We start from the raw sequence: 57671 nt of genomic DNA, 5'->3' as shown, positions 1-57671 counted from the left end.
AAAAACTGTAACCAAACGAATGATTACAGGATGTACTGATATATGATTGAATAATTAATTTAAATAGTGATCCACGTGTTCAAGTCTATAGTGTGAATCTTTCGCTTTCTCTTCTTCAAATTCCTTTTTAGTTAATGGAGATAAATGTTCAATCTTGTAATGTAATTTTTTCGCAAACGCTTCAACTTCATCTTGATTGTCAGCTGTTACAAACATCGTTAATACATTATCATCAACAATATCTTTATGGTGTTGATAATTCAACTTATACACTTTCATCTTACTGTTCCTCCTATAATACTAATATGCCCTTTTTACTTTGAATAACCTTCAATTTAACTAAAATAATCCACTGATAACTTAAATTTCATGTAAGTTGTGGTTTATTGTAAGAGATGTTTCTAAATATAATAAAGAACAAGTGATTAATCAATATAATTTTACAATTATTTTGAGAATTCACTAATAATATAAAGAAGTTACTACGCTTTATTCAACTAACATACCTCTTACATTTCGAGTCTGACCTACCGTCATTATTTAAAATGTGTTAAATTCATTTTAATTGAATTTTCTAAATTCTTTAAAGTTGGTTTTAACTTAAACATAAACCTTTTTGACAAATTTCACACTATTCAAATCCAATGTTAATAAAAAGTTCATTGATTTATTAATAAAAAATTACAATTTTTGAGATAAGTTGAAAACTTCAAGGAAACGCTTACAATAAAATTGTAATTCATTCACAAGGAGTTGTTATTGATGAAAAATTTACGTAACAGAAGCTTTTTAACTTTATTAGACTTTTCACGACAAGAGGTAGAATTTTTATTAACACTCTCCGAAGATTTGAAGCGTGCCAAATATACCGGCACTGAAAAGCCTATGCTAAAAAATAAAAATATCGCACTTCTTTTTGAAAAAGATTCCACTAGAACACGTTGCGCATTCGAAGTTGCCGCACATGATCAAGGTGCACACGTCACTTATCTTGGACCTACAGGTTCTCAAATGGGTAAAAAAGAGACTGCTAAAGATACAGCACGTGTGCTTGGTGGTATGTATGATGGTATTGAGTACAGAGGGTTCTCTCAACGTACTGTAGAAACATTAGCACAATATTCAGGTGTTCCGGTATGGAATGGATTAACCGATGAAGATCACCCTACACAAGTGCTTGCTGATTTTTTAACTGCTAAAGAAGTATTGAAAAAAGAGTATGCAGATATCAACTTCACTTATGTTGGCGATGGACGTAACAATGTTGCTAACGCATTAATGCAAGGTGCTGCCATTATGGGTATGAATTTCCATCTTGTTTGTCCTAAAGAACTCAATCCGACAGAGGAATTATTAAATCGTTGCGAACGTATTGCGGCGGAAAATGGTGGTAACATTTTAATAACAGATGATATTGATAAAGGCGTGAAAGATTCTGATGTTATTTATACAGATGTTTGGGTATCAATGGGCGAACCTGATGAAGTATGGCAAGAACGCCTTAAACTTTTAAAACCATATCAAGTTAACCAAACACTATTAGAAAAAACAGGCAATCCAAATGTTATTTTTGAACATTGTTTACCTTCTTTCCACAATGCAGAAACTAAAATTGGTCAACAAATTTATGAAAAATATGGCATTAGTGAAATGGAAGTCACTGATGATGTCTTCGAAAGCAAAGCTTCTGTAGTATTCCAAGAAGCTGAGAATAGAATGCATACAATTAAAGCAGTCATGGTAGCAACTTTAGGAGAATTCTAAATTATAGAAGGAAGTGAGTGAAATGGCTAAAATTGTAGTAGCTTTAGGTGGAAACGCTTTAGGAAAATCACCACAAGAACAACTTGAATTAGTAAAAAATACAGCTAAATCCCTAGTAGGATTAATTACTAAAGGTCACGAAATTGTGATTAGTCACGGTAATGGACCACAAGTAGGAAGTATTAACCTTGGTCTGAATTATGCAGCTGAACACGATCAAGGTCCTGCTTTTCCATTTGCTGAATGTGGCGCTATGAGTCAAGCCTACATCGGCTATCAACTTCAAGAAAGTTTACAAAATGAACTTCATTCAATGGGCATAGATAAGCAAGTTGTCACACTAGTTACCCAAGTAGAAGTTGATGAAGGCGACCCAGCTTTTAATAGTCCTAGTAAACCCATCGGTCTGTTCTACACTAAAGAAGAAGCACATCGTATTCAACAGGAAAAAGGTTATCAATTTGTAGAAGATGCTGGTCGAGGTTACCGTCGCGTCGTACCATCACCACAACCAATATCTATTATCGAACTGAAAAGTATTAAAACTCTAATAGAAAATGACACACTTGTCATCGCTGCAGGTGGAGGTGGTATACCAGTCATTCGTGAGCAGCACGATAGCTTTAAAGGTATAGATGCCGTCATTGATAAAGACAAAACAAGTGCATTATTAGGTGCTGATATTCATTGTGATCAACTCATTATTTTAACAGCGATTGATTATGTTTATATCAACTATCATACTGACCAACAGCAAGCACTTAAAACAACAAATATAGATACGCTTAAAACATATATTGAAGAAGAACAATTCGCCAAAGGCAGCATGCTACCTAAAATTGAATCTGCCATCTCCTTTATTGAAAATAATCCTAACGGTAGCGTGCTCATCACATCATTAAGCCAATTAGATGCAGCACTAGAAGGTAAAATTGGCACACTCATTACAAAATAGCATTTTAACGCATAAGTAGAAATTAATTTAAACATATTCATACAGTGCATCCTGTTATCCCACTCCTCTCCATTTCAAGCAGGGTGCACTTCCTTAATCAATCATGTAAAATACTAACCAAATTCAATTGATAGGCTTTTATTTTAGGTTAACTGTCGAAGGAGATGAAACCGTTGGAACAAGCGATCAATGATAATAAAAAGAAAAAACGTTTTAACTTTAGAATGCCAGGTGCATTTATGATTCTCTTTATCCTAACAGTTGTCGCAGTTATAGCAACTTGGATAATCCCCGCGGGTGCATACTCAAAACTTTCATATGAACCTTCATCCCAAGAATTAAAAATTGTCAATCCTCACCATCAGGTAAAAAAAGTTCCTGGAACACAAAAAGAGCTTGATCGATTAGGCGTTAAAATCAAAATAGAACAATTTAAATCTGGTGCAATTAATAAACCCGTTTCAATTCCTAATACTTACGAACGTTTAAAACAACATCCAGCTGGTCTTGATCAAATTACCAGTAGCATGGTTAAAGGAACCATCGAAGCCGTCGATATTATGGTCTTTATACTTGTTCTAGGTGGATTGATTGGCGTTGTTCAAGCGAGTGGGTCCTTTGAATCAGGATTGTTAGCACTTACTCAAAAGACGAAAGGCCACGAATTTATGCTTATCGCCTTTGTCTCTATACTTATGATTATAGGCGGAACGCTATGTGGCATTGAAGAGGAAGCTGTAGCGTTCTATCCTGTACTCGTTCCAATATTTATTGCGCTTGGATATGATTCTATTGTCTCAGTCGGTGCAATTTTCTTAGCAAGCTCTGTGGGTAGTACATTCTCAACAATCAACCCATTCTCAGTCGTCATTGCTTCTAATGCAGCAGGAACAACTTTTACTGATGGTCTTTATTGGAGAATAGGCGCTTGTATCATCGGTGCCATATTTGTTATTAGTTATTTATTCTGGTATTGTAAAAAAATTAAAAAAGATCCTAAATCCTCTTATTCTTATGAAGACAAAGCAGCATTTGAAAAACAGTGGTCTGTGCTCCATGATGACGGTTCTTCTGAGTTTACATTACGTAAAAAGATTATTCTTACGCTTTTCGTCCTACCATTCCCTATTATGGTTTGGGGCGTCATGACACAAGGATGGTGGTTCCCAGTCATGGCATCTGCATTCTTGATCTTTACCATTGTCATCATGTTTATTGCTGGAACAGGACAATATGGTTTAGGCGAAAAAGGCACTGTAGATGCATTCGTTAATGGCGCTTCAAGTTTAGTAGGTGTATCTTTAATCATTGGTTTAGCTCGAGGAATCAACTTAGTATTGAATAAAGGAATGATTTCTGACACAATCTTGCACTTTTCATCATCTATCGTGCAACATATGAGTGGGCCTTTATTTATCATTGTTCTGCTCTTTATCTTTTTCTGTTTAGGATTTATCGTGCCGTCCTCATCAGGATTAGCAGTACTATCTATGCCTATCTTTGCGCCATTAGCTGATACAGTAGGTATACCAAGATTTGTTATTGTTACAACATATCAATTCGGTCAGTATGCAATGTTGTTCTTAGCGCCTACTGGACTTGTAATGGCAACACTTCAAATGTTAAACATGCGCTACTCACACTGGTTACGTTTCGTATGGCCTGTTGTCGCGTTTGTTTTAATATTTGGTGGAGGCTTACTTATTACACAAGTTTTAATATACTCATAATCTTTTAAAAGTGGAAAAAGATTTACCTATTTATAGTTATATCTTTTAGAAATGACGAAAAAAAGAACGCCTAGGACATTAATAGTCGTCCTAGGCGTTCTTAGCATATGAGCAGTCGATGCTTAAATAAAAAAGTTCTATATTCAAATTTTACATGCATGGGACGCTTCATTGTTGAAATAATCTCACTCATTCAATACGTACGCTCTCCCACTTCTTTATTAATCTTAACAAAAGCCGTATGGATTTAACTATATTCTAACATTCATTTTAAATATGTGATGATGTAAAACGGTCAATGACATCTTCTATTGCTTTATCCCAAAATGCATAATCGTGATTACCTGGCGCTTTTTTAAATTGATATGGAATACCTTTTTCATCTAAATAGTTCACAAAATCAATATTACCTTGATACAATTCATCTTCAGTTCCACAAGTAATATATAGTTGTGGTAACGTTTGTCCATTGTCTATTGCTTGTTCAACTAAATAGTATGGATCAAAAGATGTCCCCGCGACATGTTGCGTATTACCTACAATCGCTTCTGGAGTAAAATCATACCATTGATATTGACCAATCATAGAAACATCATATGGCGCTGAAAGCATGGCGGCTTTTGAGAAACGATAACTTTGCGTTAATGCAAATTTGATTGCACCATAACCTCCCATAGAGTGACCTGCTATAAAATTATCTTCTCTCTTTTTAGACAATGGAAATATTTGATGAACATAATCATAAACTTCTAGTATATAGTCATAATAACTATGTCCATAAGCCATATTTGAATAGAAACTATGATCAGCATTAGGCATCACCACTGCTAGTTGGTGGGTATTCGCATAGCGTTCTATACTCGTATATCTCATATAAGAGGAAGTATCACTTGATAAACCATGTAGCAATAACATAGTTTTTAATGGTTTCGCATTTTCATTTGTATCAAAGTAACTTTTATCTTCTGGAAGAATGACATTAATCGTTTGATGCATTCCTAAAGTTTTAGATAAATAATTTAATGTAATATGAGCCATAATGTTGGATCACTCCTCCCTGTGTAAAAAATTAAATTACTTACGTAGCTGGATCTAGCTTTTTCTCTAATAAACGTAATAAAACATCTATAAGTATGACAATGATAACGATAGGTATGGCACCTGCTAGAATAAATAGTGTTCCATCAGTTGCATTTGTACCTCTAATCACAATATCACCTAATGTTGGTGCACCAATAAATGAACCTACAGCTACGACACCAATAGCTACAACAAGGGCAATCCGAATACCACCTATAATAACTGAAAGTGACAGAGGTAACTCAATCATAGTTAATACTTGGTTACGCGTCATACCCATCCCTTTTCCAGCATCTTTAATATTTGGGTCAACTTCATTAATTCCTGTATACGTATTTTTAATAATAGGAAGCAAGGCATATAAGAACACAGTAAAAATGACTGTATTCATACCGAGTCCCATGCTAAGCATTAATATCGCTAACATAGCAATAACCGGAACAGTTTGAATAATATTCGCAATAGTGATAATGACACCTGATAATTTACCAAATCGTGCAATGATGATACCAAGAGGTATGCCCACTAAACATGCTAGTAAAACACCGTAAACAGACATTAACAAATGATTAACAAACAATTCCCATAGGTAGCCAAAGTTCATTTGGTAGTAGTGAACGAGTTGTTGTATTAAATTCCCTTCCATGTTTATTGACCACCTTTCTGTTTACCTTTTTTATTGTCATCGTCTTCAAAATAATGATGTTTTTTCAAGAAGTCCTCTGCAACTGTTGCAGGCTCTTTCCCTTTACCATCAGCTTGATAATTTAATTCTTGCATTTGTTCTGTTGATATCTTACCTTCTAATTTTTTAACAATCGGTTTGAGCTCTGGCTTCTCTTTTAACAATTGATCTGATGCAAGTGGACTGGCATCGTATGGTGGGAAGAATCGACGATCATCTTTCAACACTTTTAAATCATATGCTGAAATACGTCCATCTGTAGAATAACCTACGGCAACGTCTAATTTGCCAGAACTAAGTGCATCGTAAACCAGACCAATTTGCATAGGTCTTACCGTACCGAAACTATAGCCATATTCTTTTTTAAATGCTGGATAACCGTCACCTTTACGGTCCATCCATGAACTATCCATACCTACTCTTAAATCTTTAGCATGCTTTTCCAAGTCTGAAACAGTTTCTAAATGATATTTCTTAGCTGTCTCTTTTGTTACTATCAATGCATATGTGTTTTCAAAACCATATGAATTGAAGAAGGTTTGATTGTATTTCTTTTTAAACCCTTCTTGAGTCGCTTTCATGGTCTTTTTAGGATCTTTAATCGGATCTTCTTTCAACGCCCCTGTTAAGTCAGTGCCTGTATAACGCGTACCTGACATATTAGCTTGGCCACTTGTGACAGCATTATGTTGAATCGTACTTGAACCTAAATTATTAATTAAGGTAGGTTTAATTTCACCTTTTGTATCATGTTCAATAAGTAATCTCAGCATGTGCGATATAATTTGTGATTCACTTGTTCCTAAACTTGTGATTCTAACATCGTCATCTGAATGACTATTTTTTAAACCGGGTAAGTTACATCCAGATAACACTGTTAGACATAATACTAAAACAATTAGATATTTTTTATAATTCTTCATATTATCCTCCTTCAATGATTATCTGGAAACTTTTAATCCTTTAGGTACAACCCATTTTTCAATCAGTGATAAAACATAATCTACAATAAGTGCAATAGCAGTGACAAGAATAGTTGCAGTAATAATCATACTCGGTTCAAATAGTGCTAATCCGTTAAAGATAAAATCACCTAAACCACCAGCACCAACATAACTTGCCAATGTTGCCCAACTAATAACGTAGACAGAAGACAGTCTAATTCCACTAAGTATTAATGGTAATGCGAGTGGCAACTCCACATCTTTCATCAATTGAAAATTAGTCATTCCCATACTACGTCCTGCTTCTCTAAGGTTGGAATCTATATTTTGAATGCCTATAATCGTATTATTTAAAATTGGTAATAATACATATAAAAATAACGCTATAATTGCAGGTGTTTTTCCTACACCAAATAATGGAATCATTAAAGCTAATACCGCTAATGTAGGTATCGTTTGTAAAACGCCAGCTATCGTCAATGACACTTTCGAAAGCTTTTCCTTTTTAGATAATAAAATGCCTAAAGGAACCGCTACGATTATTGCAATAACCAATGCCACTATCGATATGTACAAATGTTCGAATGTCTTTGCAAATAACATACCACTATGTTCCGAAATAAACTTTATCATGGTGTCTCAACTCCTGTGGATTCGGGTTCAACAATCCCAGAATGATTATCATTGTTATCCGATTCTAACTCTCCCCAAATACTGTCATAAACAATGTCTACAAGGTTAGCTCGAGTGACAAGGCCTAATAATGTTTTATTATCACTGTCAACAACGGGTACATTACGTACATTACGTTTAAGAATTGTACGAACAGAATCTTGTAACTTACTATCAATACGTACTCTATAAATATCTCGTTGCATCGTATCTATAAGTTCTTTATGATGTCTTAATCCTTCGTTAATATCTTCAATATCTAAATAACCCAATAAATGCTCATCATTGCCGACAACAAATATCGTATCGACTCTTTTCTCTCTCATAATATTCACCGCATCATTAAGAGAACGGTCAACATGTACTGTCACGGGTTTAATCATCGCATCTTTAACTGTACGGATATTAGGTCTATCTTGAATTAAGCGATTCTGACCAATAAAGTCTCTAACGAAATCATTCGCTGGACTACGTAAAATATTATCTGGCGTGTCATATTGAACCACCTGTCCATTTGTCATAATACATATTTTATCAGCAAGTTTGATCGCTTCATCCATATCATGTGTAACAAAAATGAATGTCTTTCCTAATTGTTGTTGTAATTTTTTGACTAAGTCTTGTAATGTATCTCTTGTGATTGGATCGAGTGCACCAAACGGTTCATCCATTAAAATAATATCTTGTTCAGCTGCGAGTGCTCTTACAACACCAATACGTTGTTGTTGACCACCTGATAATTCTGAAGGATATCGATCTAAATATTCTTCTGGTAAATCTACTAAGCGTATAAGTTCTTTCGCTTTCTCATCCTTTTTCTCTTGTGACCATTTTAATAACTTTGGTACGAGAACAATATTCTCTTTCACTGTCATATGTGGCATTAAGCCGATTTGTTGTATGACATAACCGATACTGCGACGAAGCTCAACCGGATTAAGCTCTTTGATATTTTTACCGTCAATGGTAATTTCTCCCTCTGTAGATTCAATCATACGATTAATCATTCTAAGGGCAGTTGTTTTACCGCTACCGCTTGTCCCAATAAATGCAATAAAGTCTCCTGATTCAATGTCTATGGTCATATTATCTACAGCTTTTTTACCACCTGCATAGACCTTTGATAAGTTTTTAATACTTAACATATGTCCATTCCTTTCTATAGGTAATTCAATTTGTTAAAAAATAAGGACTCATTGTGATGTTATACAAAGTAAACTAAGTAAGAACAAGGCACAAAAGAGTCCTTAAATCATATTCATCTAAATTCTAAGTTGTATTACTCTTTGCTTTTTGGCTTTTTCTTGATGCCGATACGATGACCTATATATTGAGATGTCGTCTCCACATTTTCTATATTATAATAGCGTTCGATGTTATTCAAAATGTCGTTCGGAAATGCTGAAGGTCTTCCTGAAGTCGTATCAATGCCCATCAGCATCACTTCATATGTTGCACATAAATCATCATCTGCATTAAACATTTCCATTAGGACATGTAATCGTTTGCTATCATAATCGTGAAGATGTACTTTAACAATGACATCTTCATTTTCTTTCATTTCATTAAGAAACATGACATGATTTTCTAAGGTGAATACGGTATATTGATAAGATTGAATGGCATCAATAGTTAATCCTAAATGACCTAACCAATCATCTGTTGTATCACTGAAAATTCGGTTATACATTGCATCATTTAGGTGCCCGTTATGGTCTACCCAATCACGATGCACTTTTGTGTGAAACACATACTGTTGATTCATCATTATAACTCCGCTCCGTTAGACTTTTTCATCGCTTTACTATCACTTGGCCAATATTGTTCGGCTAATTCTTTCACTTTAATTAGAAATTCGTTTCTTTTTTGATCAAGTTCAGACATTGTATATCCTTGAGAAGATGCTTCACTACCATTTACTACTTTATGATATAAGTCATCTGTCAGTTCAGGCGCGATGAGTTTTGTCCAAGGTTTTTTTAAAGCTGGCCCAAATTGTTTTAACATATGACGCATACCACCTTCACCACCTGCCAAGTGGAACGTCATAAATGGACCATATTGTGCATAACGTAAACCTGCTGCATGAGTAAACGCCTTATCAACTTCCTCTGTTGTTGCAATACCATCATTAACTATGTGCAATGATTCACGCCATAATGCTTCCATAAGACGATCTGCAATATGTCCTTCTATTTCATGACGCACATGTAAAACATCCATACCAATACTTTCATAAATCTGTTCGGCTTTAACTGTGGTTTCTTCAGATGTTTGTTTACCTGGCACAATTTCGACTAATGGCAAAATATATACCGGGTGAAATGGATGGGCAACAACTAATCGTTCAGGATGTGATAAGTTAGCTTGTAATTCTGAAGGCATAATTCCTGATGTACTTGAACCAATTGTTGCTTCGGGTTTCGCATAAAAATCAATCTCTTTTAATACAGCATCTTTAATTTCTTCTACTTCTGGTACATTTTCTTGAATATGATCCGCATCTTTGACCGCTTCTTCTAAATGTGGTGTAAATGTTAAGTTTTGAATTGATGCATTTTCAGCAAGGCCCATTTGCTCTGCGTAAGGCCAATTTTGTTTAACTTGTGTCAACATGCGTTCATATGCACCTTCACTTGGATCAGTAGCAATCACTTCATGACCATGCGCAAGCATTCTAGTAATCCATCCACTACCAATTACACCTGTTCCAACAACTGCGAATTTCATTATTTGTCTCCTTTACCATGAGGATTTCTAAGATTAAATTTTTCTCTTGCTTCAGCAGGTGTAAGTGGCTCAATGTCGAGCCCTGCTAAAATTCTTTTTGCCTCTTCTACCAATGCTTCATTCGTTGCTTTTACACCTTTTCTTAAATAAATATTATCTTCTAATCCAACACGAACATTTCCTCCACGTTGCGCAACTTCTCTTACAGTTGGGAGTTGCATCTTACCAATGCCAAATGCTGACCAATGTGCATTTTCTGGTATACGTGATTTAAGATATTCTATTGTTTCAGGATCATTTTCTGCACCCCAAGGAATACCTAAACAAAATTGGAACATAGGGTCTCCATCAATTAATCCTTCTTCTATCATTTGTTTGGCAAAACTCACATGACCTGTATCAAAACATTCAAGCTCAGGCTTGACTCCCGCATCTTTAACCATTTGTGCTTGTTTACGTAACCACGATGCAGGGCTTAAGTATATTGCATCTCCCATATTGACACTGCCACAATCTAATGTACACATTTCTGGTAATAAGTCACCAATAGGTTTAAAACGTTCTTCTGGTGTTTGAATCCAAGTTCCTTCTCCACCTGTCTCTGGATGTTCTAGACTTGGAATGAAGTCTCCACCGCCACCAGATGTCACATTAATGACGATATCTTCATCAGCTTCTCTGATTAATCTAACTGTTTCAGCATACAGTTCTGGATCATGACTTACTCCTCCAGTTTCAGGATCTCTTACATGAATATGTGCGACAGTTGCTCCTGCTCGTGCACATTTAATTGCTGAATCTGCAAGTTCTTGTGGTGTAACTGGTACGTTCTCATTTTTTTGTATTGTATCTCCAGCGCCAGTAATAGCTGCTGTTAAAACAACTTTTTGCATCATTAACACCTCTAAAAGTTTTATTTTTTATGACATTGATTACTATACCAACTAGTCGGTTTAGTTTCAACTGACTTTACACAAAAAAGAACAGCGCGATGTACGAGACATCACCCTGCTCTATGGATATAGCTTATTTAATTTTTTTCTATTTGCATCTTTAAACGTTCAATAACTTTCTCTCTCATTTCTTCATCTATAGCACTAATTCCGAATATTTCCGACAACCATAAACCATCGACAGCTAAGCGAATAATGGTAGCATCTACCTCATCTAACCCGTCGTGTGTAATTTGATATTGCCATTCTTGATATGAGGTCTTTAATGGTGATAATAAACTTCTATTAGTCCCTTGCGCCGCTAACATTCCAGAAGTAATAGGCGCATTATCCGTACGATGTGCTCTTGTCGCTTCTATAAATGCGTTGAGCCATTGCCCTTTTTTGTTCTTTTCATTATCGATATGTTGGTTCACGTTATCTCTGTACAAATTATTGGCATAGTTAACCAGCTCTTTGATGAGTTCATCTTTACTTTTAAAATGATAAAATAAACCACCTTTACTTATTCCAGCCCTTTGAGCTACAGCATCCAACGTGAGATAATCAGCACCTTTTTCATTAATAATAGCTGCGGCCGATTCTAATATTAATTGTCTTTTGGAAGTTCTAGGCATTTCGTCACCTTCTTTATCGAATTCTAAATAATATATAATTGTAATTATTTAACACTTTTTCAACACCCATACTTATCGAGTGTATTTATTTTATAAACAACTTTTCTTAAATTCAACTTTATTAACATGAATTGTATTTATTAATAACGATTTACTTATTACTATATGTCACAAACATATAAAAAGTAAACTTATCATATAATATATGTTCCTCTGTCAACGTCGGTTAATTATGAAAAAATATTAAGTAGCTCCATTCCGTTGCTTAATACTTTTTTATTCACTTATAAAAATCCAAGAAAAGAGAGAGCGATTTCGCCCTCTCTTTTTTGTGTAGTAGTACTATTAAATTTTATCTCACTAACAATTAATATACTTATTAATAAAATGATGTATTTAAAAATTATAATAATCTTGAAATATAATTATTAAGAAATTCGCAGTTATATCATTTATTAACTCAGCCTTATTGTACGTGGGACGATTTTTTAGCAGTCATAAAGTATACAATAATACCAATAATGAAACCAATAAGTGCTGGAACAATCCATCCCATACCAATGTTAAAGAATGGGAGATAATTTTCACCAAATCCAATGATTGTTTGTGCAAATTTTGTATTAACAAAGAACTCTGGACTTGCTTTCACACCATCTACAAATGCCGCCACCATTGTAAATAATGTTGTAAATCGATAGACAATTTTAGAATGTTTAAATAATGGACTAAGTAATGCTAATAAAATTAAAGTAATCGCTAAAGGATAAATGAACATCAACACTGGTGTTGAATACATAATAATTTTTGTTAAACCTACATTAGCAAATATACAAGCTAATATACTCACCCCAGTAGCTAACCAAAGATAGTTAGATTTAGGGAATAACTCTGTAAATGTTTCCGAAAAGGCTGTGATCAATCCTATTGCTGTTTTCAGACATGCCACAATGATGATTAGTGACAAAATAATAATTCCGTAATCCCCTAAATAATGTTGTGCAATCTGAGCAAGCGCAATACCACCATTTTCACTTACTTTAAAACGACCTAAACTCATCGTACCCATTAAAGCTAATAAAGTATAAATAACGCCCATAGCTATAATACTAATCGTACCTGATTTTAAAGTTTCTTTAGCGATTGTATTCGGATTAGTAATCCCCAACTTTTTAATTGTAGTAACAATGATAATACCAAATGCTAATGATGCCAAAGCGTCTAATGTATTATATCCATCGATAAACCCTTTGAGTAACACGCTATTGCTATAATCAGCACTTACTGGCGCATGACTAATTCCACCCATAGGACGGATAAATGCAAGCACAACAACAATTCCAAGCAAGATGAGAAAGACCGGATTTAAGAATTTTCCAATATAGTCTAATATTTTAGAAGGTTTACGCGAAAATAACCACGCTACTCCGAAGAATAAAATACTAAAAATAGGCAACAACGCTTGGGCCGTACCAGATGAAATAAATGGTGAAAATGCTATTTCAAATGACGTCGTCGCAAGTCTTGGCAACGCAAAAAACGGACCTATAACAAGATACAAGCCAATTGTGAACAAATAACCATATATTTTACTTATCCTTGAGGAAATTTCAAAGACCCCGTTTGTTTTAGATACACCTATCGCTATAATTCCTAAAAAAGGTAGTCCGATAGCCGTGATAAGAAATCCTAAATTGGCGGTCCATACATTTGCCCCCGCAGTTTGACCTAAGTGAATTGGAAAAATGAGATTTCCAGCACCAAAAAATAGACCAAACAGCATTGAGCCGATAAATAGATTCTCTTTTAATGTTAATTTATTTTTCATCATTAATTATGTATCTCCTAATATGTATTATTAGCTATTATACATGATTTTAACCGTCTGCGTGGCACGAAGTTATATTTATATATGTGTGTATTATTACACCTTAATCTCATCGCTTTTCATTTTATAACACGATTCAAACTATAAATAATGAAAAATTTTTAATATTTCTATACATTGTTGTTTTTTTATAAGAAATATTAAGTCAATATTTATTTTTTATTAAAAATCCATTTATTTTAGCATATAAATTTTAATTAATAAAAGTTTTTGATAATATTAAGTGTACAAGGATTTTTATTTTTTATTAAAAAGTGAAAATCATTACTAAAAATGAGGAGGACTGTGAAATGACTGTATTGAGTGAGCAAGACAAAATAAGATTATTAGCTGATATCGTCAAGATTCAAACTGAGAATGATCATGAAATTAAAGTATGTGAGTACTTAAAAGACCTGTTAAGTCAATATGATATTGATTCTAAGATTGTTAAAGTTAATGATTCACGCGCTAATTTAGTTGCTGAAATTGGTAGTGGCGCTCCAGTCTTAGCAATCAGTGGACACATGGATGTTGTAGATGCTGGTGACCATGATGATTGGACTTTTCCTCCATTTGAACTCACAGATAAAGATGGCAAGTTATTCGGCAGAGGTACCACTGACATGAAAGGTGGTCTTATGGCGATGGTCATCGCGATGATTGAATTAAAACAATCAAACGCATTAAAGCAAGGTACGATACGTTTATTAGCTACTACAGGAGAAGAGACGGAACAATATGGTGCACAATTACTAGCTGATGAAGGTTACTTAGATGATGTGAGTGGTTTAATTATTGGCGAACCAACTAGTAATATCGCTTACTATGCTCATAAAGGTTCTATGAGTTGTGTAGTCACAGCGAAAGGTAAGGCTGCACATAGTTCTATGCCACACCTAGGTACAAATGCTGTTGATATTTTAGTTGATTTTGTAAATGAAATGAAACAAGAATATAAAAATATTAAAGAACATGATAAAGTACACGAGTTAGACGCTGTTCCAATGATTGAGAAACATCTCCACAGAAAAATTGGTGAAGAAGAATCACATATCTACTCTGGATTTGTAATGTTAAACTCTGTATTCAATGGTGGTAAACAAGTTAATTCTGTTCCTCATAAAGCGACAGCTAAATATAATGTAAGAACTGTTCCAGAATATGACAGCACTTTCGTGAAGGATTTATTTGAAAAAGTCATTCGTCATGTGGGTGAAGATTATTTAACTGTAGATATACCTAGCAGTCACGATCCAGTGGCAAGTGATCGTGATAGTCCTCTTATTCAAAATATTACACGTATTGCACCGAATTATGTACATGAAGACATTGTTGTGAGTGCATTGATTGGTACAACTGATGCATCTAGTTTCCTAGGAACAAATGAAAATAACGTGGATTTTGCTGTCTTTGGACCTGGAGAATCTATTATGGCGCATCAAGTTGATGAATTTATTAGAAAAGATATGTATTTAAGTTACATTGATGTTTATAAAGATGTATTTAAAGCATATCTAGAAAAGTAAACTATTTAAACTTATGATCATATTTTTATTAAATAAAGTTAATTGAGATATATTTTAAACTCAGTTTATCGACTGATTAAACGTAAAGAAGCCTGAGACAACGATTGATGTCTCAGGCTATTACTATATATATATTTATCTTTCTATAATGTTACAGGTATTTTGCCATTAAAGTTAACATAACGATAAGCTTCTTTAACCGCTTCATCGTCAGGCGGTTCAACATTTTCGAGTTGATAAGGAATGCCTAAATTTTTCCACTTATGCACACCGAGTTGATGATATGGTAAGATTTCAAACTTTTCAACGTTATCTAAAGAATTAATAAATTCTCCTAGTTTTATCAAATCTTCTTTATCATCCGAAATACCAGGTACTAAAACATGTCTAATCCAAACAGGTTGTTTCATATCAGATAATTTACGTGCAAACTTTAAAATATGTGTGTTAGGTTTGCCTGTTAATTTGATGTGCTTATCATTATCAATATGTTTAATATCTAATAAGATTAAATCTGTATGCTTTTGCAATTCATCAAAATGACGATTAAATGCTGGTGTATCATTCACACATCCCGCAGAAGTATCAATGCATGTGTGAACACCATTCGCTTTTAATTCCTTGAATAATTGCTCCAAGAAAGGCATTTGTAGTAATGGTTCGCCACCACTGACTGTTACCCCACCACCTGAAGCTTCAAAGTAAGGTTTGTACGGTAAGATTTCATTTACCATTTCATCAACCGTCACTTCTCTTGATGGTTCGTTAATCTTCCAAGTGTCTGGATTATGACAATATAAACATCTTAACAAACAACCTTGAGTAAATAATATATATCTAAGTCCTGGCCCGTCGACAGTGCCCATACTTTCAACGGAGTGTAAGTGTCCTTTAAGCATTTTGCTCCCACCTTAAATTTATTACATAGATTCGTGGAATGTACGTGAAATAACATCTAATTGTTGTTCACGTGTTAATTTAATGAAGTTTACAGCGTATCCAGATACACGAATCGTTAATTGTGGATACTCTTCTGGGTGTTCCATTGCATCAATTAATGTTTCTCTATTAAATACGTTAATGTTGAGGTGATGACCATGTTGCATTGCATAACCATCTAACATACTAGTTAAGTTTTTATTTTGATCTGCTTCTTCTTTACCTAGTGATTTCGGTACGATACTAAATGTATTTGAGATACCATCTTTACAGCAATCGTAAGGTATTTTAGCTACTGAACTTAGTGAAGATAATGCACCTTTTTGGTCACGACCATGCATTGGGTTTGCGCCAGGTGCAAATGGTTCGCCAGCTTTACGTCCATCTGGTGTGTTACCAGTTTTCTTACCATAAACAACGTTTGAAGTAATTGTTAATACACTCATTGTGTGTTCAGAATTACGGTATGTTTTATGGCTACGTAATTTAGTCATGAAACGTTCAACTAAATCTACTGCAATTTCATCAACACGACTGTCATTATTACCATATTTAGGGAAGTCGCCTTCGATTTTAAAGTCAGTTACAAGACCTTCTTCGTTACGGATAGGTTTAACTTGTGCATATTTAATCGCTGATAAAGAGTCAGCTGCTACAGACAATCCGGCAATACCAGTTGCCATTGTGCGAATAATTTCTGTATCATGTAAAGCCATTTCAAGACGTTCATAGCTATATTTATCATGCATATAGTGAATGATATTTAATGAGTTGATATATACGCCAGCTAACCAGTCCATCATTTTTTCATATCTTTCGAAGACTTCATCATAATCTAGTACGTCTGATTTAATACCTTCATAACTTGGCCCAACTTGTTTACCAGATTTTTCATCTTTACCACCATTGATAGCGTAAAGTAATGCTTTAGCTAAGTTAGCACGTGCACCGAAGAATTGCATTTGTTTACCAATCTTCATGGCAGATACACAGCAAGCGATACCATAATCATCGCCATAGCTTTCACGCATTAAGTCATCATTTTCATATTGGATTGAGCTCGTTTTAATACTCATTTTAGCACAATAGATTTTGAAGTTTTCAGGTAAGCGAGTAGACCATAACACTGTTAAGTTTGGTTCTGGTGCTGGACCTAAATTATCTAATGAGTGTAAGAAACGGAATGAGTTTTTAGTTACCATTGGACGTCCGTCAATACCTACACCACCGATAGATTCAGTTACCCAAGTTGGATCTCCAGAGAATAATTCATTATATTCAGGCGTACGCGCGAATTTAACGATACGCAATTTCATAATGAAGTGGTCAATGATTTCTTGAACTTCTTGTTCAGTGATGTCACCATTTTGTAAATCACGTTCAGCATAAATATCTAAGAATGTTGAAGTACGTCCTAAACTCATTGCTGCACCATTTTGTTCTTTGATAGCAGCTAAATATGCTAAGTATAACCATTGCACAGCTTCTTTGAAGTTAGTAGCAGGACGGCTAATATCAAATCCATATTTTTGACCTAATTCTTTTAAATCTTGAAGTGAACGATATTGCTCTGATAATTCTTCACGTAAACGAATTACATCTTCAGACATTTCAGTAGACATTGTGTTAAAGTCTTTAAGTTTTTGTTCCATTAAGAAATCTACACCGTATAAAGCAACACGACGATAGTCTCCGATAATACGTCCACGTCCGTAAGCATCTGGCAAACCAGTAATAATACCAGCTTTACGACAGTTTAACATTTCTCTTGAATATGCATCGAATACACCTTGGTTGTGTGTTTTACGATATTCAGTGAAGATTTTTTCTGTTTCTGGATCTAATTCGTAACCATACGCTTCACATGCTGCTTTTGCCATACGAATACCACCGAATGGTTGCATAGAACGTTTGAATGGTTTTTCAGTTTGAACACCAACAACTTTTTCTAAATCTTTGTCTAAGTAACCAGCGTCATGAGAAGTGATTGTCGATGCCACTTTAGTATCCATGTCCCACATGCCACCGCGCTCACGTTCTTCTTTTGATAATTGCATTACTTGATCCCATAAAGTTTCAGTTGCTTTTGTAGGACCTTCTAAAAATTCATCGTCACCTTCATATAATGAATAGTTCAATTGTATGAATTCTCTCACGTCTATATTTTTATTCCAACGACCTGTTTTAAATCCTTGCCAAGCATTAGTATGATTATTTGTTTCTAACATACTCTCCGCCTCCATTTCGTATTGTTAACGTTTTCAACGGCAGTATACCATGAACCATGTGATTAATTTCACATAATTTGTGGCATATTTTCTACTAAAGTTTGTATAAATTACGAACCTGTGACAGAAGTTATAACAGTTTGTGAATAAATTATCCTGTTACATAACAGTTTTCTGAAAAATTCCTTCTATAATGAAACCTCATAGCAAGAAAAATTCACTATCTTATAACGAAAAGTAAAACAAAACCTGAGACAATTGTTGTCTCAGGTTTTGTTTATCTATCATTAAATTAGAAACTGGCTTAGTCTTTTTATCTCTGTTACTAATAAGGCTAAATTGAAAAACATATCATAGATATTACAGATGTGCGTTTGAGTGTCCTAACACATAAATTTTATAGACAGTTCAACTTAGAGCTCATAAGCTATATGGGGATTGTACTCAAAATAAATTCTACTCTACCTCATTTTTCACACTCTTAATTTACCTCTTTATTATTATTGATTTAGCTTCTTTCTTTTTAAAAATCCATAAAACTAGAATTAAAAAGATATGAATGTAAAAATTTCTTCTATTGTAATCAAAAAGCGTGAATATTCTAATGCAATAAAATTTTGATACAATTTCATTTCTTTCGTTTTAACAAAGTAAATAAATCGATTATTTTTACATGTACGGGAGTGTAACCTCAGACAAACTGGAGGCTCCCTTAAAATTTTTCGTTATTTTTATGTAGTTCTGCTATGAAGCTTTAGAAACACTTTGTCCTTGTCTAATTTTACTTAGTATCATTGCAATAGTAACCAATAAAGCGCATAAAATATACATCCATTTAAATCCTACCGTATCTGATATTGGCCCCATTAGCACACCTCCTAGTGAAATCCCTAAATCTGCACATGCTATAAACAATCCTAATAACATATTACGTCCTATCTTTGGTAAGACAAAACTTAAATACGTTGTCAATGTAGGATAAACGAGCGCTTGTGTTATTCCAATAAAGATTGCACTTATATATACAAATATACTCAATATTTGTGGTCCAAAAGCTACAATGATTGAAGCAATCATCAGTAACGTTAAGACAATCATCATAAACCGGTGATGCCATAAACCATCAGATGGTACATACTTACGTAAATAAAATCTAGCTATCACTACTGTAATGGCTTGAATTGTAAGGAAAATACCTGCATTCGCGAAACCTTCCCTAACTGTATATAATGGTATAAAAGTACTCATCGCACCAAACACGATAGATGACAAAATCATAATCATACCACTGCAGAAGAGTGCTTTATTTTTAAAAAATTGAACATATACAGTCATTGCATTAAAAGGTAAGACTTCTTCTTTTGGTGCTACCTCTTTTTGTGTATTTGCAAAAGTAGTTCTATAACCAAATAAGGTTGTTGTTACTGCAATAAAAATCATAACAATAGCAAATATGGTCATATTTTCCACGTGCCAAATCCCAACTGCAATTAATGGTCCTAATAAATTGGGAATTGTTGAAAACAATGAATAGAGAGATACACCTTCTGAACGATATTTTTCAGGTAAAGCATCTATAATACCCAATTGTAAAGACATTGAGAAGAATGCCGTACATACACCTTGCATGATACGTGCAACCAAATAACCTTCAAGTCCTGTAAACCCATATAATACCAGTGCCATAGCATTAATCAATAATATAATACGCAATACTTTAATCGGTCCTACACGTGCAATAATTTGACCAGCCCAAGGGCGAAATAGCATTGCCGTTAGCATGTAAGCTCCCATTACAATTCCAATTACGGTATTCGTCGCCTCCAAGTCATGTCCTCTTAGAGGTATGAAAACATTGAGTATGGCATTCGCACTAAAAAACATCAATGTTAAAATATATAATCTTAAAAATGGCCAAGACATGGCACCTTTCATATTGTCACTCCTTAGATTGATAGTTGTTTATCAATCAGTTCTCTTGTATAACCATTTTGTTGCCTATGCAATTCATTTATAGATGTCCTAGCTTCGATACAGCCATTTTTAAAAATAAGCAAGTCATCACATATATACGTGGCAGCTTGTATATCATGAGTAATAAAAATATAACTCAGCTGATGTGAGTGACGTAACCTTTTCAATAAATCTAATATTTGTGTTTGCATAGACATATCTAATGAACTAATCGCCTCATCAAATAATATATAATCTGGTTGCATACATATCGCACGTGCAATAGCTACACGCTGTGCTTCTCCACCTGAAAGCATATGTGGATAACAATACAAACAATCAGATTTTAACCCTACTTCACGTAGTAACGCTGTTACATACTCTTCCATATTCTCCTTCGAAGTACATCGACACTGATTCATTACTTCAAACAAAATATCTTTGACAGTATGAAAAGGATGCAAAGAAGAAGTATAGTCTTGAAAAACCGCAGCAATTCGATGACGTCTCACTTTTTTAAAATGAACAGGCTGACCGTCCAACGTCACTTGTCCTTGATCTGGTTTTTCTAGTCCTAAAATCATACGACTCAACGTAGACTTTCCACTTCCACTTTCTCCAATAATTGCTATTGATGCACCAGTGGGGCAATCAAATGACACGCCTTTAACTACAGGAATACGTTTATCACGAAATATTGATTTTTTTCCATAAAATTTAATAACATTTTGAACCTTAAGCATTGAAATCACCCCTCAGCACTAACTGAAAATAATCATGAATTGTCTTTTTAGTAGATAATAAATAAGCTGTATAGTGATGACGAGGTTGTTGTAATACCATATTTGTTCGACCTTCTTCTATCACGCGACCTTCTTTCATAACTACAACACGATCTGCAATTTTATTAATCACTGTGAGGTCATGAGATATAAAAATCATGGCGCAATCAAAATGTTGTTTTATATCTTTAAAAGAATTGATAACTTCATATTGTGTAATGGTATCTAATGCTGTGGTCGGCTCATCAGCAATAATCAATTTAGGTTTCAATGCCAATGCTAGTGCAATCATCATACGTTGAAGCATCCCACCTGACAACATGTAGGGATATGCTTTTAATAACGAACGGGGATCTTTCAACTTCATATACGTCATATAATGAATGAGTTCTTGTTTTATTTGTTGCTTTGATAATGTCGTATGTGCACGCAAAGTTTCAATCATTTGCTTCCCCACTTTAGTTGAAGGATCAAATGCTCGTGTTCCTTGTTGCATAATCATAGCAATATCTTTACCACGAATTTTGCGTAGTTGCTTTTCAGTTATTGTATTTAAATTTTGATGTTTAAAAAAGATATCTCCGCTTACAGATAAACGTTGAGCATTTAAACCTATTAATGCTTTACAAGTAATCGATTTTCCGCTTCCACTTTCTCCAATAATACCTAATGTTTCACCACATTGAACTGTGAAATTCACGTTATCAACGAGTGTCTCATCTGACCATGTGTCCTTAATTCTTAAATGCGCTACTTTAAGCAATGTCATGTGCTTTCACACCTTTCTTCAATGCCAGTCGTTTCTCTTTAGAGGACATACGAGGATCAATCGCCATTTGTAAAGCATCTGATAAAAAGTTAAACGCCATTACAATTATGACGATAGCCACACCTGTTGTCATCATCATTCCAGGATGTGTGAACATTACTTTTCGTGCTTCATTAAGCATCATCCCCCATTCGGCTGTAGGTGCCTTAACACCTAATCCAAGGAACGAGAATCCTGACATTTGTAATATCATTGAGCACATCGAACTACTAGCAATAATCGCTATGTCAGTAAAGGTTAGTGGCAAAATATGTTTGCGAATGATTGTTAAATCATTCATACCAATTACTTTGGCAAATTTTACATGATCAGCTTCAATATATTGCATTACACTGGTTCGAATCACGCGACAAAACCACGCCCATCGAGTCAATATAAACGCAATAATAATATTTTCTACACCCATGCCAAACAACGTAATCAATGCCAATGTCACCACATAGCTTGGAAAAGCTAACATCACATCGCATATACGCATAATTATTGCATCGATATAACCTGGGAAATAACCTGAAATAAACCCAAGTATCGCTCCTATCACAACGGAAATAATCAATGCGACAAATACATATAACAAACTAGGTCTTATGGCGTATATTATCCGTGTTAATACGTCCCGGCCTAAATGATCTGTCCCCAACCAGTGAGACCAACTTATACCAGCAAATTTATTTGCTGTATCAATGTGATTCGGTTCATAAAATGTAATTAAAGGAGCTAAAACTCCAAGCACTACGTAGATTGTAATAATAGCTATAGCAACTATGGCACCTCTATCTTGAAATAGACGACGTAACACAATCATTTCATTGCCTCCCTTAAACGCGGATTTAATATTGCATTAATGATATCTGCAAGTGTATTAAAAAGAATAAACAACACCGCGACAATGAGCACGTATGCTTGAATTACTGGAAAATCATGTTCAGTAATCGCTTTAACACTTAATGGTCCTAAACCTGGCCACGCAAATACATTTTCAATAACGACTAAACCTCCCATGATCATTGGTATCGACATACAAAAAATAGATACGGCTACCTGTAATGCATTACGTAATACATGCAGCAACATTGTCAGACGAGGTACACCACTAGCTTTTAAATACAAAACATAATCTTCATTTAATTGTTCAAGCATAGATCGTCGGACATTTCTAAAATAAATTCCTGCATAGGTAATCGTAATAACAAAGACTGGAAGAATATAACTTTCTGGACCTGTGAGTCCTGAGGTTGGTAATAAATTGAGTTTTACAGATACATAAATAACTAATATTGAAGCTACCCAATATGAAGGCAGAGCTGTTAGTAGAAAAGCTATTGAACGTATAGCACGATCTGTAAATCGACCACTAGTCAAAGCACTCACTATGCCTAGAACAACAGATGTTATCATCACCACCACACTGGAAATCAAAGTGAGTTTTAATGTATTCATAAACGCTGGACCCATACGCTCAGATACTGGATCCCCTGTGATATAACTCGTTCCAAATTTAAACTGCAAGGCATCAACAAGCCAATTTTTATATTGCGTGAATATCGGTTGATTTAATCCATATTTTTCTTTAGTTTCAGCTATTAAATCTTCTGTTATATTAGGTGTTCCTTGGGCATGTAAAATTGTTACGGCTGGATCTTCGTTCGTGAGATAGGTCATCATGAAAGTCATAAAAGTCACTACAATTAATAATGGAATCATGAGCGTAAGACGTTTCATAATAAATTTAACCATGACGACGCTCCTTTATTTATATTGCATTTCATTAAATGGAAGCTCATATTGTGATTGTGTAAAGGATAATTTTTGTAAATCTTTAGGTGCAACAACAGTCATTCTGCCGTGAGTAATTGGAATAAAGACACCTTCATCGTCTACTTGTTTTAAAATTTGCTGATACGCTTTTGAACGTGCCTTTGCATCTTGAATTTTGAAAGCATCATCAATATCTTTGTACAGTTGTGTCTTATTCTTAATACCTAATGTTGCACTTTCATATCCCGTTTTCGTCTTAAATGCTGCTAATGTACTCTGAGGATCATATAATAGCCCCCATGTTTGATTAAACATTAAATCGTAATCACCAGAACTACGACGTTCAGCTACTTTATCTGACGTTTCTCCGTTTATATCTAGTTGTACACCTAACTTCTTAAATTCTGCTTCTAAGAATTCAGCTTGTTCTTTTTGACTGGAAGACCCTTTGTCATAATACAATTTAAGATTCAAATCTTTGCCCTCTTTTTGACGAACTTGTCGATCTTTTGAAAGCACCCATCCAGCCTTGTCTAATAACGCTTGTGCTTTTTTCTTATCATATGTTCTTGTTGGTAAATTAAAGTTTATATCTGTCACATTTTTAGCAAATAATTGTGTGGCTGGTTTTTCTTGTTTGTCTAAAATATCTTGAGCTATTTTATCTCTATTTACCATGTGACCTAATGCTTGTCTGACGGCTTTATCACTGACTGCACTATCTTTCTTACCAGAATTAACAACAAGCATTTTTGTATTCATAGCTTGACTACGTTTTACTTGGTAGCTTCCGGTTTCTTTTAATTGTTTTAAACTATCTTTATCTAAGCTGTCTGTACCTCTATCATCTGTATAAGCAAAGTTGGTTTCTCCTTTTTTCATTGATAAAAATGCTGTTTCTCCTGCAGGTTTAACTTTTGCTTCTACTTTATTTAATTTTGCCTTTTCTCCCCAATATTGATTATTTTTATTAAATTCTGCAGATATATCTTTTTTGTGTTCACCCATTTTAAATGGTCCTGTACCGTCAAATGATTTCACACCATCTTTGGTTGTGCCGTGTTTAAAATCTTTAGGCGATACAAAAACGTATGGTCGTGGCATAGCTAGTTCTGCTAACGCAGGTTGATAAGCTTCCTTCAAATGTAGTTGTATCGTATACTTATCCTTAACTTTGACATCATCAATCAGTGTTGAAAGTCTTAACCATGAATGTAGTTTCTTATTTTGTTGTACTGCATCGATGTTTTTCTTCACTGCATCTGCATCAAATTTCGTACCATCATGAAAAGATACATCATCCCTTAAATGAAACGTATATGTCTTACCATCAGGTGAAATGTCCCATTTTTTTGCTAATAATGGCTTAATACCATCCTTGGTATTGCGAACTAACGGCTCATAAATCATACTTTCTGCTGACATTGAACCTCCATAAACATGGGGATTCATATCTCCAATATCTTTGACAGTTGTATATGATAATACTTTATTCTCTTTTTTCTCTGTTAGTTCTTTGTTACTTCCACAACCGGCTAAAATAATTCCAGATACAAAAATGACTGTACTTAGTTTTGTGAGTTTATTCATTGCTTTCCTCTTTCTTTTCGAAAATATGTAAACTTATATCATTACGTTTTTTATTTATAAAAAGTTAAGTAGTTCGTCACTAACGCTAAATCCTGTTTAAAATGATGTAATTCGAATTGCCTTGATAGTTGTTGATGTAAATGTGTGTCACAGTATTGTTTAACAGTATTTTCATAACGTAATAACAATGTGTCAATCATCGGTGTTGCAACGTTTAATGCTCTTCCAATCGCTTGAATTATCAAAGTACGATAATAATCTTCACTCGGCATGCGTGGTATATGTATGACTCCTTGTTCATCAGTATCAACATGTTTGTATGGTACGGCAGAAAAATCAAAATATGCACCTTGATCGTCCGGATTAGAAAACGGATCGATTAAAATTGCTGTATATCGCACATAAAGTAGATACTCTTGATGAATAGCTGGTAAATTTTCAAAGTTTTCAATATCTACTTCACGCATGGTCTCATAACGTATAGGGTAGTTTTCTTTCACCATAAACTTTAGAAGATTGACCGAAGGTACCTTTAATTGTTTTAATATCATCATCATTTCTTGCCACATTAATCGCATTTCGTGTATTAAGGTCATTGTGATTGGCCCCTCTGGAAATAGCTTATATACATATACTGGTAATTTCGTCCCTTCAAATACCGCCTTTAATGAAAATTGATTCATAAACAATGGTGGGTGTACATAAAGTGAACTATTATGTATCTCCGCATGTAGTGGTGTGTCCATCGTTGTTAATTCTATATTCAAATAGTCAAATAAAGACTTAAGCTTACACAACGTCATAGACTGAGATTGAGTCGAACCTACGAATAATTTTGATTTAACTCGTGTGGTTAGGACACAATGTGGTTGCGCTTTATCAAAGACTCGGGTATCGCCTAGATAAGTGGAAAATGAAATCACTTCACCTTCACAATGAACATCTGATAGTAATTGTTTAACAAGCATATGTGATCCTAATGTTGGTGAGACCAAAATGATTTGTTTAATACGCTTTAGTGTAGACTTAGATAATTGCTGTAATATCGGTCGATACGCATCGGCAGTACATGCTAAAATCACCACGTCATAATATTCCGTAATATCTTTAACATCTTTAAAAAAATGTCTAACCGTAAACTTACCTGAAAAACACTGATGTGCATCATTTTGAGTCATTACTGAAAAAAAGCCATCACGTTGATACGCATCAAAGACTCTCTTAGATTTGGTTGATGCATGAACGCGACTCACCATATCAACTATATGTTCTCCATGTAAATAACATAGTCGAGCAAGTTGAATAGCGACCGGTCCACTACCAACCATTAATATTTTAGACATGTTCAACACCAACTTTTGATGCCACTTTACGATAAAGTGCAATATCAAAAATCTGCTTCGGTCGTGTTTGTAGTTCTTCACATCGCCACTGTGTTTCGTCAGTTGCTTGAGATGGATAATTAAACAATGCTTTTATATCATCACCGTATCGCATAACTACAACAACTTCATCATTCGTCAATGTGTAAAGTTCATTCAAAATGTCATATTTGATAGGTATCGTCGAACTGAATATAATATGTGTCACAGATTGGATGTCTTCTAATTGATCAACTGTTTGATTACTAATAATGATATCTTCATTTGGCGCTAGTACATTGACGACACGTTGCCCTAAATCAACTGCTTCCGAATCTATATCTATACCAATAACCGCAGCGCCAGTTTCTTTAGCAACTTGAATCAATGTCATAGGATATGCTCCTGAACCAATCAGTAATAATTTGTCATTTTTTCCAATTTGCCATCTTCCGAATTCTGCATTAATACAATGCTCTATATTTTCGAAATAACCTGACGTGGTCGCCCTACCATTCAACAAACGTTGTGCGCGAATAACTTCTACCTGTTTCACACATTTTGCTGATACCTCTTGAAGCTTCTTGGTTAAGCTCATTTTTGTTTCTAAATCGTTCCATGTTAAATAGTGATGCTCTGCCAAAGGTTGAAGTATCCATTGACTGTATTCATCAATCAAATTTTCTAAATCAACAATGTGCTGACTATCTTCCAAAACGAGTTGATGTAAGTACGTAAATTGTTCTAAATAATATTGTAATTGGTTCTCTATTTTTGTATGATCATTCATATTTGCGTCATTGTCTCCTGTTCTATATATGCTTGTCCTGTTGCGACAGTTGAAACTTGACCCTTAATCGTTGTTTGGTATTCATTTTGTTCAGACTTTCTGGATGAGACAATAATACTGCCTCCGGGTTGATTAACTAGGTAATCTTGAATATCATGATCTGTTAGATAATTAACCAACACACCGATAGAAGCCGCTCCTGAACCACAGCTATTTTCCCAGATTAAGCTCCCTATTTTAGGTATATGTATCAGTGGATATATGAATTGTTTATCTTGTTGAAAAAGCATGACGCCAATCGTTTTAAATTGTTGATGCCATGTTTGCGCACTGACAAAATCTTCCACGCGCTGTTTCATTGCTAAATCTACACCATCACACATCAACACGTAATGAATGTATGTATCGTAGCTAATTTCAAATGCTTTAAACTGTTGGTCCCCTAATTTCACAAATCTTTCCTTAACTTGATGTACTTTTGGCATAGTCACTTCATAATGTTGCGAATGAACTTTGCACTCTACAGGATGAGAACATCCCGAAACTCTTAATTGAAATTGTTGATGCTGTATTAATAAACGTTCTTTTAAATAGTGAATGTAAGACATAGTCGCATTACCACAAAATTCATTTCCACTCATTACCAAGTGATAGTTATCCCCATTTTCATAGTTTACTGATTCAATAAACCCTACTTGTTCACAACACACATGTGTTGTCGCCATCAACTGATGTGCAATCGCGGCGTATTCGCTCGGTTGATGCTTTGAATGAAAAGAATTGTCATATTCCCAGATGGATTATATTTTGAAAATTCGACCACTTGACGTTGCATAAAACACTCCTTTTTATTGTAAATTTTCAAATTAAATTGTTAATAAAAATGATTAATCTCATTAAAATCAATAACTTAAAACAATTGCATAAAACAAATCGTAATTGTTACGATTTGAGAATTATATTAAACGAGGCACATACAGTTGTCAATATAAATGATAATTATTTTCAATTAATAGAATAAAGTGAAATGAATATTCTTATAAATATCTACGATAAAAAGTACAAATGTCTATATTTAAAAACTTGGTTGATACGCTTTAAATGAATTTAAATTCAATTATCATCTGAAGTGTTTTTATTAGAGAATATAAACAGAAAAGTTTAACTAAATTAAATGACACAAAATTATAAAAACAAATATATAAATAATAACAATATTTTAATTATCTTCTTTGTTGGTAATGCTATAGATTTCATAGAATATTTAAATAAAAGTATTACTATTAAGCAATACAAATGATATACTTAATAGCGAAAATATCCATTATATTAATATATTGAAATTATTATTATTAGGATATTTTACGTTTACATATTTATTTTATTTTTTATTTACGGGAGGATATTAATAATGAAAAAAGTATTAGCACTATTATTTGCGTCAACACTCGTTTTAGGGGCATGTGGTGACAAAAATGACGAATCTAAAAATGATTCTTCATCTAATTCTACAGATAGCGTTTCTGTAGACAAAAATGACAATGAAGATAAAACAACAGCGAAATTCAAAAATGATAAATTAACAACAGACAATTTTGATATTGAAATTTTAGAAGCCAAAACTGTCAAAGCATCTAAGTACGATGATGACAAAAAACCAAGTATCGCTATCATCTATGGTGTTAAAAATAAAAAAGACAAAGACCTAACAGCATCTTCAGCATTTATCGAATCATTTGATATTTATCAAAATTCTAAAGATGTTAAGAGAAGTTTAGAAATTGGCGGTGGACATGATACTGATTTAAAGGAAAAATATGAAGAAAATATGGGTAACAAAATTAACAAAGATGGAAAAGTAAAAGGTGTTATGTTCTTTAAATTGAAAGACACTAAAACACCAGTAACACTTGAAGCTAAAGACCCAAATCATAGCTATAACGGAAAAGTGGGTACTAAAGAATTTAAAATTAAAGAAAATTAAAAACATAGATATGGAGATATAGACACATTTTGGGAGGATATTTAATGTCTAAAAAAATTAAAATTATAGTGCCTATCGTACTTGGATTAATCATTCTTTTGGGGATTGCTTGGGGTGTATATGCCTTTGTAACAAATACACCTAAAAACGCATATTTACTGAGCGAAAAAAAGACCGCTAAAAATGTGAAATCTTATGTTGATCATCGTTTTAGTAACGAAAAGAAATTCCAAAAAAAATTAAAAGATAATTCTTATGTTAATACGTATGATTTACATGCTAATGCATCTAAGGAATATCTAAAAGATCTTGGTTTACCTAAAACTATTTTAGATAGTTCTAAAATAACTGGAACTATCGGTCATGATCCAAAATCAAATAAAGGAATCATGAGCGTATCACCTAAAATATTAGATAAAGATATTGGTAAGTTCCAATGGACAGCAAATGATTCAACGCAATTCTTCGAATCACCCTTATTCAAGAAAAAGTACAGCGTCAAAAACTCAGAACTATTAGAAACAGCTGCTCAAATCTTTGATGAAGATCCTTCTGACTATAAAGATGAGGGACTTTCAAATGCAAACTTTGACCTGAATAATAAATTGGGTATTGTTCATTCTCAACAAGAAGATGTTGAAAAACTGTTTAAGCGATATACAGATTTAGTCATCGATCAATTAGAAGATGATGACTTTGAAAAAGGTAAAAAAGAAAAAGTTAAAATTGACGGTGAAACAAAAAATTTAAAACCTATCACTTTAAATATAAGTCGTGATAAAGCTAAAAAAATCACTGTCGCAGCATTAAAAAAAGCTAAAAACGATAAAGAATTACAACGTTTATCAAGCATTAATGAAAAAGAGTATAAAAAAGAAATCGAAGAGCAACTTGAAGATGCTCAAGATAAACAAACTAAAGAATTTCCAAAAATTAAATCAACTATCTACCAACAAAAGCATCAAATACTAAAACGTAACATCACAGTTACTGATAGCGACGGTGAAAAAACGACTATCAAAGGCACGAATGTGATAGATGACAATATCGAAGTCGATTATAAAGTAACTAGTGATGGAAACACACATAACATTAAAGGATCTTCTAAGAAAGACGGAAAGCATTATAAAGATGACTATAAATATAGTGGTGACGTAGACTATGAACGTCTAAATGTTCATTTAAATAATAAAGAGAGCGTAAAAGATTCAAAACGTAAAGATACTGGAACTATTACTATCGATAATGCTATCGATCATTATAAAGTAAATTATGAAGACAATTTAGAAACAGACGCTAAAAATAATCTTCAAAAACAAACATTAAATATTGGATTTAAACTAGACGAAGAGCCTATTAATATTGTTATCAATGCTAATTCAAAACTTAAAGAGCGCATTGATTTTAATACCGATAATGCAACGGACTTTAATTCATTATCTAAGAAAGATAAAGATAAATTATCAGATGAAATTAAGGATAAACAAAAAGACATTGTCAAATCAGTCTTTAAAAAGCTAGATGATTAATTCATAGAATGCTAAGCGATTGAACGACAATGACTTTCACCACCTATAAAAGGTAGGTCATATACTGGTTAATCTCACGGGGTGGGACTCACATTCAATTGAAACTTTACGAATGATAGTCTCACCCCTTTTATCTTGAATTCGCTAGGAGTGGTCACTTGAAATCTTTCAAATTGTTTCATATATACCACTCATTTTTACTTAAAAAGTGGTATCTATTTTTATATTTAATATTGATATTATTGACGCTCATCGTAACTTTAACAACTATCCAGCACATTAATCAAAATGATTCAAAATTTAATATTGGTATCGTTGATAAAGATCATTCTAAAGAAACAAAACTAATTTTAAACACTGTGGGTAAAGGCAACAATCTTGGCAAAAATGCTGCTCTCAAAACTTATAATGAGAATCAAGCGCAACATCTGCTTAAACAGAATCAATTACAAGGATACTTTGTCTTCGACCGTGGTATGACCGATACTTTTTATAAAGATGGTAGCCTTCCTATAACTGTTTATACATATGATGAACAATCAAGTAACAGTGTCGTGGTTAATCAATTAACACGCTCAGTTTATGACCGTTTAATGTTATCAATGGGCGGTGTGCTAAGCTTTAACCAATTAGCTAAAGATCCTTCAAATGAAGACGTAGCAATGACATTGATTGATATGTTATTTACCGGTTTAAATCGTTCAGGTTCATTTAATTTTGAACCCATACATATTTATGACACCAGTAGTTATTATGTAGTCACTGGATTTCTTTTGTCTATCTTTATATTGTGTTTATCACTTTATACAGTACTAAAAATGAATCAAGAAACTGCACTCAAAGAACGCTTGCAAATGTTTCATTTTTCCTTTGAAAAGCTCACGATAGTTCGAGGTATCATTGCATGGTTTTATTCACTCATATGGGCATTTATTGGCTTTATCTGGATTACTCATGCTCTCAATGCCCCATTTGAAAAATACAATTGGCCAACGGTAGCTTTACAACTCACTTATTACGTTACGTTACTCGTCTTATGCTTATTACTTATAGACTTAATTACTCGTTCATGGGTAAACTTTCTACTCAAATTATTACTTAGCTTTGTTATCGTTATTTTTTCTGGGATAATTATCCCTACTATCTTCTTTAAACACATGCTTAATGATGTAATCATTACACAACCATTTAGTTTGGTTACTAATCAAATGTTAGAAATAACACTCAATAACTATATTTTAGACACACATCCAGCATTTTATTTAAGTTTTATTACACTATTGATACTATTCATCATTGTTTTAGTATGGAGGTATCGCCGATGAAACCATACATTCAACTCGTCATTAAGAAACAATGGTTACAATATGTGTTTCTTATTAGCACGATACTAATCGCTTTAGGAACTCTATGGTTAGGACAAAAATTGGCTCAGCAAAATTTTAAAATACCTATCGCCATTCAAGATATGGACCATAGTTCCGCTTCGAAAAAATTAATTAAAGATATAGAGCAAAATCAGTATGTAACAGTAAAACATTTATCTCATGATGATTTTTATATCGATGATTTGGTAAAAAAGAAAGAAGTCATTGCAAGCCTTGAAATACCTAAGGATTTCTCTAAACACCTTAAAGCTAATGATTTAAATAAGACTCTTCCATTATATAGCAGAGATGATTTTATAGGACATATTGCTATGGAAATAATCAGTCGATCATTATACGAACAACAAATCCCTAATATTATTCATGAACATCTTGATGATATGAAACAACCACAATCCTTAGATAAAGTGAAACAATCTTATTATTCTCATACACCTCAATCTAAAATAAAAAGTGTAGCTATCAATAAACATGCTCATCAATCCATTTCAATTGGCATTGTATTTGTTGTCGTCATCTTTGTAAGTGTTATCCAAATCCTATTACATCAACGTCTTAAACAGAACGCACCTCTCGGAAGATTATATTTGGTACCTTATAGTCAACTTAAACTATACTTGACTTATATCAGTGTACATGTGGTCATACTGATGCTCATGCTATTGATGATCAGTCTTTTTATGCATCAACCATTAAGCATTCTTTTCTACTTAAAAACACTAATTATAGTTTTATTTTATGAGGCAGGTATTGCTTTATTACTTTTTAAAATTAATGTCCTTAGTCATCGTATATTTATGGCTATTATTTATACAGTAGCGATAGGTATCATATATTTATGGATTCAATTGTAAAGGAGTTATATTCAATGATAGATATTCAAAATGTTTCAAAAAGCTATAAAAAGAAGCATATTTTCGATTCCCTAGATATGCAATTTCAACCTCATAAAATTACTATTTTATTAGGTGAAAATGGTGCTGGAAAATCTACATTATTGCGTTTAATTGCAGGTATTGAGAATGCAGATGAAGGACGTATTCAATACTTCAATCAATATATATCAAGACGTCGAATACGTCATATTGTAGGCTATGTCCCTCAAGACATCGCATTATTCGAGCATATGACTGTCATGGAAAACATTGAGTTTTTCAAGTCACTTTGTGAAAATCCTATTTCAGATGAAACACTTCATTCTTATTTATCACAATTAAACTTTACTGATACAAAAGTGAAAGTATCTAACCTTTCTGGTGGAAATAAACGTAAAGTCAATATTATGATAGGTCTACTTAGTCGGCCTAAAATACTTATTCTAGATGAGCCAACAGAAGGCATCGATCTAGAATCAAGATATGATATTCACAACTTATTACAACAAATGACCGATCAATGTTTAATCATCATGACGACACATCATTTAGACGAAGTTGAAGCACTAGCAGATGATATTAAAGTTATAGGTCAAAATCCTTTTTATCCTGATATTTTAGAAAATAAAGGTTGGTCTTTTAAAAAATATGCAAATGCCTTAGCTGATAATACGAAATCTTAAGTTGTACTTTTACTCTATCATTTCATCAATATTTAACATCAAAAAGGCTTGCCCTTTCGTCGTATATTTCTCGATTGAAAAGGCAAGCCTTAATAAATTTTATACACATTTATTTACCATGTCTAACTTATCTATACACTAATCCACCATCAGTTAAAATGGATTGACCTGTAATATAATCAGAATCATTTGAAGCTAAGAATGATACTAAGTTCGCAACATCTGATGGCTCTTGATATCTTCCAAGTTTGATTTCTGAAGAAAATGCTTCAAATGCGTCTCCTATTTCTAGACTATCATCAAGTTTCACCATTTCTTCATCAATACGATCCCACATTTCAGTTTTGGCAACTCCTGGGCAATAAGCGTTTACGGTAATGCCTTTGTCTGCTAATTCTTTAGCAGCTGTTTGAGTAAAGGAACGTACTGAGTGTTTTGTTGCTGAGTAAGTGCCGAGTACTTCATAAGATTCATGTCCTGCAATACTACATGCGTTGATGATTTTACCTTTACTTTTTTGTTTAATAAATTGGTTAGCAGCTGCTTGAATTCCAAACAATGTACCAAATACGTTAATATTAAATAACTTAGATAATTCATCTTCATCAATTTCTAAAATTGGCGTCACAGCATCAACACCTGCGTTATTTACCATAACATCTAATTGACCAAATTCTGTAACTGCAAACTGAACTAATTCTTCCTGTTCTTTCTTTTTAGATACATCACTCTTGAATGCGACAGCTTGATAACCTTTTTCTTTGAATTCTTTCTCAGTTTCTAATAGAAGTGCTTCATTAATATCTTGTAGTACTACATTAAACCCATCGTTAGCAAGACGTTCTGCAATACCTTTACCTAATCCACCTGCTGAACCTGTTATAATTGCTGTTTTACTCATATCTATCTTCCTCCTTATTTATCATCTACCCTTTAAACATGGTCGTAGTAATAAGATTGGGAAATGTCAAATGTTGTTAATATATTTGTCGAAAAGTTGTTGTTTTTATTCATTATTAAATGCAACTTCAAATTACTAACACTGCTTTTAACTCCAACAATATACCTTTTAAATATCTACATTCTTTTTAGGAATTAAACAATACGCCGCAATAAATGCGATAAATACTAAACCTGCACCCACGATAAATGCGATAGTAGCTGCTAAATATGCCGGGTGATTTACAGATAATGCCGTATATATTGTTGTCACAACAGCGATTCCAAATGCTGCACCTAGTGTAGAAGTCATTTTTATAATTCCTGATGCAGTACCTGCTTTTTCAGCTGGAACATTAGATACAGCAGTAGATAGCGCGGGAGTAGCAAAAAATCCTAATCCTAGACCTATAAAGATAAAGCCAATACATGCCACAATATAATAAATCATATTAGGCAAAGAAGTGAATGCTAAAAGTATAATACCAGCAGTAATTGATATCGGACCTAACATCAATGGCAATTGCGGTCCCCTTTTTTGCATAAAACGTTCACCAACACGAATCATTAACAAACTACACAGCATATATGGAATCGTAATTAAACCAGCTTGTGCAGCTGTTAGATGCTTATCGTCTTGAACATAAATATTAAATAATGCTAATGAACCAATATCCATGTTCACCATCAAGTTGGCTAATGTTGTTCCGATATAAACATTATTTGAAAATAAACTTAAATCTATAAAAGGTTCATCTTGACGTTTTTCAAATATATAAAATGCAATTAATGTCACAATGAATATAGCAATTAATATCAATATAAGAGGATTTAACCATCCAATTCTATCTCCTTGCGTAATCACTACGTTAATACTTAACATCATGACAACAAAAATAATGATTCCAACGATATCAAATTTTTTATTATATGCAGACTCATCTTTAGATTCTGGTATACCTCTAAGCAATATTAAGGCAATAATTGAGAAGATGATTGACAACACGAAAATCCATCGCCATCCAATAAATGTAGCTATAATTCCAGCAAATAGTGATGCTAACCCTGTTCCACCATAGGATCCGAATGACCAATAACTAAGTACCTTTTGTCTTTCTTCACCTTGGAAGAAAGAATTAATTAACGCGATAGTTGCTGGAAGTAAGCATGCCGCAGATAAACCCTGTAAAACACGCCCTAATAATAATAAAATTGGTGCATGCGAGATGATCAATGCAATAGAGCCAAGTATACTTAATATTAGACCTGCATTTGTGATTTTAACTCGACCTATTTTATCAGATAATCCCCCTGCTACGACTATAAATACACCTGTTAAGAGTGATGTGAGACTGACCGCAATATTAACAATACTCATATCTACATGATAAAAACGTTGAACATGTGGTGCGATATTCAAAAAAGACTGTGCAAATAACCAGTATGTGAGAATCCCTAAGATAATCGCTACAATTAGTTGTTTCCCTTTATTAAACTGTTCGCTCATCGTAAGTGGCCTCCTACTCTTCCATCATTTATTTCGTTACAGCACTTTGACCGGCAATGCGACCAAAAGTAAAAATATCTGCCAGTGCATTTCCGCCTAAACGGTTACCAGCATGAATACCACCGGCAACTTCACCAGCCGCATATAAACCTTCAATGATATGACCTTCAACATCTATAACTTGTGCTTGCGTGTTTATTTTTAAACCACCCATAGTATGATGTATTGCAGGTTTACGTGGTGTCGCGTAGAATGGTGCTTTTTCAATTTTTAAATCAAATGCATTTTTATTGAAATCCTCATCTTGTCCTTGTTCTACGAAGGTATTATATCTTTCAATCGTGTTCACAAAAGTAGTTGTATCAATGTTTAATTTTTGGGCTAATGCTTCTAAGGTATCTGCTTTTACTAAAGTGCCGTCTTCTAATTCTTGATTAATTTTGTCCTCAGTTGTATTCATAGCTAGTGCTTTAATATTTGCATCTGCAATAATATAGAAGATACCGTCTTTTTGTTCTAATGCTGCCTTAGATAATACATCTCTACTTTCAAATTCGTTAACAAAACGTTGTCCTTCCTTATTAACGAAGACAAAGTTTGAAGGTGTTACGATTAATCCAGTAAACAATGCACCTGTCTTCGGATCAGAAATCGGCATCATTTGAGAGAATCCCATACCTACGATGTCAGCACCTGCCTGCACACCTAAACGTATACCATCACCTGTAATTGCAGGAGAATTCGTTGTCTTAATGTCATCAGGAATATTATCCCAATACGTATTATATTGTTGTAGCATTTTTGTATTCGCTCCAAAGCCACCTGTAGCCAACACTACACCATGACGTGTATGAATCTTAACTTTAGCACCATTTGCTTTACGTGCTTCAATACCAACGACTTGATTACCTTCTTTGATTAACTTTTCTGCAGTAGTTTCTGTAAAAATACGACCATGATTACGTTTAACGTAGTCTCCTAAATTTTCAATGTACTCTAAACCTTGTGCTTTCATTGGTTTATGACCACGACGCCATAAAGCACCCACAGGCATATCCACAAACGAACGATCAAAATGAACACCTTTGTCTTTCAACCAATATACTGATTCCAAAACGTTATCTGTGAGTGTTTTAACTAAATCATAATCACCTGAAATTTCGACATTATTACGATCTTTACGTTTACCACCTAAATATGTTTGAATACGATGCAATTCGACAGAATCAAAAAGATATTCATTTTCATTACTGCTATTTTCAAGATAGTCTTTAATTTGACGTTTTAAAGTATTGAAATCTTCAATGTAAGCTTCATCTATATCATTTTCATCATGATTTAATAACTGTAAGAGTGTCTCTTTTTCACCAGCAAGTGCCGGGAATGCATTTTGCCATTTAGGTTCAGCAGCGTTGACTTGACCACCTGTACGGATAGTATTGCCACCTATAGCCGCAAATTTCTCAAGCATGATGACTTCTTTTCCTTCATCTAATACCGTAGCAGCTGCACTGAGTCCAGCACCTCCTGTACCAATCACAACGACGTCAGTCGTCTCTTCAACGACCTCATCAGACCACTGAACGACCGGTTTAGGACGCGCCCGTAAAATATCTGGATCTTCTCCTGCTTGTTCAATTGCATCTGCAATACCTTGCACGATGCCCTCACTTGTTACTGTCGCACCTGAAATGACATCTACATTCAGTGTTTGCCCATTGATAATATCTTGCGGTAAACGTTCAAACACTGGGTTCGCTATACCTTCAGATTCTCCGCTATCATCTACCTCGATACTTACAATCTTATCTTCTGATAATTGAACTTTCATAGGTAGGTTGCCATTATGACCTTTTGCATAGACATGATACGTACCTTTGTTAAATTTAACTTTTTTATTTTGAAGTGCTTTTAATCTTTCATATTTACGATGCTCTTCTTCTTTATCTAAAATCATGAAGTCCATTACTTTCCATAAAGGGGATGGTATGTGAAGTACTTTCTGATCATGTATATCGACAAATTGTTCTACTTCTTCGTTTTGTGAAATTTTATCTGTCCATTGTGGTTCCACTAAATAGGCTTTCCCAACACTTAAAAGATCATATCCTAGTTCAAGGGCATGTTCCGCATCTTGTCGTTGGGCAATACTACCTACACCAATTAATGGGATTTTTGCCAACTGTGCACTTTGCATTTTGAGGTACTTATTAATTAAAGGTTCTGTATCTTCTTGATTCACAATAGATGTACGTTGATAACTGTTTGCTGATATATGGAAGTAATCAGGTTCATATTCTGCTAATGTATTTAGTAAAAACATAGTATCTTCAAAACGTATGCCTGGTTCTTCAATTTCTTCAGGTGAGAATCGATATCCTATAATAAAATGAGAAGCCTCTTTTTCAGCAACCACATGTTGAACCTTTGTTAAAACTTCGATTGGAAATCGCGTACGTTTTTCACGACTGCCTCCCCATGAATCTTGTCTCCGATTAGAATGTGGAGAGAAAAATTGTTGTAATAAGTATGTGTTGGCACCATGAATTTCGACACCATCAAACCCCGCTTCTATAGCGCGACGTGTAGCCTCTCCAAAGTCATCAATCATCTGATTGATTTGAGCATGTGTCATTTCTCTAGGTGGTACTGCATCGGGTCTTAATGCTGCAATGGGGCTTGCAGATATCGGCTGCTCTCCTTCATTAAATTTAGGATTTGCCATTCTTCCGGCATGATAAAGTTGCAAAATCGCTTTTGATCTCTTAGCTTGAATTGCTTCTGCTAAACGTTTGAGTCCAGGTATTTTATCATCATTATCAATACCTATAGCTCCCGGAAATCCTCGTCCGTGATTTTCAACAAAACAACTTTCAACAATGATTGCTGAAGCATCACCAGCTCTAAATTGATAATAATCAATCATTTCTGATGTAACACTTCCATCAAAATACCCAGATTGGATAGTCATAGGCGCCATTAATACTCTATTTTTTAATTCGGCACCACTTTTAAATTTAAAAGTATCGAATATTTCCTTACTCATAGCAAATCCTCCTAGTTATTTGTGAATATTTTCACATTATTGTTTAAAAATAAAATACTCTTCATGAGTATTCTTTAAATTTTTATAAATACTTTTGCATTTTCGAAGTCATTAAAACGCTTCCATCTCTTGTCACAATAATGCCTTCAATACCGTCAATGATATTTAATAATTCAATATTTTTTTGTGATTGACCAAAACTACAAATTGTACTCCATACCTCGCCATCAATCCCATGATCAGATATGATTGTCACGCTAGCGATATCATTATCTACAGGATAACCTGTTGTTGAATCCAATATATGATGAAATAATTGGTTTTCCTGTATGAAGTAACGTTCGTAGATACCTGATGTGACAACTGATTGATGCTCTACGTTTAATGTAACGAGTGGTAGTGCATCCTTATGAAATGGATTACGTACACCTACATGCCATTTTTCTAATGTTTCGGGTTGTCTACCAATTGTTAAAACATTACCACCTAAATCGATAATGGCAGAAGATACACCATGAGATAAAAAGTATTGCTGTAATTGATCAGCAAAATAGCCTTTAACTATAGCTCCTAAATCAATCTCCATTCCTGATTGTGTAAGAAATACTTCATGTGTTTTTGAATTTAGAACAAGATTTTCAGGATTCATACACAATAAAGCACGTTGTATATCCTCTTCTTTAGGTTTCAATGCATCTTTAAAACCAATTTTCCATAATTTGACTAGTGGCCCTATCAAAATGTTCATCTTAAAATTAGAAGATAATGTAGTTTCATAACCATAACGTATCATGTTAAACATCTCAGAACTAACCTTGACTGGTGCGATACCTGCATGCTGATTCACATTCATCAAATCTGATTTCGGATCATTAGCACTAAATTGTGATTCCCAAGCACGAATTTTTATTTCAGCTTCTTGAAGTAATGTATCCGGATGTTGATGCTCAATCGATAAACGTATCACCGTCCCCATTGCTTTAATCATTAGCGTTTTCACCTTTGACTCCCCCTTTCCACCTATCCGACAACGCTAATATGTATATAAAAATTAAAATCTACTTTTAAATAAAAATGATTACTTTAGTTTCTATATTTACATTAACATAATTTCAAATATTTGGTTTTTGCTTATTTAAATGTTCACAATTATATCAAATATTAATCAAAGAATAAATTTTACTCTTTTAAATTATACTTCTTTGAATCTTTTTAATAAAAAAAGAGTGGAACAGAATCCATACAGAATTCTTTATTCCACTCTCACAAAACTAACTAGAGTTGACAGCCTTTTACCTTCATAAGTAATCAACTCAATCAATCGAAAATACTTCCACATCTGAACAAATCATTTCTGTCAATGTTTCTTTGGTGTCGTCTTTTCTATAATTTTGATTGATTTATTCGTTTTTTAGCGCTTTTTCAATGGCTTTAATATTTTTTTTCATAAATGATTGGTAAGTATTGTTGTCATCATCTTGTTGTTTTGTGTGTGATCCCATATTGTAAAATTTAATTGTTTTAGCATTTGTCTCTTTTCTTACCGTATCTGCTACTTTATGAGATACATTTTCTTCTATTAAAATATTTTTCACTTTATCCTCTTTAATTTGTTTAACAATATTTGTTAAATCTTTTTGACTTGGTTCTTCAGCATTCATATTTTCAATGCCTTCTTGTTCAAAATGATAACGCTCTGCTAAATAACCAATAGAGTCATGTGAAATATAAACCGTTTTATCTTCATTACCTTTCACAGCGTGTTTCATATCTTTATCTAAGTCTTTTAACTCTTTAACGAGTTGGTTGTAATTCTTTTCATAATAAGATTTATGTTTGCTATCTTTTTCTACCAATTCATCTTTAATTGCTTTAGCAAATTTTTGACTTACTACAGGATCCAACCAAATGTGTGGGTCGTATTTTCCATGGTGATGATGTTCATGTTCGTGTTCATCTTCATGTGCTTCGCCATGTTCGTGACCTTCTCCGTGCTCATGCTCATGTTCTTCGCCTTTTAATAAATCCTTATTTTTATCTAAAGCTGATTCTAGTGATAATGTCTTATCTTTATCATTTATAGCTTTAGCGATTTTCTTAGCTACGGGATCTAAGTTATCACCAGTATATAAGAATAAGTCAGATTTCCCAATATCTACCATTTGCTTTTGACTTGGATCATATGTATGTGGATCTACGCCTTTAGGATAAACCGATTCAACATTTACATATTTTCCACCGATTTGCTGTGCAAATGATTTAAGTGGATACACTGTCGTCTTTACATCTAACTTTCCTTTATGATCAGATGATTGCTGATGACCATCTTTACCACAAGCAGCTAGTGATAATGCTAAAACTGCTACAAAAAATATAATTAAACCTTTTTTATACATGTGTACATCTCCTAAATCGAAATTGTTACGCTTTAATATTTACATTATTTTTTATTATTGTCAACGGCAATATTTAATCTCAAAAAAGTCTGAAAAAAACAAATTTTTTCAATTTGATAGATTCATGCACAATATGTTCAAGAAAATCCATAAACCTACTGTTTCTTTTTCATTTGAAAAGTGACTTAATTATCGCTATACTTTTAAATCGTAATAATTACGTTTTATAGAAATAAAAATGAGAAAGGATGTGTTACCATGTCTCATCATCGCATCATCATCATCGGCGCAGGAGCCGCTGGCCTGGGTATGGCAATCACTTTACAAGAATTCAATATTAAAGATGTTCTAATTATTGAAAAGGGAACCATCGGTCATTCATTTAAACATTGGCCTCTATCAACAAAGACCATCACACCATCATTTACAACTAATGGTTTTGGCATGCCAGATATGAATGCAATAGCTAAAGATACATCACCTGCCTTCACTTTCAATGAAGAACATTTATCTGGAAAACGTTATGCTGAATACCTCTCACTAGTAGCTACGCATTACAATCTAAATGTCAAAACAAACACCAATGTTTCACGTGTAACATACATAGATGGTGTATATCATGTATCAACGGACTATGGTGTTTATACCGCAGATTATATATTTATAGCAACTGGAGACTATTCATTCCCATATCATCCTTTTTCATATGGACGTCATTACAGTGAAATTCAAACATTCACTCAATTAAAAGGTGATGCTTTTACAATCATTGGTGGTAATGAGAGTGCTTTTGATGCTGCCATAAACCTTAGTCAAACAGGCGCAAGAATATCAATATATACATCTAAAACTGGACTTAAAAAGGAAGATGCAGACCCAAGTATAAGATTATCACCATATACTCAACAGCGATTACAGAACGCTATACAAGAGGGTGCATTAATTGAAATGCATGTGGGCTACCGAGCACACAAAGTAACATATCAAGATCATTCTTATAAGATACACTTTGATAATGGGCATATTGTTCACTCTCATACTGAACCGATTATCGCAACTGGATTTGATGTCACCCAAAATCCTTTAATAGAGCAACTATTTCAAATACGACAATCAGAAATTCAGTTAACAGAATTGGACGAGTCTACAAAGTTTCCTAATGTATTTTTAATTGGGGCGACTGTACGTCATCAAAATGCCATTCTTTGTTATATATATAAATTCAGAGCACGTTTTGCAGTATTAGCACGCATAGTAAGCCTACGCGAAGGCTTACCTGAAGATACGTCGTTAATTCAGTCGTATCGTCAAAAAAATATGTTTCTAGACGATTATCATTGTTGTGATGTGAATTGCACATGTTAACAGTAACCTTTAATTTACGTGATGGGACGTTTACTGACATTCCAGATGATGCACATGAGTTGATCATTGAAGGTTATGACAAATTAACCTCTAGCCAACAAGTTTTGTTAAAACGTTACATTATCAAACACCAATTAGATATTTCATTACAACACGGTGTCCCTTCATCGCCACTTCATAGTTTAAATATCATTAAAACATTGCGTACTTTTGTTAAGGAGAGCAAAGTATATCATCCTCGTTTTCACAATATTATTTATGGGTGGTGCTTTATCATACTCATGTTTGCTTTACCCATCTACTTGTCTTATCACATTTCAGACGGATTACAACAATATGTGGCACCCTGGTTATCAAAACTATCTCAAATATCATTATTTCAAGAGGATAAATTGCAACATATTTTATTCGGTCATTATGGTGTCATCTCCTTAGGCACATATTCGTTTATCTGGGCGTTACCAGTTGTTTTTATGATTAGTTTATCCACAGCGCTTGTTGATATCAGTCATTTAAAACATCATCTCGTTTGGTCTATCGAACCTACGATGTTACGACTAGGTCTTCATGGGGCAGATATCATCCCCTTATTAGAAGGCTTTGGTTGTAATGCTGCTGCTATTACTCAAGCTACTCATCAATGTCATCAATGTACCAAATTACAATGCATGAGCTTGGTAAGTTTTGGGACTGCCTGCAGTTACCAAATTGGGGCAACATTATCGATATTCAACGCAAGCCAAAAATCTTGGTTATTTTTGCCATATTTATGCATGATATTCATAGGTGGAATCATACATAACAAACTATGGTATAGTCATCAAACACATATGACAACACAGTCTGTTTTTCAACGACAACCTGTACGTTGGCCCAAACCAAAGCTACTCTTAAAAGCAGCGTGGAAAAGTATTCAAATGTTTATTGTACAAGCCTTACCTATCTTTATAGTCATTTGCCTTATTGTAAGTTTATTATCTCTTACGCCTATTTTGACTTTTATATCAAAAGCATTCATACCTTTATTATGGCTACTAGATGTACCTACACAGCTTGCACCAGGTATTCTGTTTTCAATGATACGTAAGGATGGGATGTTGTTGTTTAATACGAATGGCGGTACTTTAATTCAAAGACTTTCCGCATTCCAATTATTGTTGTTAGTCTTTTTTAGTTCAACATTTACAGCATGTTCAGTAACAATGACGATGCTCATACGACGGCTCGGTTCAATTCTAGGAATTAAAATGATAATGAAACAAATGGTATCGTCCACCCTTTGCGTCATCGTACTAGTCATAACAATGTTAAGCATAGCTAAAATTTCAGACTTAGGAGTGATGTTATGGAAATCATTATTGTCAGTGGCTTTTTAGGAAGTGGCAAGACCTCAACACTCAATCATTTAATCGCTGATGCACTTGAAAACAATTTAAATACTGCTGTTATCATGAATGAATTTGGAAAATTAAGTGTAGATGGTCAACTTATAAATCATCCTAAAGTACCTATGAGTGAAATCACTGAAGGATGCATTTGTTGTGCAATGAAATCAGACGTATCACAACAACTACATGAACTATACTTAAAATATCAACCAGATATCATCTTTATTGAATGTAGTGGTGTAGCTGAACCACTAGCTGTCGTCGATGCATGCTTCACGCCCGTACTTGCACCTTTTATCACTATAAGGAGTATGGTCGGAATGATAGATGCAAGCATGTATGCACAAATTAAATCTTATCCACGTGACATTGTCGCTTTATTTTATGAACAACTGCGTCATTGTTCAACTTTATTTATTAATAAAATAGATAAAGTTGAGGTAGAAGAAACCGCCCGCTTGCTACGTCATCTCGAACGCATCAATAGCGATGCCAATATTCAAGTTGGTCAATTTGGAGAATTAAATTTAAAATCACTACTAGAGCCAACACATATAAATTCAAATGCATGTGGCACTTTGCATAGTAATATAAATCATCAATTCATTGAAAATCCTAGGCTACAAACAAAAGAAGAAATGATTAGTGCGTTAGATAACTTGCCTCAAGATGTTTACCGTGTCAAAGGGTTTGTTCGTTTTTCAGATCAGCAACACGTTTATTTAGTACAGTATGCACAAGGAAATATTGAATTATCTCCCATTCAACTTAAAACCGATGTACCATTGTACCTCATTGTTATAGGCAAACATTTAAAACAAATACAATTTGATTTATAAAAACACATCTCTCAATTATCATCAGTTAAACTTTATACATAAACAAACCTCTAAATGAAAAAAGTCATTTAGAGGTTTGTTGTACTTATTTCAATATTTCTATTGTTCATTTTTTATTAACGTTTACGCTTTTGATCTGATTCCATGCTTACTTCTACTCATTATTTACCTCACTTGGATTAAATTCCAAACTATCCGCAAAGTAGACGCTTTCTTCTTTATTGTCGACAAAAGAAAACTCTATATCTTTATAACCTATAGATGAACCTTTAAGGTCACCGTCCCCTTTTAATATTAGTTTAGGAGCTCTCTTAATCGGAATATCATACCTCTTTCTGAGTTGCTTCACATTGTCATCTTCATTACTTAATTGGTACTCTGCCGAATAACTTGGTACGTTTGGGTTATAAGACACATTTCCATTCTTGTAGTCTTTTAAATTTTTAAAATTCCCATATTGAGAGAAAAACTGAAAGTTTTTAATTTCTTTTTTTAATGTTTCATCGGCGATTGGTTTAGTCGGTTCAATTTTATTGTTCTTAAGTTGAACGGGGTATTTTTTATCTTTACTGTGCACTCTCCCCTTTTTATCTTCTGTAATTATACTTGTATAAAAATGGCCAGTCGTTTTTCTAGTATTTCTATTTATATACAAAACCATACCTCTAGATTTCATCGCTTGACCTTTTTTCTGAATATTCATTTCTGAATTAATAATTCATGTCCCTTTGTCTCTCTTTTCAAATTCTTCATCACGATAGCCTTCTTTATCGTATAAGTCTTCTAAATTTTTAATTGGATACATACTTAATGTTTTGTGGAAACTTTCTTTAATTTCCGCTTCTTTATTATTTTCTTAAATCCACATCCGCCAATAAAACACGTTAATATTAAAAAGCTAATGCCACAAAGGAACTTCCCATAATATTTCATCTTTTCACATCTCTCTATTATTTTATTCATTCATTAAAAATATGGTGTATTCATATAAATATATTTTTATAAAAAATTCCACTTTTATATTATCAAATCATTCATACACATTCAATTTAATTTATTTATATATTTTTTCGGCGAAACAATCAAAAAACCTCATTAAATGTACCGCAATCATACATCTAATGAGGATATTATCGTTCTTTTAATCGCTACTTACGTGTGATACCATCTAACTCTTCGACTTTCAACATATTATTTATCATACTCATATAGAATTGACCTAATTCTTCACCAGTTCGCTTATAATCAGTAGTATCTAAGCCGACTAAATCTAGATGATCCCAATCATATTGTACGGGTCTCACTTGCCAGATACCCTTGTCAGTTGCCAGGTTCATCATACCTACCTTCTTAAACGCTTCATCACTTGGATGTAGTGAAGAAGACACAGGTACTATGCCATCATTTACTCTAACATTTTTATTGTCATCTCCACCTATCACACGACTTGTTAAATCGAATAATGGGAATTGTCTAATATTCGGTACTTCATTGCCTAGTGGTCCAGTATGTGTTGCAGCACCTGTATATGATGTATAGACGATATTAGGATTCAATGTCGTCATTTGGTTTAACTTTTCTGCTCCAGCAGTTGTTAAATCATTTACAGCCTGATCTTCAGTTTCCCAAACTTTACTATTCGCTATACGTTTTGCATATTCAGCATATGATTCATTAGGTTGCTGTTTGAAGCCCCATTGAGAAAAACCTAGTTCTAAATCGAGCGCTTTAGTTCCACCAATTTTTCCAATTCTATTAATTGTATCTTTAATAAATTTAGTCGACCCTAGTTTATCTGCAGCAGGTGTGCCATTATGAGGTGTTCCTAATGTAGTAATCGTAGACACCATGTTATCTTGTCCACCTTTAAATAAATCAGATACCGTACCACCATATTGACGTTGGTAGTCTATTTCTTCTTGATTTCCATTTCTTAAAAAATGTTCCATCAAGCGTATCGTTTGGCCTCCCATACTATGCCCAACAAGATGTATCTTTTTACCTGGTTCCCAATCAGGCATAATGCCTTCATATGTTCTGCCATAACGTTTGTGACCATATTTTGCAGCATGTGCTGCACCATAATCTACTCGTCCACCTTTAATATAATAATAAAGTTCAACAGCACGGTCATAATTACTGCTAAATGCCCCTACATTGGCTTCGTGAACTCGGTAACCTAATTTTGTAAGTTCTTGTTTCACGTTATATTTAGTACCACCCCAATAATTTGGGTACATGCTAAACGCATCTTCACCGACTAAACCTACAAATCCATGTACAAACACGACTGGATATTGATTTTTATATTGAGCTTGCGCAGTAAGTTGATTGATATGTTTAGTTTGTTTTGATTTCACAACACGTGGTGAAGTTAATGATGTTTGCTTTTTTTGATTTGTTTTAACTGTTTTATCAGTTTTCGTATTACCTATTCTATGTACTTTAGAAGATGGTTGTTTTACTGTTTTATCTCTATCTTCTATAGACTGTGATTGTTTAGGTTGTGTTCCTTTTTTAGATGAGGCTTGAGTTTGGTCAGATGAGTGTTGATTTTTATCTGATGAATCTTGAGCATTATTTTGGTTTTGAGTATTAGGTTGATGTTCTGTTTGTGAGTGTTGATTATCTTTAAACTGTTGTTTGCCTTTATCATCTTGATTTGGGCCTTTCGGATATGTATCCTGACGTAAATTTGGGGTAGCATGATTGTCTTTTGATTGTTGTTCCATTGAAGTTTGTTTTTGGTCATTTAATGATGACGTTTGTGTTGAATCTTGTTGTATTTGATTATCCTTTTTTTGTACATTGCCATCAGATTGATTCTCTTTATTAGTCTTTGATTGGCTCGCTATCTCACCCTCTTGATTCAATTCGTAAGATAAATGAGTTGTATCTTCTTTTTGTTCAACTTGTTCTGTTTGTTGTGCCTGTTCGTTAGAATCTGATGATGATTGTGTCATTTCAGCAGCTTGAGCATGCTGACCACTGACAAATATTGTAATCCCAGTAATGATTGACACGACTCCCACCGTGTACTTCCTAATGCTAAATCTTCTTGTTTCATTATTATTTTTCAAAAAAATCACCTCTATAAGTTTTTTCCCCTATAAAATATGAAAATATAACTGTTATGTATAGATTAACATAAAAATATAAATTACTTTAGGTTATTTATTAAAACTTTGTAAACTTTAAATTTTAAATTATTAAAAATAATAAATACTTACATATAATTATTATGTTTATACACAACATTAAAATTGATTGATAACATATATTGGAACATTTTTCATTACACATGTTGAAGAAGCATAAACATATAATAATAATTAGAAGTGATAATTATAAACATTTGCTTCATAGTCGTGTTAAAAGTATAGACATCATGTCACTAAATCCATCCATTATTTTATTATAATTTATATCAATTTGATTTTGTTCAATTTATATATTTAACGTATAAGTATTATAACTTAACGTTTAGGAAATAAATGAATTATATTTTAAAATAAATGTTATATTCAGTTTGAAAGAGTTGCAAAAAACTTTAGTAAAGGAGTACTTTTTTATGAAGAAAAAATTAAGTTATATGATTACCATTATGCTTGCTTTTACGCTAAGTTTAGCACTTGGCCTATTTTTCAATAGTGCTCACGCCGACTCGTTACCACAAAAGGATGGTGCAAACCAAAAAACAACTAAAGTCACTGTCAGTAATAAAGACGTTCCAAATGCAGTTCGCAAACTTGCTGAAGAACAATATTTATCTCGTGTAGCTTTATTAGATAAAGCTTCCAACCACAAAGCAACATCGTATACACTTGGTGAACCTTTTAAAATTTATAAATTTAATAAGGAAAGCGACGGCAATTATTATTATCCAGTGCTCAATAAAAAAGGAGATGTCGTTTATGTAGTAACAATTTCTCCTAATCCTTCAAATTCTAAAGCTTCAAAACAGCAAAACAATTATTCCATTAATGTTTCTCCATTTCTTTCTAAAATATTAAATCAATATAAAAATCAAAAGATAACAATTTTGACTAATACAAAAGGATATTTTGCACTTACTGAAGATGGAAAAGTGACACTTGTGCTTAAAACGCCACGTAATAATGAAAAAACATATGAAAATGCCACTAAATCCACTAAACCTAAAGATTTAAATGATTTTAAACAAACTGCATCAGTAACAAAACCAACTTTAGAATATCAAAGTACACGAAATGAAATTCACGCAGAATATGTAAATCAATTAAAGAATTTCAGAATACGCGAAACACAAGGGTATAATAGTTGGTGTGCCGGCTATACTATGTCAGCACTACTCAATGCCACATATAACACAAATCGATATAATGCAGAATCAGTAATGAGATATTTACATCCTAATTTAAGAGGTCACGACTTCCAATTTACAGGACTAACATCTAACGAGATGCTTCGTTTTGGTAGATCACAAGGAAGAAATACTCAATATCTTAATAGAATGACTTCATATAATGAAGTAGACCAATTAACAACAAATAATCAAGGTATAGCTGTATTAGGTAAGCGTGTTGAATCAAGCGATGGTATTCACGCTGGACATGCCATGGCTGTGGCTGGTAATGCTAAAGTTAACAACGGACAAGAAGTCATTTTAATTTGGAACCCATGGGACAATGGTTTCATGACTCAAGATGCACATAGTAATATCATTCCAGTATCAAATGGCGATCACTATGAATGGTATGCATCAATTTATGGTTATTAATATAGAAGGTGTGCTTATGCATAATTACAACAACATTAACATCGTAAGTGATGATTCAAAATATCAAGAAATTTGTTGGTTCCATACATTAGAAGGTATTTGGCACCCTGTAGAAGTAGAAACTTCACCATTAAATATTACATTTAATAAAGAGATAACACCTAATTACGTTTGTACGTTAATAAATGAAGATTCCAGAAAAATAATTTTAAGTAATGTAGACAATCCGAATATCATTATTGAAATGATTCTTATTAATTCAAAAAAATTGGTTTTTAATGCTATAAGTAAAGAAGGCTTAGGTACTTCGCCTAAAATCACGTTTACAAAATAATTTATACCCTGTAACTCTTTCATTAAAAAACAATATGATATAACTAAAAAGCTCCCAGTAAAGGTCACATTTTAAATGCTTTCTTTACTGGGAGTGTTTATATTATTACTTATTTTTCCATGATTGCTTTAGGTACTGTTTCTAAAAAGGAAACATATGCATTTAAATTTATCCCTTCGTCTACGAAGATAATTCTTCCTCCGTGACGCGTACCTTTTTCTTTAATATTAAAGATTCTACGATATCCTAACTTAGGCGACGCATAATATCCAGTCGTGTAATGCAAATCGTCTGATACACATAGTTCTGCCTTTACACCTTCAAATGTATTGATACAAGTTGCAAGTGCACGTGCATCTTTTACTCTTTCTGATATTTCTCCATTACGTTTGCATGTTTTAAATGCTAAATGAGTTACCCTGATACCTCGTTGTTCAGTGCTATCAAGTCGTTGTCCGGTTTGTGCAGATAGAATAATGGCTCCAGTATAAGTAATATCATTCTTTATATATTCTAACCCTTTGTTTAGCGCATATTCAGAAACATCTGTTTGTTTCGCTAATTGTGTTAATGTATCGTTTAAATTTTCAACCACTGGTAATGCTACTAACGTTTGAATCGGTGCCTTAACCTTTTCAATTTTCAAATTTAAGAAATCTATATTTCCATTTTCATGATTAAAGGCTTTATTAAAATATTTTTTTAAATAATTTTCTAAATCTTCAAATTCACACATTGTTTCAGCACCGCTAATATGAATATCTTCATGGCTTGCACGCATTTTTATACTATACATAGCTATCACCTTCATCGTATTGTTTCATTACATTGAAAAGTCGATCAATATCATCTGTGTCATGAAAATAGGATAATGAAATTCTTAATGTTGGCTGTGATACTGTTGGATACCTTAAATAACTGACAAATATACCATGTTCAAATAACATGTCGTATTGTGCTTGTGCTGAAACCAAACTATCACAAACGATATTTTTGATGGGTGTATTAGATAATGGTTGATTGGGAAATAATTCCATAAATTGGTGATTAAAATATTCACTAAGTGCATTCAACTTCTCTCGTCTGTATGTATCTTCAATCACATGTTGTAAGCTCACTTGAATAAAATACAAATGATAGCTAGGTAAACTACTCGAGTAGATAAGCGAACGACCTTTATTAATAATTAAATCTTTTACATCTTTTGAACTTAGTATTAAGCCACCATGGGCTCCCCACGCTTTAGATAAACTTGAGGTAACTATGTCAATGTCTGCATGACACTCAAAGAGATTTAATCCTAAACTATGAGATGCGTCAATAATTAAAATCGCATTGTAACGTTGCTTGAGATTAACTAGCCTATTAATATCTGCTTTAGCGCCGTTAGTAGAAAACACACTATCAGAGACAATCACTTTTTGAACATCTGGATGCGAGTCCCGCGCTAAATGACTTTCCAAGTCATCATAGTTTAAATGTTGATAAATCACTTTTGATAGACCACTTAGTTTAATACCGTCTATTATACTGGCGTGATTCTGTTGATCCGAAAAGATAACAACATTATTATTTTTAAAAATATTAAATACCGCTAAATTCGCATCGTAACCACTATTAAAAATTAAGGCGTCTTCAAAATTAAAATACTCGCTGATTGCCTGTTCTAATTGCTGATAAACAACTGAATTGCCACTCACTAATCTAGAACTTGATAGATGGATGCTATATGTCTTTATAAAATCTAAGAAATTTTGAGGTTGATATTCAAGTTGTCCTATACCGAGATAATCGTTCGAAGTAAAATTAATATAAGAGTGGTCATTGATATAAATATATTGTTTTTCTACGGACTGAATCGGTTGAAGCTCTCTATATAAACCTTTATCTTGTATCTGTTTTAACTGTGTTTTAATGTCCATAAATATCCTCTTACTTCTTACTCAATGTTTGATGTAAGGCTTTGTCGAAAATTTTAACCATTTTTTTAATTTCTTTATTAGACATACTTAAAATAGGTACGAAAGTGATGACATTTTCCAAATTCCGAATCATCAATCCATTCTCTTTACATCGACGTATAATCAGTTCTACAGTAGGAATATCGAGTGGTGTCTGCGTTGATTTGTTTTCAACTAATTCCACACCATACATTAATCCCCGCCCTCTAATATTTCCAATATTTTTATGAGGTTGAAGTGCCTCTAGGCGTCGCTTTAATGTTTGAGATGTCTTTTGAATGTGCCCAATCAGATGCTTCTTTTTAAAAAGATTAATATTCTCAAGTGCTACGGAACAAACTAACTGATTACCTGTATATGTATGACCGTGGAAAAACGTATTCTTACCGTGACTCTGACTTAAAAAAGCATCATATATCTTTTGAGATGTTAAAGTTGCCGCTAACGGTAAATAACCGCCTGTAATTGCCTTACCCAGACACATAATATCTGGTTGTACATCTTCATGGTTACAGGCAAACATTTCTCCCGTACGCCCGAAACCAACAGCTACTTCATCACAAATCAGTAACACATCGTATTTTCTACATAACTGTTCTACAGCTTTCAAAAATCCATGTGGATGAACAAATAAACCTGTTGCACCTTGTATAAGTGGCTCTAGAATAAATCCTACTATTTCATCATTTTTCTCAGATAATATATCTTCAATTTGATTCAGTATTGAATTAAGCATTTCCGCTTCATTGCGGTACTTACTTTTATATAAACACGGTGTTTCTATCTGTATATTTTCAAAAATAAGGTCTTTAAAAATTTTGTGGAAACTATCGATACCACCAACGCTAACAGAACCTATTGTATCTCCATGATATCCATGATGTAATGTAAGAAATTTATTCTTCTTCGCATATCGTTTAGCATCGATATTCTTCCAATATTGATAAGCCATCTTAATAGCAATCTCTACCGACGCACTCCCCGTATCGGAGTAAAACACTTTTTGTAATTGATCTGGTGTTAATTTGACTAACTGCTCGGCAAGCTCAATCGATGGAATATTAGACGAACCTAATAGCGTAGAATGGGCAATCTTATCAAGTTGTTTATGAATGGCTTGATTTAACTTTTTATGTTGATGCCCGTGCACATTGACCCACAATGACGCATAACCATCTAAATATTTATTGCCTTCAGTATCGTATAAATAACTTCCGCGACCTTTTTCAATAATAATATTGTCATTTTTAGCATAGACTCCCATCTGTGTGAATGGGTGCCATACATACTGTGCATCTTTATGATTTAACTCTCGTGTATTAGCCATTGGATCCTCCTATCATTCGTTGTATAAATGCTTCGGAAAAGCTTTCTTGAGTCGCTTGATGACCTAACGTATAAACAGGCTTATGTGTTAATTTTTCAATGGTATGTAAATTATCCTGTTCAATAGCGCTATCAGTATAGTTATTCATGATTAACACATTCGGGGGGAGTTCATGATGATCAATATATTTCTGATGAACGATGGCATCATTAATCGCACCTAATTTTGAAGGTAAGACACTCACAATGAAATCCGATGTGTCTTTAATTAAATCTGTTGTCATATAAAAATGGTCACTGTATTCATAGATAGGCACTGCAATACCACCCGCACCTTCAATGAGAATCATATCGAATTGTGCTTCTAGTGATTCGAGTTTGTCTATCATTGTTTGATGGTTCAATTGCTGATGCCTTTCAATTTTGAATGCTAAGTGTGGTGAAACTGGGTCTTTGAATGTGTAAAGTGACGTGACGTCATAGTCTAAATCGCATTCGTTTTTATAAATCTCTAAATCTGGGTATCTACCTCCACCGATTTCTTCAGTTTGAAAAGGTTTGAAAATACATACCCGATATCCCCTCGTTTTTAATGCCTTATAGAGATATTTAGTAACATACGTTTTACCGATGTCAGTATTCGTTCCAGTTATAAATATGTTCATGTTTATCATGTCACCTATCTTTAATGTAAACTAATTACATTTTAAAGTTTACATTTAGAGTATGCAGGTTGCAAGTGATAACAATAAATGGGTGAAGTGTATGATTAAATGAGGAAAGAAAAAGAATTTCGAGAAATGGTATGTGCTGTAAATTTTAGATAGAAAATCCTGCTGCTTTCATTTCAACTGGTTTATACTTTGTTTCTACTGAATAAGAAACTCTTTTCATAGAAAAAACACCTCCGTATGATTCATTTTAATATGAATTCAACGAAAGTGTTTTTATATCATTCCCACTAATTGGGGTCAGTCTATTTTCTTGTCATTGTATTCTGGACTTTTATATAGAAGCATGTAATATATAAACAAATTTGCTGTAAACATTCCGAATATTGAAACTAAGATTCCAAAATGAATCTCCATAAAAATAGTTTGAATAAAAAATACGAGAATGAAATTATTAAAAATAATAAGATTTCATAAATTAACAGAATCATGATTTTTCTCCTATAAATTAAAGTTAAAGAAAACATAAATCATAATCAATTTTCTAATGTTCAAAGCGAAAATTATTAGGAAATCTGTTAAATGAAACGACGCAAATTTAAGAGTATATAGGATCAAGGAAAAAGCATATCAGACTTTAAAAGGTGCTAAAAAGTATTATTGAAAAGTAAGTATAAAATCAATAATTATATTAAAAATGCAATAGTCATTAGTAAACTGGTAAATTTATTTACTTATAGTGATGTGATGTACTTAATTACTATAATAAACTTGAAATATACTTATAAAGTATCTCTTTTGTCTCTGGATATCATAGAAAGGGATCAGGATCTCACTATGATTACATAAAATGACTTATCGGAAGTTATCTATTATCGAATATTCAGAGATGATATAATATACAGGTCGCCTATCTCTCAGGCGTCAATTTAGACGCAGAGAGGAGGTGCATATCAGATGATCGAAGCTCTTGTTCACATCACGACCACAGTCATCAGTGGTTGTATTGTTGCGTTATTTACGCATTGGCTACGTACACGTAACAATAAGAAAAAATAGGCGATATTAAGCCAACACCTAAAAATCCCCTCACTACGGCAATAGTGAGGGGATTGGTGCATATAATGCACGAAGCTCTTGTTAAGTGAATTATAACACTGTTTAGTAGAGAAATGCAAAATTGTAAAGTGTGTTGAGTTAAATTAAACATTTTTCTTTTTAAAGACAAATACTACGAGAATTAAGAAAATAACAATATAAACAATATTACCAATAAACAATTCATGTAGTTCTAATTTTGTGTATTTCTTCATGCTTTTGTCAACAATTTGAATCATAATATTCATCATACTAATAGGGTTCCATTTTAACCATTCCCATTTATCTACAATAATTGTTAATATACCTGACAAGATTGAAGTGGCAAAATAAAATACAATACCAACAGCAATAGAGACACCAGGACTTTTCATTGCACATGAAATTAATAAAGTGACACTTAAAACTAACCAAGTTCCGACATATGTACCTAACCCAGTTAATAACATTTTACTTAATAACGATAACTCATCCCCCTTACTTTCAAGGAGATTAATATCATTGAAGAAAATAGCCCATAAAATAAATCCTACAACAATGCTAATAATAAAATATAGTAATGAAAAGATTACTAATGTAATAATTTTACTGATAATAATATTTGTTCTTGTATATTTGCGATAGAGAAGATTTTTAATTGTACCATGATAAAATTCCATTGAAATAATGGTACTAGCTTGAATAATTAATAAAAAGATAAACCATGAAAATCCACTAAAAGCTGATTCAATAGACGATTGTGGAGAAAAAACATCATCATAATTTTTAGAAATTATAGCTTGAACAACCATTAATAATATAATGATAATTGGTATAATAAATGTTGATTTCTTTTTACATAATTTAAAACATTCTTGTTTAATTAAAGTCCCCATTTTAAGATTGATCCTCCTTATCAATGATATTTAATAATACATTTTCTAAATCGTTATCCTCATATTGATTTAATTCCTCTTCTGTAGTTTCAGTAACAAGTTTACCTTTGTTAATGATAAGGATAGAATTTGTAATTTTTACTAATTCACTTAAAATATGACTAGAAATTAAAAAAGTAACTCCTTCTTGTGCTTTTTTTACAATAAGTTCTCTCACATCTCTCACAGCCTTAGGATCTAAACCATTCATAGGTTCATCTAAAATAATTAACTGAGGTTGATTTAAAAAAGCTATTGCAATACCTAATTTTTGTTTCATACCAAGTGAATATGTTTTTGCTTTGTTATGTATATAATCATCCATATCCAGTTGAGAGACAATTGTATCAATGTCGTGAGTATTTTTTGTTTCATTTAATAGTTTTAAATTGTCATATCCTGACATGAAAGGATATATTCCAGGATTTTCAATCAATGCACCAACATTACTTTTTTTATTCTTATTTTCAATAATTCTAAATGTCCCATCTTGATAGCTCGAATAACCTAATATGACTTTCATTAAAGAGGTTTTTCCTGCACCATTGGCACCCACAAGACCAATAATCTGTCCTCGTTTTAGGTTTAAAGAAACATCCTCAAGAATAGTCTTATTACCTATCTTTTTTGTTAAATGTTCTACTGTTAAAACATCCATACAATTAGCTCCTTTTTCTTATTTAGATATATGTTATAAATCTAACCTTAATTTATCATAAACTATAATTTATTAAAATGAATATTGAGATACATCAATATAAATCAAATGAAATTCTGTCTATTTTAAGTACACCCTAATCATACAAAATAAGTTTGTCACTTTACTTGATATATGAGAATATTTTTATTTAATAAATAAGAAAGAGCGTGGGACATAAAGTTCCAGGATAAGTAAATAAAGACAATTTCTATTGAA

48 protein-coding genes and 2 pseudogenes are annotated in these 57671 nt (G+C 33.3%); 15 read left to right on the top strand and 35 right to left on the bottom strand.

Annotation, left to right across the window (positions count from 1 at the left end):
* Positions 1 to 54: 54 nt before the first annotated feature.
* Positions 55 to 279: a hypothetical protein gene (locus HMPREF3241_RS02975; RefSeq protein WP_002458099.1), complete on the bottom strand. Its 225-nt coding sequence runs from the start codon at positions 277 to 279 to the stop codon at positions 55 to 57.
* Between the two features lie 483 nt (positions 280 to 762).
* On the opposite strand from HMPREF3241_RS02975, the gene argF reads away from it, so the two are divergent.
* The 3 genes from argF to HMPREF3241_RS02960 all read left to right on the top strand — a co-directional run bounded on the left by argF (position 763) and on the right by HMPREF3241_RS02960 (position 4449).
* Positions 763 to 1764, top strand: coding sequence for an ornithine carbamoyltransferase (gene argF, locus HMPREF3241_RS02970; protein WP_070853437.1), 1002 nt, complete (start codon positions 763 to 765; stop codon positions 1762 to 1764).
* A gap of 22 nt (positions 1765 to 1786) precedes the next feature.
* The gene (gene arcC / locus HMPREF3241_RS02965) at positions 1787 to 2719 is read left to right on the top strand and encodes a carbamate kinase (protein ID WP_002458101.1); all 933 of its coding nucleotides are present in this window, start codon (positions 1787 to 1789) and stop codon (positions 2717 to 2719) included.
* A 164-nt stretch (positions 2720 to 2883) separates the two neighbouring features.
* Positions 2884 to 4449 (top strand): YfcC family protein, encoded by a 1566-nt coding sequence (locus tag HMPREF3241_RS02960; RefSeq protein ID WP_002437775.1) that lies wholly within the window; start codon positions 2884 to 2886, stop codon positions 4447 to 4449.
* Positions 4450 to 4719: 270 nt separating this feature from the next.
* On the opposite strand, the gene HMPREF3241_RS02955 is transcribed toward HMPREF3241_RS02960, so the two are convergent.
* The 10 genes from HMPREF3241_RS02955 to brnQ form a co-directional block, all read right to left on the bottom strand.
* Positions 4720 to 5487 carry an alpha/beta hydrolase gene (locus HMPREF3241_RS02955; RefSeq protein ID WP_002446870.1) on the bottom strand — a complete coding sequence of 256 codons (768 nt, stop codon included), beginning with the start codon at positions 5485 to 5487 and terminating at the stop codon, positions 4720 to 4722.
* 40 nt (positions 5488 to 5527) lie between these two features.
* The gene (locus tag HMPREF3241_RS02950) at positions 5528 to 6175 is read right to left on the bottom strand and encodes an ABC transporter permease (protein ID WP_001830555.1); all 648 of its coding nucleotides are present in this window, start codon (positions 6173 to 6175) and stop codon (positions 5528 to 5530) included.
* A gap of 2 nt (positions 6176 to 6177) precedes the next feature.
* Entirely contained in the window at positions 6178 to 7137 is a 960-nt protein-coding gene (locus HMPREF3241_RS02945; RefSeq protein ID WP_070853436.1) for an osmoprotectant ABC transporter substrate-binding protein, read from the bottom strand.
* A gap of 18 nt (positions 7138 to 7155) precedes the next feature.
* The gene (locus HMPREF3241_RS02940) at positions 7156 to 7791 is read right to left on the bottom strand and encodes an ABC transporter permease (protein WP_002456313.1); all 636 of its coding nucleotides are present in this window, start codon (positions 7789 to 7791) and stop codon (positions 7156 to 7158) included.
* Positions 7788 to 8975 (bottom strand): betaine/proline/choline family ABC transporter ATP-binding protein, encoded by a 1188-nt coding sequence (locus HMPREF3241_RS02935; RefSeq protein ID WP_002446867.1) that lies wholly within the window; start codon positions 8973 to 8975, stop codon positions 7788 to 7790. Before HMPREF3241_RS02935 ends, HMPREF3241_RS02940 begins: the two co-directional genes overlap by 4 nt.
* Positions 8976 to 9109: 134 nt before the next feature.
* Positions 9110 to 9598, bottom strand: coding sequence for a thioesterase family protein (locus tag HMPREF3241_RS02930; RefSeq protein ID WP_002487520.1), 489 nt, complete (start codon positions 9596 to 9598; stop codon positions 9110 to 9112).
* Positions 9598 to 10560 carry a 3-hydroxyacyl-CoA dehydrogenase NAD-binding domain-containing protein gene (locus tag HMPREF3241_RS02925; protein WP_002446865.1) on the bottom strand — a complete coding sequence of 321 codons (963 nt, stop codon included), beginning with the start codon at positions 10558 to 10560 and terminating at the stop codon, positions 9598 to 9600. The genes HMPREF3241_RS02930 and HMPREF3241_RS02925 overlap by 1 nt, the downstream gene beginning before the upstream one ends.
* Positions 10560 to 11453 (bottom strand): beta-keto acid cleavage family enzyme, encoded by an 894-nt coding sequence (locus tag HMPREF3241_RS02920; RefSeq protein ID WP_032602688.1) that lies wholly within the window; start codon positions 11451 to 11453, stop codon positions 10560 to 10562. Before HMPREF3241_RS02920 ends, HMPREF3241_RS02925 begins: the two co-directional genes overlap by 1 nt.
* A 137-nt stretch (positions 11454 to 11590) precedes the next feature.
* Positions 11591 to 12130 carry a TetR/AcrR family transcriptional regulator gene (locus HMPREF3241_RS02915; protein WP_002446863.1) on the bottom strand — a complete coding sequence of 180 codons (540 nt, stop codon included), beginning with the start codon at positions 12128 to 12130 and terminating at the stop codon, positions 11591 to 11593.
* Between the two features lie 466 nt (positions 12131 to 12596).
* Positions 12597 to 13958 (bottom strand): branched-chain amino acid transport system II carrier protein, encoded by a 1362-nt coding sequence (brnQ, locus tag HMPREF3241_RS02910; protein WP_002446862.1) that lies wholly within the window; start codon positions 13956 to 13958, stop codon positions 12597 to 12599.
* Positions 13959 to 14305: 347 nt separating this feature from the next.
* On the opposite strand from brnQ, the gene HMPREF3241_RS02905 reads away from it, so the two are divergent.
* Positions 14306 to 15523, top strand: a complete 1218-nt coding sequence (locus HMPREF3241_RS02905; RefSeq protein WP_032602686.1) for an ArgE/DapE family deacylase — start codon at positions 14306 to 14308, stop codon at positions 15521 to 15523.
* A 143-nt stretch (positions 15524 to 15666) separates the two neighbouring features.
* On the opposite strand, the gene pflA is transcribed toward HMPREF3241_RS02905, so the two are convergent.
* The 11 genes and pseudogenes from pflA to cntK form a co-directional block, all read right to left on the bottom strand.
* Positions 15667 to 16422, bottom strand: coding sequence for a pyruvate formate-lyase-activating protein (pflA, locus tag HMPREF3241_RS02900; RefSeq protein WP_002446860.1), 756 nt, complete (start codon positions 16420 to 16422; stop codon positions 15667 to 15669).
* A 21-nt stretch (positions 16423 to 16443) separates the two neighbouring features.
* Entirely contained in the window at positions 16444 to 18690 is a 2247-nt protein-coding gene (gene pflB / locus HMPREF3241_RS02895) for a formate C-acetyltransferase (protein ID WP_002491252.1), read from the bottom strand.
* Between the two features lie 744 nt (positions 18691 to 19434).
* Entirely contained in the window at positions 19435 to 20625 is a 1191-nt protein-coding gene (locus HMPREF3241_RS02890) for a staphylopine family metallophore export MFS transporter CntE (protein ID WP_002446858.1), read from the bottom strand.
* Between the two features lie 11 nt (positions 20626 to 20636).
* A complete protein-coding gene (locus tag HMPREF3241_RS02885) occupies positions 20637 to 21386 on the bottom strand; it encodes an ABC transporter ATP-binding protein (RefSeq protein WP_002446857.1) in 750 nt (249 codons plus the stop codon).
* Positions 21379 to 22194, bottom strand: a complete 816-nt coding sequence (locus tag HMPREF3241_RS02880; RefSeq protein WP_070592621.1) for a staphylopine uptake ABC transporter ATP-binding protein CntD — start codon at positions 22192 to 22194, stop codon at positions 21379 to 21381. Before HMPREF3241_RS02880 ends, HMPREF3241_RS02885 begins: the two co-directional genes overlap by 8 nt.
* Positions 22181 to 23059: a staphylopine uptake ABC transporter permease subunit CntC gene (gene opp1C, locus HMPREF3241_RS02875; RefSeq protein ID WP_002446855.1), complete on the bottom strand. Its 879-nt coding sequence runs from the start codon at positions 23057 to 23059 to the stop codon at positions 22181 to 22183. The genes HMPREF3241_RS02880 and opp1C overlap by 14 nt, the downstream gene beginning before the upstream one ends.
* Positions 23056 to 23991 carry a nickel/cobalt ABC transporter permease gene (gene opp1B, locus HMPREF3241_RS02870; protein ID WP_002446854.1) on the bottom strand — a complete coding sequence of 312 codons (936 nt, stop codon included), beginning with the start codon at positions 23989 to 23991 and terminating at the stop codon, positions 23056 to 23058. The genes opp1C and opp1B overlap by 4 nt, the downstream gene beginning before the upstream one ends.
* Before the next feature lie 12 nt (positions 23992 to 24003).
* Complete coding sequence (cntA, locus tag HMPREF3241_RS02865; RefSeq protein ID WP_002446853.1) at positions 24004 to 25602, bottom strand: staphylopine-dependent metal ABC transporter substrate-binding lipoprotein CntA; 1599 nt, start codon at positions 25600 to 25602, stop codon at positions 24004 to 24006.
* A gap of 50 nt (positions 25603 to 25652) precedes the next feature.
* Positions 25653 to 26945, bottom strand: a complete 1293-nt coding sequence (gene cntM, locus HMPREF3241_RS02860; RefSeq protein ID WP_002446852.1) for a staphylopine biosynthesis dehydrogenase — start codon at positions 26943 to 26945, stop codon at positions 25653 to 25655.
* Positions 26938 to 27753, bottom strand: a complete 816-nt coding sequence (gene cntL, locus HMPREF3241_RS02855) for a staphylopine biosynthesis enzyme CntL (protein ID WP_002446851.1) — start codon at positions 27751 to 27753, stop codon at positions 26938 to 26940. The genes cntM and cntL overlap by 8 nt, the downstream gene beginning before the upstream one ends.
* Positions 27750 to 28588, bottom strand: a pseudogene (cntK, locus tag HMPREF3241_RS02850) (histidine racemase CntK). Before cntK ends, cntL begins: the two are co-directional and overlap by 4 nt.
* A 576-nt stretch (positions 28589 to 29164) precedes the next feature.
* On the opposite strand from cntK, the gene HMPREF3241_RS02845 reads away from it, so the two are divergent.
* The 5 genes from HMPREF3241_RS02845 to HMPREF3241_RS02825 all read left to right on the top strand — a co-directional run bounded on the left by HMPREF3241_RS02845 (position 29165) and on the right by HMPREF3241_RS02825 (position 34212).
* A complete protein-coding gene (locus HMPREF3241_RS02845) occupies positions 29165 to 29737 on the top strand; it encodes a DUF5067 domain-containing protein (RefSeq protein WP_002446847.1) in 573 nt (190 codons plus the stop codon).
* A 44-nt stretch (positions 29738 to 29781) separates the two neighbouring features.
* Positions 29782 to 31266 carry a DUF6583 family protein gene (locus HMPREF3241_RS02840; RefSeq protein WP_002446846.1) on the top strand — a complete coding sequence of 495 codons (1485 nt, stop codon included), beginning with the start codon at positions 29782 to 29784 and terminating at the stop codon, positions 31264 to 31266.
* A gap of 158 nt (positions 31267 to 31424) precedes the next feature.
* Positions 31425 to 32591: an ABC transporter permease gene (locus HMPREF3241_RS02835; RefSeq protein ID WP_002446845.1), complete on the top strand. Its 1167-nt coding sequence runs from the start codon at positions 31425 to 31427 to the stop codon at positions 32589 to 32591.
* Positions 32588 to 33508, top strand: a complete 921-nt coding sequence (locus tag HMPREF3241_RS12675; RefSeq protein WP_002446844.1) for an ABC transporter permease — start codon at positions 32588 to 32590, stop codon at positions 33506 to 33508. The genes HMPREF3241_RS02835 and HMPREF3241_RS12675 overlap by 4 nt, the downstream gene beginning before the upstream one ends.
* A 14-nt stretch (positions 33509 to 33522) precedes the next feature.
* A complete protein-coding gene (locus tag HMPREF3241_RS02825; RefSeq protein ID WP_002487502.1) occupies positions 33523 to 34212 on the top strand; it encodes an ABC transporter ATP-binding protein in 690 nt (229 codons plus the stop codon).
* Between the two features lie 127 nt (positions 34213 to 34339).
* Here HMPREF3241_RS02825 and HMPREF3241_RS02820 read toward each other — a convergent pair whose 3' ends face one another.
* The 5 genes from HMPREF3241_RS02820 to HMPREF3241_RS02800 all read right to left on the bottom strand — a co-directional run bounded on the left by HMPREF3241_RS02820 (position 34340) and on the right by HMPREF3241_RS02800 (position 42100).
* Positions 34340 to 35113 (bottom strand): acetoin reductase, encoded by a 774-nt coding sequence (locus HMPREF3241_RS02820; RefSeq protein WP_002446842.1) that lies wholly within the window; start codon positions 35111 to 35113, stop codon positions 34340 to 34342.
* A 168-nt stretch (positions 35114 to 35281) separates the two neighbouring features.
* On the bottom strand, positions 35282 to 36658 hold the full coding sequence (locus tag HMPREF3241_RS02815) for an MFS transporter (protein WP_002446841.1): 1377 nt from the start codon (positions 36656 to 36658) through the stop codon (positions 35282 to 35284).
* A gap of 28 nt (positions 36659 to 36686) precedes the next feature.
* A complete protein-coding gene (locus HMPREF3241_RS02810; protein WP_002446840.1) occupies positions 36687 to 39704 on the bottom strand; it encodes an NADH-dependent flavin oxidoreductase in 3018 nt (1005 codons plus the stop codon).
* Positions 39705 to 39786: 82 nt separating this feature from the next.
* Complete coding sequence (locus tag HMPREF3241_RS02805) at positions 39787 to 40692, bottom strand: FAD:protein FMN transferase (protein WP_002491285.1); 906 nt, start codon at positions 40690 to 40692, stop codon at positions 39787 to 39789.
* Between the two features lie 412 nt (positions 40693 to 41104).
* Positions 41105 to 42100: a metal ABC transporter solute-binding protein, Zn/Mn family gene (locus HMPREF3241_RS02800; RefSeq protein ID WP_002446838.1), complete on the bottom strand. Its 996-nt coding sequence runs from the start codon at positions 42098 to 42100 to the stop codon at positions 41105 to 41107.
* Between the two features lie 258 nt (positions 42101 to 42358).
* Between HMPREF3241_RS02800 and HMPREF3241_RS02795 the strand changes: the two genes are divergently transcribed.
* Genes HMPREF3241_RS02795 through HMPREF3241_RS02785 form a run of 3 tightly spaced genes read left to right on the top strand, consistent with a single transcriptional unit; the run spans position 42359 to position 45692 of the window.
* Entirely contained in the window at positions 42359 to 43465 is a 1107-nt protein-coding gene (locus tag HMPREF3241_RS02795) for an NAD(P)/FAD-dependent oxidoreductase (RefSeq protein WP_002446837.1), read from the top strand.
* The gene (locus HMPREF3241_RS02790; RefSeq protein ID WP_002446836.1) at positions 43459 to 44841 is read left to right on the top strand and encodes a nucleoside recognition domain-containing protein; all 1383 of its coding nucleotides are present in this window, start codon (positions 43459 to 43461) and stop codon (positions 44839 to 44841) included. The genes HMPREF3241_RS02795 and HMPREF3241_RS02790 overlap by 7 nt, the downstream gene beginning before the upstream one ends.
* Positions 44811 to 45692 carry a CobW family GTP-binding protein gene (locus HMPREF3241_RS02785; protein WP_002446835.1) on the top strand — a complete coding sequence of 294 codons (882 nt, stop codon included), beginning with the start codon at positions 44811 to 44813 and terminating at the stop codon, positions 45690 to 45692. The genes HMPREF3241_RS02790 and HMPREF3241_RS02785 overlap by 31 nt, the downstream gene beginning before the upstream one ends.
* 154 nt (positions 45693 to 45846) lie before the next feature.
* On the opposite strand, the pseudogene HMPREF3241_RS02780 reads toward HMPREF3241_RS02785, so the two are convergent.
* Both HMPREF3241_RS02780 and gehD read right to left on the bottom strand, forming a co-directional pair.
* Positions 45847 to 46625 (bottom strand): annotated as a pseudogene (locus HMPREF3241_RS02780) (tandem-type lipoprotein).
* Positions 46626 to 46840: 215 nt separating this feature from the next.
* Entirely contained in the window at positions 46841 to 48772 is a 1932-nt protein-coding gene (gehD, locus tag HMPREF3241_RS02775; RefSeq protein WP_070853434.1) for a YSIRK domain-containing triacylglycerol lipase GehD, read from the bottom strand.
* A gap of 491 nt (positions 48773 to 49263) precedes the next feature.
* On the opposite strand from gehD, the gene HMPREF3241_RS02770 reads away from it, so the two are divergent.
* Positions 49264 to 50451, top strand: a complete 1188-nt coding sequence (locus tag HMPREF3241_RS02770) for a cysteine protease staphopain (RefSeq protein ID WP_002487517.1) — start codon at positions 49264 to 49266, stop codon at positions 50449 to 50451.
* Positions 50452 to 50467: 16 nt separating this feature from the next.
* The gene (locus HMPREF3241_RS02765; protein WP_001830557.1) at positions 50468 to 50785 is read left to right on the top strand and encodes a staphostatin A; all 318 of its coding nucleotides are present in this window, start codon (positions 50468 to 50470) and stop codon (positions 50783 to 50785) included.
* Positions 50786 to 50894: 109 nt separating this feature from the next.
* On the opposite strand, the gene HMPREF3241_RS02760 is transcribed toward HMPREF3241_RS02765, so the two are convergent.
* From HMPREF3241_RS02760 to bioD, 4 genes are read right to left on the bottom strand one after another with little or no spacing between them, the layout of a single operon-like run.
* Positions 50895 to 51581, bottom strand: a complete 687-nt coding sequence (locus HMPREF3241_RS02760; RefSeq protein WP_070853433.1) for a 6-carboxyhexanoate--CoA ligase — start codon at positions 51579 to 51581, stop codon at positions 50895 to 50897.
* Positions 51574 to 52707: an aminotransferase class I/II-fold pyridoxal phosphate-dependent enzyme gene (locus HMPREF3241_RS02755; RefSeq protein WP_070853432.1), complete on the bottom strand. Its 1134-nt coding sequence runs from the start codon at positions 52705 to 52707 to the stop codon at positions 51574 to 51576. Before HMPREF3241_RS02755 ends, HMPREF3241_RS02760 begins: the two co-directional genes overlap by 8 nt.
* Positions 52708 to 52717: 10 nt before the next feature.
* Entirely contained in the window at positions 52718 to 54073 is a 1356-nt protein-coding gene (gene bioA / locus HMPREF3241_RS02750; RefSeq protein ID WP_070853431.1) for an adenosylmethionine--8-amino-7-oxononanoate transaminase, read from the bottom strand.
* Complete coding sequence (gene bioD / locus HMPREF3241_RS02745) at positions 54066 to 54737, bottom strand: dethiobiotin synthase (protein ID WP_002446826.1); 672 nt, start codon at positions 54735 to 54737, stop codon at positions 54066 to 54068. Before bioD ends, bioA begins: the two co-directional genes overlap by 8 nt.
* A 963-nt stretch (positions 54738 to 55700) precedes the next feature.
* Here bioD and HMPREF3241_RS12670 point away from each other — a divergent pair.
* Positions 55701 to 55802 (top strand): type I toxin-antitoxin system Fst family toxin, encoded by a 102-nt coding sequence (locus tag HMPREF3241_RS12670; RefSeq protein WP_002446825.1) that lies wholly within the window; start codon positions 55701 to 55703, stop codon positions 55800 to 55802.
* Positions 55803 to 55945: 143 nt separating this feature from the next.
* On the opposite strand, the gene HMPREF3241_RS02740 is transcribed toward HMPREF3241_RS12670, so the two are convergent.
* Positions 55946 to 56716: an ABC transporter permease gene (locus HMPREF3241_RS02740; RefSeq protein WP_002446824.1), complete on the bottom strand. Its 771-nt coding sequence runs from the start codon at positions 56714 to 56716 to the stop codon at positions 55946 to 55948.
* A 1-nt stretch (position 56717) separates the two neighbouring features.
* A complete protein-coding gene (locus HMPREF3241_RS02735) occupies positions 56718 to 57413 on the bottom strand; it encodes an ABC transporter ATP-binding protein (protein WP_002446823.1) in 696 nt (231 codons plus the stop codon).
* Positions 57414 to 57671: the final 258 nt, after the last annotated feature.

The sequence above is a fragment of the Staphylococcus sp. HMSC34G04 genome (genome assembly GCF_001838765.1).
GTDB classification, from domain to species: Bacteria; Bacillota; Bacilli; order Staphylococcales; family Staphylococcaceae; genus Staphylococcus; species Staphylococcus epidermidis.
The sequence above is the reverse complement of the archived record's forward strand: the minus strand, read 5'-3'. Positions and strand labels throughout refer to the sequence as shown.

What these genes read in the sequence shown, in the direction of transcription:
- HMPREF3241_RS02975 (WP_002458099.1), bottom strand. Translation starts at nt 279, where the DNA reads ATGAAAGTGTATAAGTTGAATTATCAACACCATAAAGATATTGTTGAT.
- argF (WP_070853437.1), top strand. Translation starts at nt 763, where the DNA reads ATGAAAAATTTACGTAACAGAAGCTTTTTAACTTTATTAGACTTTTCA.
- arcC (WP_002458101.1), top strand. Translation starts at nt 1,787, where the DNA reads ATGGCTAAAATTGTAGTAGCTTTAGGTGGAAACGCTTTAGGAAAATCA.
- HMPREF3241_RS02960 (WP_002437775.1), top strand. Translation starts at nt 2,884, where the DNA reads ATGAAACCGTTGGAACAAGCGATCAATGATAATAAAAAGAAAAAACGT.
- HMPREF3241_RS02955 (WP_002446870.1), bottom strand. Translation starts at nt 5,487, where the DNA reads ATGGCTCATATTACATTAAATTATTTATCTAAAACTTTAGGAATGCAT.
- HMPREF3241_RS02950 (WP_001830555.1), bottom strand. Translation starts at nt 6,175, where the DNA reads ATGGAAGGGAATTTAATACAACAACTCGTTCACTACTACCAAATGAAC.
- HMPREF3241_RS02945 (WP_070853436.1), bottom strand. Translation starts at nt 7,137, where the DNA reads ATGAAGAATTATAAAAAATATCTAATTGTTTTAGTATTATGTCTAACA.
- HMPREF3241_RS02940 (WP_002456313.1), bottom strand. Translation starts at nt 7,791, where the DNA reads ATGATAAAGTTTATTTCGGAACATAGTGGTATGTTATTTGCAAAGACA.
- HMPREF3241_RS02935 (WP_002446867.1), bottom strand. Translation starts at nt 8,975, where the DNA reads ATGTTAAGTATTAAAAACTTATCAAAGGTCTATGCAGGTGGTAAAAAA.
- HMPREF3241_RS02930 (WP_002487520.1), bottom strand. Translation starts at nt 9,598, where the DNA reads ATGATGAATCAACAGTATGTGTTTCACACAAAAGTGCATCGTGATTGG.
- HMPREF3241_RS02925 (WP_002446865.1), bottom strand. Translation starts at nt 10,560, where the DNA reads ATGAAATTCGCAGTTGTTGGAACAGGTGTAATTGGTAGTGGATGGATT.
- HMPREF3241_RS02920 (WP_032602688.1), bottom strand. Translation starts at nt 11,453, where the DNA reads ATGCAAAAAGTTGTTTTAACAGCAGCTATTACTGGCGCTGGAGATACA.
- HMPREF3241_RS02915 (WP_002446863.1), bottom strand. Translation starts at nt 12,130, where the DNA reads ATGCCTAGAACTTCCAAAAGACAATTAATATTAGAATCGGCCGCAGCT.
- brnQ (WP_002446862.1), bottom strand. Translation starts at nt 13,958, where the DNA reads ATGATGAAAAATAAATTAACATTAAAAGAGAATCTATTTATCGGCTCA.
- HMPREF3241_RS02905 (WP_032602686.1), top strand. Translation starts at nt 14,306, where the DNA reads ATGACTGTATTGAGTGAGCAAGACAAAATAAGATTATTAGCTGATATC.
- pflA (WP_002446860.1), bottom strand. Translation starts at nt 16,422, where the DNA reads ATGCTTAAAGGACACTTACACTCCGTTGAAAGTATGGGCACTGTCGAC.
- pflB (WP_002491252.1), bottom strand. Translation starts at nt 18,690, where the DNA reads ATGTTAGAAACAAATAATCATACTAATGCTTGGCAAGGATTTAAAACA.
- HMPREF3241_RS02890 (WP_002446858.1), bottom strand. Translation starts at nt 20,625, where the DNA reads ATGAAAGGTGCCATGTCTTGGCCATTTTTAAGATTATATATTTTAACA.
- HMPREF3241_RS02885 (WP_002446857.1), bottom strand. Translation starts at nt 21,386, where the DNA reads ATGCTTAAGGTTCAAAATGTTATTAAATTTTATGGAAAAAAATCAATA.
- HMPREF3241_RS02880 (WP_070592621.1), bottom strand. Translation starts at nt 22,194, where the DNA reads ATGACATTGCTTAAAGTAGCGCATTTAAGAATTAAGGACACATGGTCA.
- opp1C (WP_002446855.1), bottom strand. Translation starts at nt 23,059, where the DNA reads ATGATTGTGTTACGTCGTCTATTTCAAGATAGAGGTGCCATAGTTGCT.
- opp1B (WP_002446854.1), bottom strand. Translation starts at nt 23,991, where the DNA reads ATGGTTAAATTTATTATGAAACGTCTTACGCTCATGATTCCATTATTA.
- cntA (WP_002446853.1), bottom strand. Translation starts at nt 25,602, where the DNA reads ATGAATAAACTCACAAAACTAAGTACAGTCATTTTTGTATCTGGAATT.
- cntM (WP_002446852.1), bottom strand. Translation starts at nt 26,945, where the DNA reads ATGTCTAAAATATTAATGGTTGGTAGTGGACCGGTCGCTATTCAACTT.
- cntL (WP_002446851.1), bottom strand. Translation starts at nt 27,753, where the DNA reads ATGAATGATCATACAAAAATAGAGAACCAATTACAATATTATTTAGAA.
- HMPREF3241_RS02845 (WP_002446847.1), top strand. Translation starts at nt 29,165, where the DNA reads ATGAAAAAAGTATTAGCACTATTATTTGCGTCAACACTCGTTTTAGGG.
- HMPREF3241_RS02840 (WP_002446846.1), top strand. Translation starts at nt 29,782, where the DNA reads ATGTCTAAAAAAATTAAAATTATAGTGCCTATCGTACTTGGATTAATC.
- HMPREF3241_RS12675 (WP_002446844.1), top strand. Translation starts at nt 32,588, where the DNA reads ATGAAACCATACATTCAACTCGTCATTAAGAAACAATGGTTACAATAT.
- HMPREF3241_RS02825 (WP_002487502.1), top strand. Translation starts at nt 33,523, where the DNA reads ATGATAGATATTCAAAATGTTTCAAAAAGCTATAAAAAGAAGCATATT.
- HMPREF3241_RS02820 (WP_002446842.1), bottom strand. Translation starts at nt 35,113, where the DNA reads ATGAGTAAAACAGCAATTATAACAGGTTCAGCAGGTGGATTAGGTAAA.
- HMPREF3241_RS02815 (WP_002446841.1), bottom strand. Translation starts at nt 36,658, where the DNA reads ATGAGCGAACAGTTTAATAAAGGGAAACAACTAATTGTAGCGATTATC.
- HMPREF3241_RS02810 (WP_002446840.1), bottom strand. Translation starts at nt 39,704, where the DNA reads ATGAGTAAGGAAATATTCGATACTTTTAAATTTAAAAGTGGTGCCGAA.
- HMPREF3241_RS02805 (WP_002491285.1), bottom strand. Translation starts at nt 40,692, where the DNA reads ATGATTAAAGCAATGGGGACGGTGATACGTTTATCGATTGAGCATCAA.
- HMPREF3241_RS02800 (WP_002446838.1), bottom strand. Translation starts at nt 42,100, where the DNA reads ATGTATAAAAAAGGTTTAATTATATTTTTTGTAGCAGTTTTAGCATTA.
- HMPREF3241_RS02795 (WP_002446837.1), top strand. Translation starts at nt 42,359, where the DNA reads ATGTCTCATCATCGCATCATCATCATCGGCGCAGGAGCCGCTGGCCTG.
- HMPREF3241_RS02790 (WP_002446836.1), top strand. Translation starts at nt 43,459, where the DNA reads ATGTTAACAGTAACCTTTAATTTACGTGATGGGACGTTTACTGACATT.
- HMPREF3241_RS02785 (WP_002446835.1), top strand. Translation starts at nt 44,811, where the DNA reads ATGGAAATCATTATTGTCAGTGGCTTTTTAGGAAGTGGCAAGACCTCA.
- HMPREF3241_RS02770 (WP_002487517.1), top strand. Translation starts at nt 49,264, where the DNA reads ATGAAGAAAAAATTAAGTTATATGATTACCATTATGCTTGCTTTTACG.
- HMPREF3241_RS02765 (WP_001830557.1), top strand. Translation starts at nt 50,468, where the DNA reads ATGCATAATTACAACAACATTAACATCGTAAGTGATGATTCAAAATAT.
- HMPREF3241_RS02760 (WP_070853433.1), bottom strand. Translation starts at nt 51,581, where the DNA reads ATGTATAGTATAAAAATGCGTGCAAGCCATGAAGATATTCATATTAGC.
- HMPREF3241_RS02755 (WP_070853432.1), bottom strand. Translation starts at nt 52,707, where the DNA reads ATGGACATTAAAACACAGTTAAAACAGATACAAGATAAAGGTTTATAT.
- bioA (WP_070853431.1), bottom strand. Translation starts at nt 54,073, where the DNA reads ATGGCTAATACACGAGAGTTAAATCATAAAGATGCACAGTATGTATGG.
- bioD (WP_002446826.1), bottom strand. Translation starts at nt 54,737, where the DNA reads ATGAACATATTTATAACTGGAACGAATACTGACATCGGTAAAACGTAT.
- HMPREF3241_RS12670 (WP_002446825.1), top strand. Translation starts at nt 55,701, where the DNA reads ATGATCGAAGCTCTTGTTCACATCACGACCACAGTCATCAGTGGTTGT.
- HMPREF3241_RS02740 (WP_002446824.1), bottom strand. Translation starts at nt 56,716, where the DNA reads ATGGGGACTTTAATTAAACAAGAATGTTTTAAATTATGTAAAAAGAAA.
- HMPREF3241_RS02735 (WP_002446823.1), bottom strand. Translation starts at nt 57,413, where the DNA reads ATGGATGTTTTAACAGTAGAACATTTAACAAAAAAGATAGGTAATAAG.